The following is a 57,671-nucleotide window of genomic DNA, read 5'->3' on the forward strand; positions in this document are numbered from 1 at the left end:
CTTCTAACTTTTCTAAATCTCTTCTAATTGTTTCTTCAGTTACTCCAAAAACCTTACTTAATTGAGCAACACGTACTGCTCCAGAATTAGTTAACAGTTTAAGAATTTCTTTTTTTCTATTCATTCCAAGTAAACCTTCCTGTGAGACGACTTTTTTCATTGTACTCACCTCCACCTATTTATTTTTTAAGTCCAATTTAATATCCTGATATTACCAGACTTACACCTTGATAAAAATTCCCCCTGAAAGATCTTTGTTCAGGGGGCAATTGATATCATATTATCGATATAATGGTCCAAAATTAGTACATGCACGATAATCTGAAGCTTCTGCATCCGTTGTACCAAACATACCCCATGCACTTGGTCTAAAAATCTTTTCCTCAGAAACATTATGCATATTAACTGGAATTCTTAACATTGAAGCGATGGTTATTAAATCTGCACCTATATGACCGTAACTCATAGAACAGTGGTTTGCTCCCCAATTGTTCATTACCGAATATACATCCTTAAATACACCTTCTCCAGTTAGGTTAGGTACAAACCAGGTTGTCGGCCATGTTGGATCTGTACGTAAATCAAGCGTATCATGAACACTTTCTGGTAACTCAACAGTATAGCCTTCTGCAATTTGAAGAACCGGCCCAAGCCCCTTAACTAAATTTATTCTTGCAATTGTTACTGGCATCTCTCCTTCTGTTAAGAAATCCGTTGAATATCCACCGCCTCTGAAATATTCAGTAGAGGCAGGTCTCAACAATGTAGCGTCAAGACAGTCTTTAACTTCTTGCTCTGTTATTTCCCAGAATGGTTTCAGAACAGGCTTACCGTCTTTTCTTTGTTTTCCAGTACCATCAAGAGCTGCTGGACCTGAGTTAATTAAATGGATAAACCCATTCTTTGATTTACCCTCTACTTCATGACCTGTAACGCGTTTTACAGCATCAGGACTCCAATAAGTTCTAACATCAGCAAATACCTGTGCAGTATTTGTTAGTAAATAACCTAAAAGCATAGTTACACCGTTTAAACTATCGTTTTCGGTAGCTACAATATACGGAGCTCTAACTCCATTCCAATCAAATGATGAATTTAAGATTGCTTCCATAAAATCTCCATTTGGAAAATGATCAGTCCATTGACGTTGCCCTTGGAATCCTGCAGCAATTGCATTATGCCCCATTGCTTCTTCACCGTAACCGATTTCCTCAAGCTTTGGATTACCAACCATTAGATCCCTGGCAATCAACGTCATTTTCACACTAGTTTCTAAATCTTTTTCCTTTTCTTCATCAGTTCTCTTGTGGGTATCTTTATTATTATCTTCTCCCATTTTACAGTTCTCTTTTACCCAATTTAATGCCAAGTCATATTCTTCTTTATCATAAATCTCTTTATCAAATCTTCTAACAAATTCAGTCATATCAATATATTCATTTCTCATTCCTAAATAGTCTTGGAAAAAGCTTTCGTCAATCATACTACCAGCAATCCCCATTGAAACTGAACCCATAGATAGATAAGATTTGCCTTTCATCATTGCTACTGTTAAACCTGCTTTTGTGAAACGCAATAACTTTTCTTGAACATCTTCAGGAATTTCTGTATCTCCAACATCTTGGACATCTTTACCATATATTCCAAAAGCAGGTATACCTTTTTGATTGTGAGCAGCTAGAACAGCAGCTAAATATACTGCTCCCGGGCGATTCGTACCGTTAAAGCCCCAAACTGCCTTAGGAATAGAAGGATCTGTATCCATTGTTTCTGTGCCATAGCACCAACACGGTGTTACCGTTATAGAAACACCTACTCCTTCTCTAGCAAATTTTTCAGCAGCTTGAGCAGCTTCTGCAACCCCTCCAATACAAGTATCTGCAATAACACATTCAACTTGTTCTCCATTATAATATGATACATTTTCAGTAATTAATTTAGCAACTGATTTAGCTAAGTTCATTGTTACCTCTTCAAGTGATTCTCTTACCCCATTACGTCTTCCATCAATTGTCGGACGAATACCGATTTTAGGTAATTGACCATAGTATCTATTGTTTTTGTTACTCATTTATTTTTCCTCCTTCAATAACTTCAATTTAGATTAATTTTAAAAATCGATTATAAGCCTCGCTTAAGTTAATTTGATTTTGAGGGTAATACGTTTTAGTTGAGAATGATCTTTGGACAATTTCTCTTGCTTCCTGAATATCCTTAATTTCTCCTAAAGCAATCCATTGCGATAAAGCGTTTCCAATTGCACTCGCTTCAACTGGACCAGCATGTACAGTACGATCAGTTGCATTCGCAATAAATTGACATAATAGGTGGTTCTGTATTCCACCCCCACCCATATGTATTTCTTCTAAAGAAGTATTGGTCAAAATTTCAAGTTTTTCTAAAACCCATTGATACTTAAATGCTAAGTTTTCTAAAATACATCTAAGTATTTCACCTTTCGTTTCAGGTGGTGTTTGACCCGAATTTATACAATAATCTTGTATAGCCGTTACCATATTTTTAGGGTTAAAAAAGGTTTGATCATCAGGATTAATAAAATGTTGTAACGGCTTAGCCTCATTCACTAATAAATTTTGTTCTTCATAGCTAATCCCATGACCTTCTCTTTCCCAAACTTTATGACATTGTTGTATTAGCCATAAACCCATATTATTTTTTTGTAGTCGATAATGACCTTCTAATGTCCCCTCATTTGTAAAGCCCCAGGCAAGAGCATCCTCAGATACAACTGGTTGTTCTACTTGAATACCTACTAATACCCATGTTCCACAGCTCATAAAAGCTGTGTTTTTCTTATTGATTGGTAGAGCAGCAAGTGCACAAGCCGTGTCATGACCTGCAATATTAATAACCTGAACAGGATCAATTTGAAGTTCTTTATTAATTTCTTCAAGTGTAGGTCCCAATATTGTACCTGATGGTGTAATATCTCCTAAAATATCTACTGGGATATTTAATTTATCAAGCATTTCAGTGTCCCATTTTTTTTGTTTATAACTATACAACTGGCTCGTAGATGTAATGGTAAATTCATTTTTCTTTACTCCTGAAAAAAAGTAACTTATTAAATTTGGAGTAAATAGGAGACTTATTGCACCTTTTAAAAGGTCAGGTTTTTTCTTTTGTATTGTATAAAGCTGACAAATTGTATTTATTGGAGCAGGCTCTACACCAGTTCTCGAAAACAGTTCACTTTTGGAAATTTCTTCAAGCATTTCTTCCATTCCGTCTTGAAAATGTTCGTCACGATAAGAATATGGATTTCCTATCAATTCTCCAGTGGGAGATAACAACCCAAAATCAACCCCCCATGTATCAACCCCCATACTCATAACATCCTTATGTCCCATTTTGACACTTTTGGTTATTCCATTTTTCATTTCTTGAAAGATTCTTAGAATATCCCAATAATAATGAGTATTTATATGTACTGGGGAGTTAGGAAAACGATGAATTTCTTCCAAGTTTATCTTTTCGCCATTAAAACTTCCCAACATTAATCGCCCATTGGATGCACCTAAATCAAAAGCCCATACTTTGCCCATAAATACACACCCCTCAAACAACGATCGTTACTTGGCATCTTTTAATAGATTGGAACGATATCTTTCTGATGAAAGATTACGCAAATCTTCTACTTCAATATCTGTTAAAATACGTGGTGAACCAACAGTAGAGGCAATCGTAAATACCTTTGCTGATTCTTCGATAATTTGCATAAAGAAGTAAGCCTCTTTCATCGTTTTTCCGACTGTAAGTACTCCATGATTCCTCATTACCACAACATCTGTATCTGGAATAACTTCTCCAACTGCATTGGCTAAAACCTCTGTTGTAGGAATGAGATATTCAAGATAAGAAACATTTCGTATCATTGCTGGTGCATCCGGAAAAAGCATTGGAATATCATTACCAGAGCTTGATACACCTACTGAGTAACTCGGATGAGCGTGTAACACAGCAGTTATATCAGAACGTTTCCGATAACATTCTAAATGCATTAATAACTCAGATGATGGCTTTAAATCTCCTAATACCTCTCCTGTTTTAATATCCACTTTTACCCATTGGGTATCATCAATTTCTTGGAGATCAAATCCACTAGGAGAAATATACATATACTCCCCATCTCTCATACTTAGATTTCCACCAGCACCTACAACTAAGGCTGTTTCCACAATTTTATTTGCATACATTTTTAACTGTTGTTTAACACCTGACATTTCCCATCCTCCTTTGCAAAATAAAAACTATAAAGTAATTAATTCTTTTTTCCGAAGAGATTGATAGACAGCATCTATAACTCTCATATTTGCTAAAGTATTCTCTTCAGTATAAGAAGGACTAATTTGATTTAAAATGCAATCCGAAAAATGCTCAACCTCAGCCAAATACTGATCTGTACTCACAAGATATTCAGTACTTTTATATTCATTTTTTACTATTACACTTCCAATATGTCCATTTAAATCAGGTCTAAAAGCATGAGGTACGCTAATACTACCTTTTGTACCAACTATTTCGTATTCATTCCTTAACGTTCCTTCGAAGCTGCAGTCGATAGTAGCCAAGACATTATTAGGAAACTCCATAATCATTGTGGCTGATGTATCAACACCATTTGAACTTAGCACACCTCGAGCTGTTACATGAGTCGGTTCTTTCTCCAAAATGTACCGAATGGAATTTATACAATAACACCCAACATCATAAATTGAGCCGCCTCCAAGGGATGGATTTAACCGAATGTCATCACTTTTATTTAATAAATTAAAAGAGAAACTTGAACGAATAATTTTTATATCCCCTATTACATTATCATCGACTAATTCCTTAACTTTTTTATGCTGTTCATGAAAGCGATACATAAAAGCTTCCATAAACAAAACATTATTTTTTTTACAAGTAGAAATCATTTCTTCCATTTGACTAGCACTTAATGCTGCTGGTTTTTCACAAAGAATATGCTTTTTTGCTTTAGCCGCTTTAATCGTCCATTCGTAGTGCATATTATTTGGAAGTGGAATATAAACTGCATCAATTTCAGGATCTTCTAACATCTCTTGATAGTTTTCAAAAAATTTCGGTATTTGCAGATACTCTGCTGTTCTTCTTGCTTTACCGCTACTGCTAGCAATAGCATGAACTCCCCCGTTACTAGACCGTTTTATTGCTGGAATAACTGCATCTATTGCAATATTAGCCGTACTTAGAATTCCCCATTTTATCCTCATAATTATCTCCCTATCATCTTATTTAAAGAATAGTAAAACAATAGTTTAGGTCTTTAAATATTTGTGCTGAGTAACATTAAGATTTAAACACTTTGCACATGTAGTTTAATTGTTTTTCATAACAGAAAACATTTGCTAAATCTTTTGTTTTATTTGTTAATGTTGATTATAAACACAAAAACAAACATTTTCAATATAAAAAACAACATTTTTTTGATTGTAAGCTCCTTTATTATTAAGAGTTATGTACTATTATATTATTTGGTTTGAATAAGGGGGCTGCCCCTTAGAGCATCCCCCACTATTATACTTATTCGTATAACACTGCCTGAATTTCTTCATCATCAATATTTTCTTTATCGTACCAGTAGAAGCCCGTGTCGATTGACTCTTCTACTTCTTCTCCCTTAGCTGCTTGAATTGCGGCTTTTACAGTTTCATAACCAATACCGATTGGATTTTGCGTGATAGCTCCCGCCATTGTTCCATCTTTAATTGCTTCGATTTGTTGTTTTCCAGAGTCGAAACCAATTACAACAACTTCTCCATCTTTGCCTAACTCTTTTACAGCATTAACTACACCAATCGCTGAACCTTCATTTGCCCCATAGAAACCTTTTACATCCGGATGTGCAAGTAAAATTGCTTTTGCAAGGTCAGTTGATTTTAAATGGTCTCCACCACCGTATTGAATATCAACGATTTCAATATTCGGATATTTTTCTTCCATTTGATTTACAAAGCCATCACGACGATCTATTCCTGTAATACTTGTTTGATCATGTACAATTAATGCGACTTTACCTTCTTCACCGATTAGCTCCGCCATTTTATCTGCAGCAAGAGCTGAAGCAGCTTTATTATCAGTTGAGGCTGTTGATACTGGAATTTCACTATCTACACCAGAGTCAAAAGCAACAATTGGAATATTCTTTTCTTGAGCTTGTTGCAATAATGGAATGGAAGCCTGACTATCAAGTGCAGCAAATCCAATTGCACTTGGTTGATTATCAAGTGCAGCTTTTAACATTTCAATCTGTTTATCTACCTGTGCTTCTGTTTCAGGGCCCTCAAATGTAATCTCCGCCCCAAATTCTTCAGCAGCTTGTTCTGCTCCTGTTTTTACCGCTTGCCAGAACTGATGTTGGAACCCCTTTGAGATAACTGGAATATAAAGTTTGTCACTTCCACCTTCTGCAGATTCATTTGTCCCTTCAGATCCACTTGATCCCTCTTGTGTACCTGATGATGAGGAATTACACCCCGCTAATGCTGTTAGTGCTAACAACATTAACATCATAAAAATGGCTAACTTTTTCAAACTGCTTCTCCCCTTTTGTTATCATTTATTTTTATTTAACTCCTAATGGAGATTAAACCAGATTTATAGTTTTATGCTTTCTTTCTTCTTAAGATATCTGCATAAACCGCTAATATAATAACAAATCCTACAACAACAGTTTGCCATTCTTGTGGAACTGATAAAATTCGTAGGCCATTCGTTAGAACACTCATGATTAGCGCTCCAATTACTGTACCTACAATCGTTCCTTTACCACCACTAAGTGAGGTTCCACCAATTACAACTGCTGCAATTGCTTCTAATTCATACCCCATCCCTAACGCAGGCTGTGCAGAATTTAATCGAGAGGCCATTAGTACGCCGGCAATCCCCGTAAATACACCAGCCATTGTATAAATAATGATTTTCCATCGATCAACATTAACACCTGATAATCTAGTAGCTTCTTCATTACTGCCTAGAGCAAAGTTATATCTTCCAATGATTGTTTTACTCAAGATTAAAGATCCAATGATGGCTACAGCAAAAAAGATAATAACACCATTCGGAATTCCGAATCCAGGAATTATATTTCCTAGAGAAATATCAGAGAAACCTGGAGAATCTGTGAAGTAGATCGGCTTTGTTCCAGAGATTACTAGAGCTAGACCTTTAGCAATCATCATCATAGCTAATGTTGCAATAAAAGGTGGTATTTTCATTTTGGAAATAGCTAGACCACAGAGAAATCCACAGAATGCACCTGTAAGAATTCCCCCAATTACCCCAATTAGAGTTGGTACACCCCACATAGTTATAAAGACCCCTGTCATTACAGAACACAATGTCATAACCGTACCAACTGACAAATCAATTCCTCCGGTAATAATAACGAACGTTGCACCTAACGCAAGGATACCAATAACTGCTGTAGAAAGAAGTATTCCCACAATATTTGAAAATTGTAAAAAGTTAGGTGATGCTAAAGAAAAAATAATGACCAAAAGTATTAAACTAGCAAATGCTAATAATTGTTGTAACATTCCAGATTTAATAGGTAGTTTTTTACTCTTTAAAGGTACATTTGTCGTTGTTTCCGCCTTCATTTTTCTCCCCCCATTAACCTTTTAACTTATGCGTTTTGTCGCATAGCTCATAATCGCTTCTTGTGAAGCGTTTTCATAACTTAGTTCACCAGTAATTCTCCCCTCACACATAACAATGACTCTATGGCTCATGCGAAGAATCTCCGGTAATTCAGATGAGATCATAATTATAGATTTCCCTTGTTTCGCTAACTCATTTAGAAGTTTATAAATTTCTCCTTTTGCTCCAACATCGATTCCGCGAGTTGGTTCATCAAAAATCAAAACATCACAATCACGGGTTAACCATTTTGCAATAACCACTTTTTGCTGATTACCACCTGAAAGATTCTTCAAGAGCTGATTAATGCTAGGAGTTTTTACCCCAAGCTTCTCTACCATTTCTTTGGAAACTTCACTAATTTTATCATCATTAGCCCAACCAATAGGATTTAAAAACTCTTTAATAGATGAGATCGCTATATTTGTTTTCACATCCATATCAATCATTAGCCCAAATCTTTTTCTATCTTCTGATAAGTAGCCTATACCATTTTCAACAGCATCATTTGGACTTTTAATCTGAACTTTTTCTCCATTAATAAAGATTTCACCAGAATCGATTCGATCGGCCCCAAAAACGGCACGTGCAACTTCGGTTCTACCTGCTCCCATTAATCCAGCAAAACCAAGTATTTCTCCTTTCTTCAAGTTAAAGTTTATATCTTTTAGAACTTTACCACGGTTTAGATTCTTAACCTCTAATACTACTTCATCAGTAACTTTCTCTATAACTGGTTTTGAAGTACCATAAATCTGACGACCAACCATTAATGAGATAATCTTATCAATAGGAACCTCTTTTGTAATGACCGTATCTATGTATGCGCCATCTCTCATGACGGTAATACGATCTGTTATACGCTTTAACTCATCCATACGATGTGAAATATAAACAATTCCTACACCATTACTACGTAATCGATTAATAATTTCAAATAAGGTTTCAATTTCTGAATCAGTTAAGGCAGCAGTAGGTTCATCCATTATTAGTACTTTCGCATTAAAAGACAGAGCTTTTGCAATTTCAACCATTTGTTGCTTAGCAACTGTTAAATCAGAAATCAATGCACGAGGATTTAAATTTAAATTAAGTTGATCAAAAAGTTCCTGTGTTTTTCTATTAAGCTCGTTTTCATCCAAAAATAATTTAAACTTACTTCTTGGCTCACGACCTATAAAGATATTTTGAGCAACTGTTAGATCGGGCATTAAATTTAATTCTTGATGTATGATACTTATCCCTAAATTTTGTGCCATTTTAGTATCAGTGATTTCCACTTCTTTTCCTTGATAAATAATTCTACCTTCGTCTTTTTGATAAATACCTGTAAGCACTTTCATTAAAGTCGATTTTCCAGCCCCATTTTCACCAAGTAATGAATGCACTTCACCAGAGCGTAATTCAAACTTTACATCAGATAGCGCCTTAACACCTGGAAAGCTTTTAGAAATTCCCTCCATCTCGAGTAAAACATTACTCATATTTTCACCATCCTTTATTTTGTTATATGTAGTACCTATCTGTGTTCTTTTGATAAAACCAACAAAAAAAATTTTATTCTGAGGTTAGTCAGTAACCTTCTATTATTATAAAATATTAAACAAATAATTATGTTGGTTTTTTCTTTGTTTTTCTTTATTTAACTTCGTTAATGTTGATTATAAACAAATAGGTTCCTAAAATCAATCTTTATTTTTTAAAAAATCAAAATAATGAATACGCTTCCAAAACCACCTTTTCACATATTTCTATATATTTATTAGATTTCCTCTATTTTTACCAAAAAAAAAGAAAAATACCCAAGAAAACTGAAATTATAGTTTTTGGTATTCTTCTATCTTTTATGTTTTCTAACATTAAATTATGTGATAATATGAGAAAATCTTTTTTACTATTCTAAATACGCAAATCAATATCTTTTAACTTTACATACAGTTCTTTGAATATTTTTAGTCTTTGTTGATAAATATCACCATGTTTTTCTAATGGCTCATAATGTTCCTTAAATCTTATTAATTTTTTCCCTTCTTCATAGTTACGAAATAAACCAACTCCCACTCCTCCAGCAATAGCTGCACCAAGTGAAGTTGCCTCAGAGCTTTTTTCACTTAAATAAACTGGTCTTTGTAAAACATCACTTAGTACCTGGTTAAAGACCTTATTGTTTGACATTCCACCGATTAAATTATACTTAGTAACTGGATCAGAATAATTTAATATTTCTGCGATTCCGGTAAGGGAAAATGAAATGCCTTCCAAAACTGCCTTCAATAAATCAAACCTATTATGGTTTAAGCCTATTCCAAAAAAGCTGCTCCGGATCATATCATTCCATATTGGTGAACGTTCTCCTAGTAAATAAGGATGATAGATTACACCATTTGCGCCTGGGGGTACTTTAAGCAGTAACTTTTCAAATCTCTCATATTCTGGTTTTGATTCCAAATTCACCCAATCCGTTAAGGTAGAGAATTGTTTTATTGCCCATTCGTATGCTGCGCCAGCTGTTTTCATTGTCCCAAGTACATTATAATGTTTTTCATTTAAATCACAGATAGTAAAGACTCTCTTGTCAGAATCAATGAATGGCTCATTCGTAACTTTTGAAACCCAAGCAGTAGTCCCAATATTGATATAGCTATCTCCTACACTAAAACACCCAGCACCAATTGTCGCACATGCTCCATCTCCTCCTCCTATAACAACAGGGGTTCCTTGACGCAAACCAGTTTCTTCATGTACGTCTTTTTTAATATGACCAATTACTGATGAAGAAGGCAGAATATCCGGCATTTTATTTTGGGAGAGTTTTAACTCTGAAAAAAGCGGGTATTCCCATTCTTTTTTGGTTAAGTTCATCATTCCTGTTAACGAAGCATCCGAATAATCAGTAACACCAAGTGTTCCTGTCATTCGATATGCTAAATAATCTTTTGCTTGTAAAAAATAAGCAGTTTTCTTATAAACCTCAGGTAAATACTTTTTCAACCAGTATATTTTCAGAACAGGGTAGTGAGCATCAATTCGATTTCCAGTTATCTTGTACAAATGGTTTTCATTTAATATTTGAAAAACATCTGGTTCTACAGATTTACTCCTTGAGTCAGCATGAATAATAGAATTATATAATACCTCTCCATCCTTATTAACAGGCAAACATCCGTTCATATGGGCACTAAAAGAAACGACAGCAATGTTTGTTGGTGCTACATTTTGTAAAACTTCTTTTGTCGTTTCTATAACATTATCCCACCATCCATTTGGATCCTGTTCCGCTACTCCACCCTCTCCATATTTCGTAACTGTTAAGCGAGTGCTCGTTGCTATAATCGTACCGTCGTCTTGAAAAACAGTACATTTATGATTTGTAGTTCCAAGGTCATGAGCTAAAATATAAGACTTCATGATATCACCTTTCTTAATTACGATAATAGAGATCTAAGATCGGCAAACAAATCTATTAAGTTTTTATATTATTAACTTATGTTATTCTAAATTGGAAGTTACTAGTGTTTGATAAGTAGTCCAGTCTTCGCTAAATTGTAAACGACCTTTATCTGTCATAGGGTGCTCAATCATTTGCATTAACACTCGGTAAGGCATAGTTACCGCTTTTGCTCCTAGTGATGCAACATCAACAATATCATGACTTCCCCTTAAACTTGCTCCAATTACCTTTGTGGAAATATTTTGAACCTGAAATACATTTACTATCTCTTGAATAAGATTCAAACCGGACAGGCCAATATCATTTATTCTACCAACATAAGGACTAACATAGGCTGCACCTGCATTCGCAGCTAAAATTGCCTGTGAAACTGAATAAACAAGTGTCATATTTGTTTCAATTCCTTGATTCGTTAGAACTCTTGTGGCTTTTAGGGCTTCTACACACATTGGTAACTTAATAACTGGCTTGTCTAATATTTCAATTATTTGAAGTGCTTCCTTTACCATTTCATCAGATGTTTCACTTACAACTTGATACCATACCTTCCCATTAACAATTGAGTTTATCTTTGCCAAGACTTCTTTGTGTGGTAAGTTTTGTTTTGATAAGATTGATGGATTGGTAGTAACTCCATCCAAGATAGATAAAGATTGAGCCTCCTCGATTTCATTAAAATTTGCTGTATCAATATAAATTTCCATTATTATCAATCCTTAATTTTAATATTTTTTATTTCAGAAATTTAAATCTCAAGTTTTACATAGTTTTATTCCTTCCATGTAACTAGGACGTTTTTATTTGGACAATGTTTATCAATAAGTTAAATTAACTGTAAAACTACTAAAGTCTCCCCTGTATCTAGCTATCGTATATTCAAAAGGTTGATTATTCTTTAAATAACCCGTTGTTTTGATTGACATAACAGCTGCACCAATTTCTAGACTTAGACTTTCTGCATCTTTCTCCTCCACATTTATTGCCTCTAAAACTCGTGTTGCCCTATCAATCTGTAGATTATATTTACTACATAATAATTCATAAAGAGATGAATTTGTTAAATCATCATCTTTTAATGAAGTTGCCAGTTCTATTGGAACATATGTTGATACTAGAACAATAGGCCTGTTTTCAATTAATCTGATTCTTTCAATATAAGTAAATCCTTTATAAGAAGTTCCAAAAATACTTTCTAACATTGGTAAAGGGGCTAATTGTTTTTGAGTGACAACCTGAGTTGTAAACGGAAGCCCCATCTGCTTCATATCATTATTAAAGCTTGTTAAAGTTTCCAAAAATTGTTGAAATACTTTCGGTTTGGCAACAAAAGTTCCAAGACCTTTCCTTCGAATTAATGATCCATCATTTACAAGCTCATTAAGTGCTTGTCGAACAGTAGGTCTACTAATTTCAAAAGTTTCGGAAAGCTCCCTCTCTGAAGGAATAGTATGCTCTGGTTGCAAGTATCCATTTTCAATGGAGTTTTTAATAATATCCTTTAGTTGATAATAGAGTGGAAGTGGACTTTCCTTATTTATCTTTCCTTTTAGCATATTGTTTTTCACCTCATCATCGTTGGTAAAGTTTTATGTTAAGATGATAAGTTGTCTTTACCACTAAGTTAATTAAATCATAATTTATTTCTAATTTTCAGTCAATAAAAAATTGATATTCCATAATAAAATTTTATCAAAAACAAACAGCCCCTTTTTGGGCTGTTTGTTTTTTCATTTAATTCAGGTCTAATGAATATCGCTAAATTGCTTTTCCTCAGTATCCAAAGAATGAAAAGCATAGTTATCTTCATTCAAATATAAAGTTAATTTTTGTTCTGGATAAATAAGATCAGTTTCAAGATCATTCCATTCCTGCAGAGACTTTATTGATACATCATACTCACTGGATAGTCCCCAAAGAGTATCACCTTTAGTTACCGTAATTACCTTCTTCTGAACTTCTTGTTTTTTTATCTTGTTTTTCTTAGATTCTTCTTGTATTTGATTATGATCTTTATTTTCCATTTCCTTCTTTTCTTGATTAGCATGTGCAGTATGAGATTCTAATACAAATAATGGATCTAATGCGTGTTCTTTTTCATACGTCCATTCACCTTCATGTAATTCAAAATGTAAATGTGTTCCTGTAGAAATTCCCGTGTTACCAATAATCCCCACTACTTGTCCCTTTTTAACAGTCTCGCCTTCTTCAACATTTCTTTTACTTAAATGAGCATATACTGTTTCATAGCCTTCTGGATGTTCTATAAAAACAACGTTTCCATATGAATCTGAATAATAAGATTTTGTTACTTTTCCAGCTGAAACAGATACAATCTCCTCACCCTCTGGAGCAGCAATATCTATTCCTTTATGTTTTCCATGTCGTGTTCCGAATGTATCTGTTATTGTCCCATTAACAGGTTGTACCCATTGATCTTCCAGCTCTTTTATGTATGATTTTGCTTGCACATAATTCTTTTCTATTACTAACATCCCAATCACCATACTCAATGTTAATAAAACTAAACTCATTCTTCTAACTAGCATTTTTCTCCTCCTGTTTCATTTTTTGGCTTATAGTTTTTATTTAATAGCCATATCTATAGAATTTTCCGAGGAATTCCCTTTTTACATTAACCATATCTATAAAATTTACTCAATGGTCATTGTATAAAGGCCCGTCTTAAAAAAGAACATGTGTAGTATGTAACATTATTTTCCTAACTATACATAAAAAGAGACTCAAAATTTTGAGCCTCTTTCGTTATTTAATCGGATTTGGTGAGTATGGTACCTCAATTGGGTTTGTAATATCCATAACACCAATTCTTTCTTCATTTATCCCATTAAACTTAACTGTTTTATAACCAAACTCTTTCGCGGTTAACAAGAGTGATTCTAACATCATAATACTTTGTTCGTTGTTTTCAATTTTTGTCTTATCATCAAATTCAATATTCAGTTGATTATCATTTTCTCTAATATTAATCATTATATTATTTCCAATAGATGGTGATAAATTGTATTCTGGTAATCCATTCTTCATTAAATCAATTGCTTCAATCATTGTCTTCAATGGATCAGGCGAAGGGACTAGTAGCTTTTTTGTACTCTCATCGTGTTGATATATCAAGTAGGCTTTTTTCCTTAATTGAGGAATATCTATTTCGGTGACCAATCCTGAATTTCCGAATAAAATACCTTCCTTCCCATTTGTTGAAAGATTTGCCTTTTTCACACCAATCCAACGAAATGTTTCTTGAATTGTTTCCTTAAACATCACCTCTCCTGAAGAAGAAGTGATGCCTCCCTCTCCTTTATAATCAATATAAATTTCTGAAGGGTCTTCTTTTGTAGAAAGTTCCGAATTCTTAAGCTCAAAGGAAACTGGTCCTAACTCATCAAAGAAATCCTCGGGTATAAACTCAAGTATTCTCTCTAGTTTTTCTTCGTTGTTATTTCCTTGCAAAGTAACTGGAATAACATTTTGAGCCATTTCATCAGTTAACCCAACTGTTACAGTTCTTTCAGGATCAATAGCATTTGTGACATAAGTGATGTTTTCTTCCTCTAACAATGTTTTCTCTTCCATGTTTTCTGTATCAAGAGCGATGCTTTCATTTTGATCCTCAATTATTGTAGATTCATTTATGTTTTTTTCCTCTACTTCTGATGCTTCCGATGCTTTTTGTGCTTCTGGTGCCTTTGCCATTTCATTTTTTGAGGTTTCCTCTGAAGATGTAGTGGCCATATCCATTGCGCTTTCCTCACTAGAGGAGGTGAAGCCATTAAATAAATATGGAGTCATAATCGCAAAGATCATAAGAGCTGCAACAGTTGCAATTGCAGGAGCAATCCAGGTTTTCGTTCTCTTTTTAACACGTTGTTTATATTGTATCTGTTGATAAATTTGATCAGCAGTTCGTTTATCCTTGACAGAGGGTAACTGCTGTAAAAGCTGCTCAAGCTGGTCTTCATTCAACTCCCGTTTTCTCAATCGAAAGCCCCTCCTTTTCAGACAAATTGTTTATATGTTTTTGCAATTGCTTAATTGCACGGTGTTGTGTTGTTTTTACTTTACTCACAGTCCAACCTAATACCTCTGCTGTTTCCGTAATCGATAACTCTTGAATATATCGTAAAATTACGACACTACGTTGATCAATTGAACAAGAATGTAACGCTCGGTATATCCATTGAACTTGTTCATTTTGAATAGCGACTTCATCAGGTAATGGTTGTTGTTCATCTTCAATCTGTTGTTTATCCCAATCAAATCGCTCTAGTATTCTTTGACGGATTGTTTTTTGTTTGCGAAACCAATCAATAGCCACATGTCTCGCAATAGAAATAAGCCATGTTTTTTCACTGCTTCTACCTTCAAATTTGTCATACGATTTTAATACACGAATATAAACTTCCTGAACAAGATCCTCTGCTTGTTCACGGTTTTTTACCATATAAAACAAAAATTGAAAAAGATCATGATGATATTTTTCATATAATTGTTGAAAGGTATCCTCCATGAATTACCCTCCGTTCATAAATATAGTCGTAAAGAACAATGTAAGGTTTCACCTAAAAGGTACGTAATTTAATTGAAATATTTATGTAATATTTGCCATAACTATCTTCTACTTTACCATGTTTTATAGAACTATTATATAGTTTATAATCGTATTCTCTTAAACTTCTAATTACTATAAGATCTTTATCATTTCACCATTTAGTAGGGGTCTTTACCTTTTATTACATCTATCTTTGACTCCTGGCTGATAAAGGCTCATGTTTTTCAAAAAACAAAAAATCGCATGCTTAACAAGTAGCATACGATTTTTTCCTATCCGTTATATTATATTAATCATTAAGAATCTTTTTTCTCTTTACTAGAAGACTTCGTTTTGAACACAAGAGCACTTCGCTCATATTCAACGTCCTTAACACCTAATCGATGATTGATTACCCTTGCAATGGCAAAAAAATAGTCCGACAATCGATTTAGATATTTTAATACAACTTCGTTTATTTCCATCTCTTTTTGTAATGAAACGGTGCACCTTTCTGCCCGTCTTGTGACAGTTCTTGCGATGTGAACAGCTGCTGCAGCAGGGCTTCCACCTGGAAGAATGAATCGCTCTAATTCAGGGGCTTCCTTTACATAAGCATCAATGCGATTTTCTAAGAACTCAACCATTTCATTGTTTGCTTTATAAGGGTATTTTTCTTTCACAACGGCTAAATCCCCCCCACAATCAAACAGCTCATGCTGGATTTTTTCAAGCTCTTGATATATATCCTGAAAAAGAGGTTCTGTCAGATGTGTCATCGCTTGACCAACAAAGCAATTAGCTTCATCAATTGTCCCATAAGCTTCTACACGTAAATGATCTTTATCAACACGTCCTCCTATTATACTCGTTTTTCCACTATCACCTGTTTTTGTATATAAATTCATTTGTATCACTCTCCACATTTTTTAACTTACTATTATTAAACCATGTGTATGTTTTAAGGTCTAATGAATATATGCTAAAAAACAGACAATCTTGTTTCTTATGAAACAAGATTGTTCGTCAGTATTATTCAGATTCTAGCTTTTTTCGAGGTAAAAAGAAACTAAATGTCGTACCTTCACCTATTTTGCTATGAACAGTTATTTTTCCTTGGTGTGCTTCAACAATGTTTTTAACAATCGCTAATCCAAGGCCTGTACCAGCTCTTCCTCTTGTTCTTGCTTTGTCTGCCTTATAAAAGCGTTCAAAGACAAATGGCAGATCCTCTTCAGGAATTCCACTTCCAGAATCTTGTACATCCATCGCTAAGCCATCTTTTTCTGATGTTACAGTTATCGACACAATTCCATTTTCATTCGTGTGACGAATGGCATTATCTATTAAGTTCGTAAGCACCTGCTCAATTCGATCTGGATCTATTACATAATTGGTTTCATTAAGATGAATATCTGTTTGAAGATGAATCATTTTATCCTTAGCAGGACCTTGAAATTTTCGGCTTATTTTGTCAATAAACTGTGGTATAGATACTTCATCCAAATTCAAGGATATATGTCCTGCTTCCATTCTAGCCAAATCTAATAATTCGTTAACAAGTCTTCCCATTCGTAACGATTCATCATATATAACTTGAGCAATTTCCTTTTTCTCATCTTCCGTACTTGCAATGTCGTCAACGATGGCTTCACTATATCCTTGCAACATGGAAATAGGTGTTCTAAGCTCGTGACTAACGTTAGCAATGAAATCCTTTCGCAGCTTATCAAGTCGACGTTCTTCTGTCATGTCTCGTAGAACTGCAACAGCTCCTCTTACATATGATTGATTATATAAGGGTGTCATTAAAATAACCCAGCTTCTTCCTTGTATCATAATTTCAGTCATTTGTTCTTTTTCAGTATTAACAACTCGTTGAAATAAACCTTTTGCTTCAGGTGGGAGCTCTTCATCATTTTTGACTTGCATTCCCTGCTCGTAATACCAGGCTTGTAAAAATCTTTCAGCAGGTGGGTTTGTTACTAAGATCGTACCATCAATATTTAAAGTGATAACACCATCAGCCATACTGCTTAAAATATTTGTTAAATGCTCTTTTTCCTGATTAAGAGCGTTAATATGAAACTTAAGCTGTTTTCCCATCTGATTAAAGGCTATTCCTAACTCCCCAATTTCATCGTTTGACATAATAGGAACTTTTGATTCAAATTTCCCTCTTGCCAGCTCCTGAGCTACCTCACGCATTTTTCTTAATGGATAGGTGATTCTTGTTGATAAGAAGAAGGCAAAAATAGTTGTTAAGATGATGGCAACTCCAGCGGCTAGGATGATATATTTTGTTGTCTCTTTTGTTGTTTCATGAACAGCTTGTAGAGATTGCGAAATATAGACTGCTCCTTTTTCTGTTTCTGACACCTTATATGGAATACCAACAATTAGTACCTCATCTTCACCGTTAGCAAAAACATCATTTGGAGAATCTAAATTTGTACGTTTACTAATTTTTTCTCCTGCTGTAAGAGGTAATGATAATTCTTGATCATCTTTTATATCTTCAAATTCTAAATGAGGCAGATCTTCGTCTATGATAGGCGAGTTCCAGTAAGAATCTTTATCTTCAATAATTAAAATATGAGTTAATTCATCTGTTAATTCCCACGCAATTGATCTTGCTAAAGATTGATCCTCGTGACTTTCCATTATGGCAGAAACCTTTGTACTTAATTGTTGCAATTCATTTTCGGCTTCATCCACATGATAATTCTCAATGAACTCTAGCATTAAAATCGTTAATACAAATAAAACAAAGGAAACGAGTAAAAGTATCGTTCCCCACAGTTTCCCTACTACACTTCTCCAGAGAATCATGTATGATTTACCTCAAATTTATACCCTACTCCCCACACCGTAACAATCATCTTTGCTGCCTCTGGAGAAACTTTACTCAACTTCTCTCTTAATCGTTTAACATGTGTATCCACTGTTCGTAAGTCACCAAAAAATTCATATTGCCATACTTCCTTCAATAACTTTTCCCGATCATACACTTTATCAGGAGTTTTAGCCAGAAAATACAATAATTCATATTCTTTAGGAGTTAAACTAACTTCATTTCCATCTGCAGTTACTCTATGTGCATCATGATCTATTGATAAATGAGGAAAAACGATTACATTTTTTGCTTTTGTTTCTGTTTTTAAATATGAAGTTTGAGAAGATCTTCTTAGTAATGCTTTTACCCTTAGAACAACTTCTCTCGGGCTGAAAGGTTTTACAATATAATCGTCCACACCCGCTTCAAAGCCTTGTACCCTGTTTGCTTCTTCACCTTTTGCTGTTAACATAATAATCGGTGTTGCCTTTCTTTCACGTAATTGCTTGCATACCTCAACACCATCAATACCAGGCATCATTACATCTAACATAATTAAATCGTATTCATTGTTCAATGCTAATTCAAGTGCTTCATCACCGTTCTCAGCTTCTTCAATTTCATAATTTTCTCTTTCTAAATACATCCGTAAAAGTCGACGAATTCGATCTTCATCATCAACGACTAAAATTCTGGCAAATTGGTTCTCTTCCATAATAAGAACCCTCCTTATAGGTAAGTGTTTCATATTTGGTATCTAATTATTATGTATGTACTAAGAGTATAACAAAAAGCCTTCACTGCAAAGAGTGAAGGCTTTATTAGCAGTGTTTATACTGATTGTATGTTTATAACTGATTATTTTGCTATTATTAAGCCAACTTATAGCAATTATGCATATGAGTGTAAGCCTGCAATAACTAAGTTAACAAAGATCAAGTTAAACATGATGATCGCAAAACCTACAACTGCAAGCCAAGCTGATTTTTCCCCATGCCATCCTTTTGATAATCGAAGATGCAAATAAGCTGCGTAAAATAACCATGTTATAAGAGCCCATACCTCTTTTGGATCCCAACCCCAAAACCTTGTCCAGGCAATCTGAGCCCAAATCATCGCAAAGATAAGTGCACCAAGGGTAAACACTGGAAATCCAATTGCTACAGAGCGATATCCGATTTCATCAACAAGCTCAAGGTTCACATTTTTGGTGAATGGCTTTATCATTTGTCCGATGCGTTTTCGGAATATAAGTCGAACTAATCCATATAGAATTGTACCAACAATAACTGACCATATAACTGTGTTAAGTTTTACTGCAGAAATGATTGCAGGCATCTTAACTAATGGTTCAAACTTTCCATCTGTCACTAGTTCACCCTTATGCGGTCCTACTAATGCCGGTATCGTATAAGTCATAACAGCTTCTTGCTCATTTTTATCAATCCAATTAAAATCTGCTTGATAATCAAGACCTCTAAATGTACTTGTTATAATAATGAATCCTAGTGTTACAACAAGGACGTACATAATAGATTCCAACCAAAAGGTTTTCTTTGATGCTTTTGTTTGATCAACAACTGTCACAAGGTGAATAATTCCTGCCACAGCACTAATAGCTAAAATCGCTTGCCCTAAGGCAGCTGTTGTCACATGAATATATAACCAATGACTTTGTAGTGATGGGATTAGTGGATTTATATCCGTTGGAAACATACTACCGTATGCAATAATTAATACGACAATAGGTAGAGTAAATAAACCTAAAATTGCCACCCTATAAATAAAGAATAAGATAATAAAAGCAAGAACAAGCATCATACCAAAAGCTGTTGTAAATTCAAATAAGTTACTAACAGGTGCATGTCCTGATGCAATCCATCTTGTGATGAAGTAACCTAGTTGTGATAGAAAACCTAAGATGGTTGCTGCAACGGCTGCAATTGTCCACTTACTTATTTTATCCGATTTATTTCTTTTATCACGAATGGAGCCACCGAACAAAAAGATAGCAACTAAATAGATAATAAAAGCAACCTCTAATAATGTACTACTTAATGCTGCCACAATTTCCCCTCCTTTAACATTATTCTTTTTCTTTCTGATCTTTAGGCATATTCAAAGTGGTATCTTCTACTAGACTTTTAAGCTCTTTAGATAGACCATACCAGTTTTTATTTGTATGACCCGCAATTAAAACTTTGTCATCTTCACGCTTAATCCAGATTCGTCGGTGATTCCAATACATCCCTTGAATGACACCGATCATAAAGATCGCTCCACCAACACCTAGTATCCATAGTGTTAGATCTTTTCGAACAGTCAGCGCTGTCAAATCTTTCGTTTCTATACCTTCAAATTTCATTTTAAATTTATTTTCGCCTGAAGGTTCAATTGTTTGCTGAATAGCTACAAAACTTGACTCTCCCTCAGGAGTCTCAGGAGTGAACATTTTAAAAACAAATGCCGGATTATCAGGTATTCTCGTTTTCGTGGCAGGAACGCCCTCTTCATCAAAATAGAAGTCTGGTAAATATGTTGAGATTTCAACTTTATATCCATTTCCTAAATCATATTTTGTTTGAGGATCTAAAAGATCTACCGTGATTTTCCCATAGATTTTTTCTGTTTCTTTATCTATTAAACTGAATGTCATTTTATTTAGTTCATTTAGTTTATAGTCCACTTGATAAAGAGAAAATGATTCAAATTTCAACGGCTCATTTACTCTAATTTCTTCTTCCTTAACTTCTGTTAACTCAGGCGTTGCTCCGTGTACAATTTCCCCTTTTCTTTCATACAAGACAACATCTGATTGGAAATTTTTCACTACGCTACCGTCACCAACACGTGTAATTGCTTCTTCAAAAACTTCACTTTCTTTGTTTTTCTCGTAAACTTCCATAATAAAATCTTTGTTTTCAAGATAATAACGACCTTCGGTACCAGGGATAACCGCTGTTTCCCCTTCTCTAACCCAAAGTACCTCATCAACATACATTCCTGGAACAAAGCGAAGCATAGCACCAAATAAAAAGAGTATTAGCCCACAATGATTCACATAGGGACCCCATCTTGAGAATCGGCCTTTTTCAGCTAAAATATTTCCGTTTTCCACCCGAACACGATAGCGCTTTGAAGTTAGGCGTTTCTTTAGTAATTCTACATCATATTCTCTTGTCGCTGTGGAAGAATACAGCCTTTGGCGTTTCATAAATGAGGAATGTCTTGTAACACCTTGCTTTTTTAACGCTTTGTATAAAGGAACAAAGCGGTCTAAGCTGGCTATTACTAAGGAAATCCCTATTGATGCTACTAAGATCATGTACCACCATGATCCATATAAATTATGAAAACCTAATTCATAATAGATTTGGCCAAGAAAGCCATATTCATCTTTATAAAACTCACTCGCTGTAACAGATCGTGGGATGTACATCTCCTGCGGAAACACAGTTCCCAACGCAGAAGCTAATAAGGTTAAGAAGATTAACCACACACCTACCTTTACAGAGGAAAAGAAGTTCCAAATTTTATCGACAAATGTTTTTTTATATGTTTGAGAGCGTCTTGCAGACCCTTCGTATTTCATATCCAATAGTTTTTTATCTTCTTTTTTCTCTTTTTCTCCTATTGGATTACCACAAGATTCACATAATAGAGTTCCTTCCGGATTTGCATGACCACACTCACATGTTACCTTATTCATGCTGAAAACTCCCCGTTTTAAGGTTTTATCTTTTCCATATAATCTCTAATCATTCTTTCTGTTAAGGTTCCTGAAGTAATATCGACTACAACTCCATCAGGATTAATCAAGAAGGTTGTTGGTAATGGTCCAACTCCATAAGCGTTTAATACTTGACGATCTTTGTCAAGGGGAATTGGGAAAGATAATTCATGTTTGTTAACGAAGCTCTGAACAGCAACGTTTGACTCAGCAATGTTTACTGCTAACACCTCTACTCCCTGATCCTTATAATAATCATATTGGTTGTCCATATATGGCATTTCTCGCTCACATGGCTTGCACCATGTTCCCCAGAAGTTTAAGAACACTCCTTTTCCTTTGTAATCAGAAAGTTGATGCTCTTTTCCTTCTAAATCTACTAATACAAAATCTGGAGCTTTTGAACCGACCTTTACCTTTTCTTTACTAACAAAAAAGTTTGAATATAGCGTATATCCCAATGCACCAATTAATAAAATTAATATGATAGAGCGCATAAGTAAACGTTTTTTCTTCATTTACATACTCCCCTACTATTCCAACATTCTAGGTCATTATATCACTATCCAATTACACGATATGATAAATTTTTTGAAGTTTATGTGAAAATTACTATGCCTGTTTTCCATGTTGTGCAAGAGCTCGAAGCTGTTTTACTTCATGTGGAGTTAGCTCCCTAGAATCACCTGTTGCTAGTCCACTTAAATTTAAAAAGGCAAATTTTTCTCTTTTTAGTTTCATTACCGGATGACCAATCGCTTCAAGCATGCGTCTTACTTGACGATTACGTCCTTCATGGATTTTTAATTCTACAATACATGTTCCCTTCTTTTTATCAACAGATAATACTTTCACATGTGCAGGCGCTGTTTTCCCATCTTCAAGATGAATACCTCGCTCAAGCTGACGAACCTTTTCTCTTGTTGGAATTCCTTTTACTTTTGCAACATAAGATTTCTCTACCTCATATTTTGGATGCATTAATATATTGGCAAATTCACCATCATTTGTTAATAAAAGGACTCCAGATGTATCATAGTCCAGTCTACCGATTGGGTAGATTCTCTGTTTTATGTAAGGGAAAAAGTCTGTAACAACCTTTCTTCCTTTATCATCCTTAACAGCTGAAATAACACCAGTTGGTTTATAAAGAAGTAAATAAACTGGTTCTTCCCGCTCTAGTGGAATACCTTCAACTTCTACTCGGTCTTGATCCGTAACTTTAATTCCAAGTTCCTTCACAACTTTCCCGTTCACTTTTACTTTTCCTTCTAAAATTAATTCCTCAGCCTTACGTCTAGAAGCTATACCAGCATGAGCAATTACTTTTTGTAAGCGTTCCATCTCTTTCACCTCGATAACATATTACTGCTTTCTATGTATTTTCACAAGTTACGACAATTAGGATGCTCGGTTTAAGTTATTCTTTATTCCTAAAAAACCATAGTTAATAATAACAAGCTAAAATAATAGATACATCAGTTTCAAACCTGTTCGACAAAATTTTGCTTTATCATCATACCATAATTTCAATAGCATGTAGTAATGACTCATTTAAATTTCTTTTGCTATCGACTATTAAAACTTATCCTTTCTAATAGTACAAAAGAAAGGAACTTGACGTAAGCCAAGTTCCTAGTAATCCTATGCAAATAATAATGTGACAATCACAATTGCTGCAATTATTCCAACGAGATCTGCAAGTAATCCTACTTTTAATGCATCCCCCATTTTTCTAATTCCCACTGCACCAAAATAGACAGTTAAAACATATAATGTCGTGTCAGTACTTCCTTGCATGGTTGCAGCTAACATTCCGATAAAAGAATCTGGCCCATATGTTGCAATTATATCGGAAGTTAATCCGAGTGCAGCTGTACCGGATATCGGTCTAATAAATGCTAAAGGCACTATTTCTGCGGGTATATTTAACAGCTCTAATGCAGGCTTCATAAAATTCATAAGAAACTCTAAAGCACCCGAAGCTCTAAATACAGAAATTGCGACTAACATCCCTACAAGGTAAGGTATGATCGAAAAGGAAATAGTAATTCCTTCTTTACCGCCTTCTACAAATGATTCGTAAGTAGGCACCTTCTTTAAAGTACCGTAAATAAGAATAAAACCAATAATAACAGGTATAATCCATAATGAAATGACTCCTATAATCCCCAAGTTCGATCACCCTTTTCTGTTTCTCCTGTAATAAAAGAATCGATCTATCATGATTGCCCCGACAGTTGATAGAAATGTTGCAATTAAAGTTGGTCCTACTATACTGGTTGGTGACGATGAGCCATAGGTCATCATAATGGCAATGACTGTAGTTGGAATTAAGGTTAAGCTTGAAGTATTAATGGCTAAAAAGGTAATCATCGAACGACTAGCTTTGTCAGATCCTCCATTTAGTACTTTTAGCTGTTCCATCGCTTTAATCCCAAGCGGTGTTGCCGCATTACCTAGTCCAAAAAGGTTCGCCATCATATTTGAGAGCATATAGCCCATAGCAGGATGATCTGGTGGTACTTCGGGAAACAATCTTGTCACAATCGGCTTAAACAAATTACCTAGTTTTTCTAATAATCCAGCTTCTTCAGCAACCTTCATTAAACCTAGCCAAAATACCAACACACTAATCAATCCAATTGAAATAGTAACTGCCTCTTTTCCACCTTTAAAAATTGCTTCGTTTACTTCATCCATTGTTCCATTAAACATGGCAAAAACGATCCCAATAACTGTTAATAACACCCATATTAAATTAACCATTAGCTAACACCTGTTATTGCAAAAAATAAGTTTTTAAAAAGATCCCAAAATGAGCCTTTAGGCTTTTCGACCTTTCCATTATCAAAATAAATCGGGATGTCAGCTATCTCTCGCTCTTCAACTTTGACAGACAGTTCTCCTACTACATTCGGAACTTTTTCAAGATCTTCCCATTCTTCTTGTGGTTTTTGCAATGAAATATTAATTCGAACGTTTTCTTGCTCTTCTTTTGTAAGCGGGTAAAGTACATCTCGGTTTATAAAGACTTTATTATCATAAAATTCATTTTCTATATCACTAAGTGTACCTTGATGCTTTAGATTTACTAACTCATAGTTATTAAATGCATAGTTATGAAGATTCATATGATCTTTCCAATCATCCGGATCATTTAGTGTTACCACAATCGTATCCATTCCACCCTTTGATGCAGTTGAAACCAACGTTCTTTTTGCTCTAACTGTATAACCCGTTTTACCACCCGTACTATATTTATAAAGGCTAGTTAACAATTTATTTTTGTTATGCCATACTCTGTCCCATTTTTCATTAGGATTAGGAGCTTTATGAGTTTCAGTCCCAGAAATTTCTTGATAAGTATTATTCTTCATTGCATATTGAGTTAGAATGGCCATATCATATGCTGTTGAATAATGATTTTCATGATCATCAAGCCCATGAGGGTTAGCAAATTCAGTATTTGACATCCCAATTTCTTCTGCTTTTTGGTTCATCATGACAACAAACCCCTCTAGACTACCTCCTACATGTTCAGCAATAGCGACTGCTGCATCATTTCCAGATCGCAGCATCAGTCCATAAACTAAATCTTCTAGTTTAATTTTTTCACCCTTCTGTAAATATACCGATGACCCCTCAGCTCGAATGGCTTGTTCACTAACTGTTGCCATTTCATTTAGTTTTCCAGACTCTATGGCAAGAATGGCTGTCATGATTTTTGTAATACTAGCAATACGCATTTTTTTATGTGCCTGCTTTTCATAAAGAATTCTTCCAGATTCCTGCTCTATTAATATGGCAGTTTGAGCACTAACACCAACAGCAGATGTTTGCTTAGGAACGATTCCCATTAACAAAAAAATGATGATAAAACCTGCTGTCACTTTCTTAATATGCGGCATAATACATCCACGTCCCCTTACTCGTTCGTTTTGTACAAGTTTATGCACGTGGACAAAGCTTATGAATGAAAATTTGTAAAAATGAAGGCTTTCACTAATTTATAATAGTGAAAGCCTTTGTTTTTCTTATATCCATAGAAGCTTATTTTATAATTGTGACTGAACCCCAAAATCTATTTCTTCACGAATGGTTATAAAATCCTTTTCCAAGGAATAAATAAATCGAACGAATGAGGGAGGGGCAGTTTTTCTAAAAACGATCATTTCTGAATCAGTATAAGAACAACGACTATTTTCATACCATGTGTCATTTTTGGGATGAAAAAACCTTTCAATACACTGATAATAAATTTTCTCAAATAGCTGCCTTGCATAAGAGGGTGTTATGATCGAATTTCTTATCATTTGACGACAAGCATCAAGTGCCTCCTCACAAAAGACTAACAAACTTCGTGCAGCTCTTAGTAACTCAAGTAAATATGGTTTTTCACACTCAACTTCATCTTCTAAAGACCGTATCGTGACTGAATTCATGTAAGTTGTCATTTTTTCAACTACATTTTCTAAAAAGAATGCCACTTTTTCTGTCTCAGCTTTAATTAATGTGTTGTCCATAGGACACATCCTCTTCCCTTCCAAGCAGGTTTATTTACCTCTTATGTCATCATTAGAATATTATTACTTTCATATAAAAAAAGACTGCTCAATTTAAAATATTTTCCCTCTATCTAGGCAAGATATCTTAAATCAGCAGTCAATATTATTTTAATTCCTCTAATGTTTCATTAAATTTTTCAAAGAATAAATCTGCTTCTTCTTGTTCAAATGCATCATCTGATTTCTCTGGAAGTGGTGGAAGTTCTTTAATTGATTTTAGACCAAAATACTCTAAAAATTCTTTTGTGGTTCCATAAAGAATTGCCCGTCCTGTTCCTTCGGCTCTTCCTACCTCTTTAATTAGAATCTTGGAAACCAGCGTTTGAATAGGTCTTTCTGTTTTCACTCCGCGAACTTCTTCTATTTCTGCTCTTGTGATTGGCTGTCGATACGCCACAATAGCTAATGTTTCCAATGCTGCTTGTGAAAGTGAAGCATTTCCTGGGGATTCAACTAATTTTTTCAAATATGTTGCATGTTCTTTTTTTGTTGTTAGTTGATAATGCCCTGCCACTTCAACAAGCTCTATACCTCTATTTTTTTGTTTATAACTGTCAGAGAGCTCACTTAAGATATCCTTAACTTCTTGTTCTTCGAGCTCCAACACCATCGCTAACTGTTTTAGGGAAAGACCCTCGTCTCCTGAAGCAAATAATAATGCTTCAACGATTGAATTCCACTCAATCACACCTAAGGCCATGAATTACTCACTCCCCATTATATAAATATCTGCAAAATTATTTTCTTGTTCAATTAAAATTAAATGTGATTTCATTAATTCTAAAATAGCCAAAAAGGTAACAACTAAGTGATCTTTACTGTTTGAAGGAAACAAATCACTAAAACGGCGCCTACCTGAATGTGTACGCAAATCAGTGAGAATTTCCTCCATCCGCTTCTCGATCGGAATTTCTTGACGAGCAATTTTTGTTTGTACAGGCTTTTGAATTTTCTTTCTCCGAAGCATCTTTTGAAAAGCCCCTAACATATCATAAATGGTTACATTTAAAGAGTCGATTTGCTGCTGTGAATCTGATACATATTCACTCAAGTCACTTGGAGCCTTTGTGAAAACTTGGGAACGACCTTCTTCAAGAGTTCTTAAATCATCTGCAGCTTCTTTATATTTCCTGTATTCAATTAACCTTCTCATTAATTCATCACGTGGGTCTTCTTCTGGTTCTTCACCAAATTCATCCTCAAATAGCTCTTCTTCTTGTTTCGGAAGAAGCATTCTACTTTTAATAGAAAGAAGCGTTGCAGCCATAACCAGATACTCTGACGCAATATCAAGGTGAAGCTCCTGCATCGTGTGAATATAAAGCATATATTGTTCCGTTATTTCTGAAACAGGTATATCATATATATCAATTTCTAAGCGATTTATTAAGTGAAGTAACAGATCTAAAGGACCTTCAAAAGCATTAATTTTAACATGATATTGCAAATTCTATCCCACCATTCTTACAACTAGCCACCATATAGTATAGAGCAATTTTTCGACATGTCCAATAGTTATTTCATTCGTTTGATCATAAGTTGGCAATGATCAATTAAATAAGCCATTTTCGATTATTTAAATAAAAATACCCTGTTTCTAGTCATTAGCCCATACACATCAGCGTTTTGCTCATATATTACAAGTGTAACAGCTAATCATTAAGGAGGAATAAAACATGGGTGAACATGGTTTTAACTATAGCGGAGGATTCGCGTTAATCGTTGTATTGTTTATTTTATTAATTATCGTTGGTGCTGCTTGGTTATAATAGCAACAAGAAAGCTGCTGACATTCAGCAGCTTTTAATCTGTTTTCGGAAAAATTTATGGTACACTACTTACACAAATTAATTATGGTGGAGGTGAAACAACTATGTATGATGCTGCATACATTGATTATCTCATTTATTTTCACTGTGAAAGAGACTATTTTGAATGTCATGAGGTGTTAGAGGAACACTGGAAACAGGATCCACCGAAAGAAAGAAAAAAACATTGGGTGGGATTCATTCAAATTGCTGTTTGTGCTTATCATCATAGAAGGGGAAATTTTGCAGGGGCTTTGAAAATGATATCGAATGCGATACATATCCTTGAAAATGATTCATTAAATATCAAGAAATTAGGCTTACATAATGAAGAGTTAATTAAAACCCTAAAGAAACGCAAACATGAAATTCTTGATCATAAACCCTATTATAGTTTTAACCTACCTATAAGAGACGATAAATTAATGAGTCTTTGCCTAAAGCGTTGTTCTGAGAAAAACCTTAGTTGGGGTGTGGATAGCGACTTAACTGATGAATTTTTGTTAAATAAACATACAAAACGTAATCGCACAGATGTTATTAATGAAAGATTGCACCAGCTGAAAATCCGTAAAAATAAAAATTGAAATGAAGAAGCCGGAAATCACAATGATTTCCGGCTTCTTTTTAACAATCCTTACACTTTTCGAAAAAAGCTTCAGTTTCGTCATTTGGAACAACTGATTTGTTTTTATAGAGGTCGATGAGTGCATTTACCATCTTTTTGCCGATACCTTGTTGTCGGTGAGAAGGATTAACTGTTATGTGTTGTACTTCCACCGTATCTTCACCTTTAAATATAACACCAATAGCACCTATAATGTCTTCATCTTGCTTCCAGAGAAACAACTGCCATTCATCTACTGTTTCATACTGTTTTATTGTTTGCTGTAATTGCTTTAAGTCTTTTTCTGCAGGCATAAAAGACAGTAAGCCCATTGCAATCTTTTCAAAACTTTTTTTAAAGCGAATTAACATAGATACCCCTCATTAACGAATTAGCTTCCTCTAAGAAAGCAAAAGTATTAAATCGATAAAACCTATACATATTTTCCCAAAAATTAAAAATCACTTCTCAAAACATTATATACAGTTTTTTATCGATTTTAAACACTTTTACCAAAATTAATCAAGGGACTTTAACAAATTACCCATTTCAATTGCCGTAACAGCTGCCTCATAACCTTTATTTCCGGCTTTTGTGCCTGCTCTCTCAATAGCTTGCTCAATCGTCTCTGTTGTTAATACTCCAAAGACCACCGGAACACCTGTAGATAAGGATGCTTGTGAAACACCTTTGGCAGCTTCGTTACAAACATAATCATAATGTGTAGTAGCCCCTCTAATGACCGTTCCCAATGTAATAACAGCATCGTACTTACCGGATTCAGCTAATTTCTTTGCTACTAGAGGAAGTTCAAACGCTCCGGGTACCCATGCAACAGTTATATCGTTTTCCTCTACACCATGCCTTTTTAAACCATCTTCAGCTCCACCTAGAAGCTTTGATGTAATAAATTCATTAAATCTTGCTACAACGATTGCTACCTTTAATCCACTACCAATTAAATGACCTTCAAATGTATTCATATCTAATTCCTCCAATGTAATGTTACATAACCTTCTTTAAAAATGTAGGAAATGCCCTAGTTTTTCATATTTTGTTCGTAAATACTGTTCATTTTCTTCTCTTGATGGCATTTGTATAGGAACTCTGTCTTCAATTGTAAGACCATATCCTTCTAAGCCAGCAATTTTACGAGGATTATTTGTTAAAAGCTTCATTTTTTCGATACCAAGATCTTTTAAAATTTGTGCTCCAATCCCGTAATCTCTTAAATCTGGTGCAAAACCTAATTTTTCATTAGCCGCAACTGTATCATAGCCTTGTTCTTGAAGCTTGTAGGCTCTCATTTTATTAATTAATCCGATTCCTCTACCTTCCTGACGCATATACAAAAGAACCCCTTTTCCCTCTTTTTCAATTTGGGAAAGAGCTGCATGTAATTGTGGGCCACAATCACATCGGTAAGAACCGAATACATCTCCTGTTAAGCATTCAGAGTGAACTCTTACTAGAGTAGCTTCATCAGGGTTAATATCACCTTTTACAAAGGCCACATGTTCCTTCTCATCTAAAGAATTTGAATACCCAATGGCACGAAATGTTCCAAACTCAGTAGGTAATTCAATTTCAACCTCTCGATTAACAAGTTTTTCTCTGCGGTTTCGATATTGAATTAAATCCTTAATCGTGATAATTTTCAAATTAAACTCTTTTGCAATCGTTAATAAATCAGGCACTCGAGCCATTGTACCATCTTCTTTAATAATTTCACATATAACTCCTCCTGGCTTTGCACCGCAAAGACGAGACAAGTCTACGGCAGCCTCAGTATGGCCCGCACGACGTAATACACCACCTTCTTTAGCTACTAACGGAAAGGTATGGCCTGGTCGTTTAAAATCAGATGGCTTTGAATCATCATCTAATAACGCTATAACTGTATCTGCACGCTCAAATGCACTAATTCCTGTTGTATTTGTTTTATGATCAACACTAACTGTAAAGGCAGTCCCATGAGGGTCTGTATTATGAGTAACCATAGGAGCAAGGCCTAGTTTTGTTGCTTGCTTTTCAGTAATTGGTACACATACAAGGCCCCGACCATGCTTAATCATAAAATTTATTGCTTCAGGAGTTACCCGATCGGCTAAAGAAACAAAGTCCCCTTCATTTTCTCGATCCTCATCATCTACAACAATAACGACTTTCCCTTCCCTAAGGTCTGTTATCGCTTCTTCGATAGTATGAAACATGATCATACCCCCCTCTATCTAATTATCCCGCTATGCAAATCCATTTTCTTTTAAAAATGATTGGCTTATTGAAGAATTTGTTTGGGCTGTTTGCTGAGTAACGAATTTCTTTATATATTTCCCAATCATATCACATTCAATGTTCACAATATCCCCTACACCTTTAGAACCGAGAATCGTTTCTTGTAAAGTGTGTGGAATAATTGAAATAACGACCTTGTCTTTTTCTAATCCAAAGATTGTTAAACTAATTCCATCAATTGTGATTGATCCCTTATGTATCAATGTATCTGTAAGTTCTTCCGGTAATTGAAGTTCATAATAAACAGCATTAGATACTTGTTGTTTTTTCACAATTTTCGCTATTCCATCAACATGTCCGGAAACAAAATGACCTCCAAAACGTCCATTTGCTGCCATCGCTCTTTCTAAGTTAACTGCTGAACCTTGTTTTAGTTGCGCTAAAGAAGTGCTTCTCACGGTTTCAGGCATAACGTCAACAGAAAAAGCTTGATCTGTATACTCTGTTATTGTTAAACACACACCATTAACAGCAATGCTATCTCCTAATGCTACATCGTGTAAAATGTTCTTTGCTCCTATTGAAAAAACAATCGCATCTTTAGAACTTTTCACACTTAAAACTGTTCCAATTTCTTCAATGATTCCAGTAAACATAAAGTTCAATTCCTCCTTTCTGTATAAATAAAAATCATATATTCCGTTACATTACCTTACTCATTGAGTAAAGAACAAAAAAACCCAAAGTCTATAGACCTCGGGCTTTATTATTTGAAAAATTGATATTTGAATATGTCAAATAAGAGTATTAATATTCCATTTTAAAACAGAATTTAATACACCGCAAAAAGTTCGCGCAATTCTTCTCCCATCCAGACTTTAACTGTCGGCCCTAGATTCTCACTAGATCCACCGTTAACAATTGTTAACGGGTCACGGACTTAGAAGATGCGTTTTTTGCACCTTCATCACCGCCGGTAGGGAATTCCACCCTGCCCCGAAGAATGTAAAACGAAATATGAAGTTATAAATTTATTTTATCCGTATAATGTGAATGTTGCAATCTTTATGTTTGATTTTAATTATGTATATTAAATATTTAAGCTTGTTATTGTAACCTTAAATGCTCCAGAATTAATACTTGCAAGGTTGACTTGCGCTCCAATCAACTTAAATAGTCTTGTTCATATAAACTAAATAAATACAAAAGTAGCCATATAAAAAGACTGTGCTAATTAATACACAGTCTTTTTCAATCTTATTCTTCGTATACTTTTACTTCTTTCATAACATCATTTGGCTTAATTTTGTAAACAGCTTCTAAATTGTCTGTTACTTTACCAAAAACTGTATGAACACCGTTTAAATGTGGTTGTGGCTCGTGAACGATGAAGAATTGGCTGCCACCAGTATCTTTTCCTGCATGTGCCATAGACAATGATCCTGCTTCATGCTTATGAGGATTTCCTTGTGTTTCACATTTAATTGTGTAACCTGGTCCACCAGTACCAGTTCCACTTGGACAACCACCTTGTGCTACGAAACCTGGAATAACACGGTGAAATGTTAATCCGTTATAAAATCCTTCGTTCGCTAATTTTTCAAAATTAGCAACTGTTCCTGGCGCTTCATTTGGATATAATTCTAATCCTAGTACATCGCCATTTTCCATTGTAATTTGTGCTTTTTTCATATGTATGAAACCTCCATTAAGTATAATCCGTCTAATAGACATGAACACCTACCTATTCTACTATAATCAAAGGAGGAACGCCAAATAGATCACTTAAATTCTTATAAAAACTTCACCTTTAACGTATTGACAAATATAAAAAAGATCTATAATAGATGAAGTAGAGTTGTTTTGTCCTAAAATGGTAAGGAGGCATTAACTTTGAAAAAATATGTTTTAAGTTTCGTTGCTTTTCTAATGATTGCTTTTCCATCACTAAGTTACGCAGATGCTGTAGTTGGTGATATGATTATTACTCTTGGAGAGAATTTAACTGAACAACAAAAACAAACAATATTGAATGAAATGAATGCAACTAAAGAGGATCAGGTTATTACTGTTTCAAATGAGGAAGAACACAAATATTTAGGTGATTATATTCCAAAAGCAACTATTGGAACAAAGGCGATCTCTTCTACCAGTATCGTGATTGAAGAAGCAGGTTCAGGTCTTGAGGTAAAAACGAAAAACATTAATTGGGTTACAGACGAAATGTATTTAAATGCATTAATGACAGCAGGAGTAAAAGATGCTTCTATCTATGTAACGGCTCCATTTGAAGTATCCGGTACTGCAGCTTTAACTGGTTTAATCAAGGCTTACGAAATCTCATCCGAAGAAGCTATTCCAGAAGATGTAAAACAAGTTGCCAATGAAGAGCTTGTCACAACTGCTAAGCTTGGAGATGAGGTTGGAGCAGAAAATGCATCGGCTTTAATGGCAAAAATCAAAGATGAAATTGCTAAAAATGGTGTTCCTGAAACAGATGCAGAGCTACGTACTCTCATTGAAAATGCTGCAAACGAACTTGGAATTACTCTATCTGAAGCAGATATTAATAGTTTAATTGAGCTTTTCAATAAAATGAAGGACCTAAATATTGATTGGAATCAAGTAGGTCAGCAACTTGATCAAGCAAAAGATAAAATTTCTAATTTCCTTAACTCTGAGGAAGGTCAAACCTTTTTAAAACAACTAGAGGACTTTTTCGTTGCTCTATGGAATGCGATTATTTCCATTTTTACGAACGACGAACAAACAACTTAATATTAATACATTAAAAAGAGCAGCTAACTCTGGCTGCTCTTTTTTAATCCTTATTTTGTTACTTTAGACTTTAATGGTAAGTCATTTACAATAAGATCCTCAAAGCTTTCTCTTTTAACAACTAGCTGAGATTCACCATTTTCTACAAAAACTACGGCAGGACGAGGAATTCTATTATAATTGTTTGCCATTGAGTATCCATAAGCACCCGTACAAAATACAGCTAAAATATCATCCGGTTTCACCTCTGGTAAAGGTAAATCCCAAATTAACATATCTCCGCTTTCACAGCATTTTCCCGCAATTGACACAGGCTTATCATGTTTTTCTGTCACACGATTTGCTAATACGGCCTCATATTTCGCTTGATATAATGCCGGTCTGATGTTATCACTCATACCACCATCAATAGCCACATATTGTCTAATGTTAGGAACTGTTTTTTGAGATCCAATTGTATATAAAGTTGTACCTGCATCTCCTACAAGTGAACGACCTGGCTCAATCCAAATTTCCGGCATACTAATGCCCATCGCACTTACTTGGGTTTTCACAGCATCTACAATCTTTTCAACATAGAAAGTTGCTGGTAGTGGCTCATCTTCTTCTGTATAACGAATACCAAATCCACCACCTAGATTTACTACTTCAGGGGTAAACGAAAATCTTTCTTTCCATTCTTTGATTTTTTCAAAAACACGTTCTGCTGCCAAAACAAAGCCAGCTGTATCAAAAATTTGGGATCCGATATGACAATGAATACCTAATAAATGAATAGAATTAGATTTTAGTACAGAATCAATCGCTTGCTCCACTTGACCATTTAACAAACCAAAGCCAAACTTTGAATCCTCTTGACCAGTTGTAATATAGTCATGTGTATGCGCCTCTACACCAGGTGTAACTCGTAATAATACAGGTACTTTACTACCTGCTTTATCCTTTGATATTTCTTCAATTAACTCAATTTCATAGAAATTATCAACTACAATACAGCCGACTCCATGGTCCAGTGCCATTTTGAGTTCTGCACGACTTTTATTGTTTCCATGAAGATGAATTCTAGAGGCAGGAAAACCCGATGCAACTGCAGTATATAACTCTCCACCTGACACAACATCTAGCGACAAACCTTCTTCTTCAATTAACTGAAACATTGCAACTGATGAAAAAGCTTTACTCGCATATGCAACTTGAGCCTTTACACCCATTTTTTCAAAAGATTCTTTAAAACTTCTAGCACGTTCTCTAATTAATGCAACATCATACACGTACAAAGGTGTACCATATTCATTAGCTAACTGAATCGTATCTACTCCGCCTATTTCTAAATGTCCCTTATCATTTATCTTACTAGTTCCATGTAAGAACAAATTGTATCCCCTCTTTCTACAGCTAGGCTCTTTTTTATCTTATAGACTATTAATTAGTAAATATATAATAGGCCTTGTTAGGTATTTACAAGGAAAAAAAGACAGTTAACACCAGCTGGTCATTAACTGTCTGTTATAAAATTTCCTGCATGAAATTAAACATACAATATCATAAAAGAGGGGTTCTTTCAATGTCACTTTACCCTATTTCGGCTGTTTTTTTACATTTTGAGGGTGCACAATGCTTGGTCTTAGCTTCGCACCTGGTACAGATGTCCTAATAATGATTTGCCACAAGGCTTTTGCATTAAATGGTAGAAATGGCCATAAGTAAGGTGTGTTTAATGAACGGATACTTGCTAGAAGAAGTACAAACAATGTACATCCAATTACAAACCCCTCTAACTGAAAGGCTGCAACAGCAATTAATAGAACTAACCTCGCTATCTTATTTGCTAAACTAAGCTCATAACTTGGTGTTGCAAAGGATCCAATTGCTGCGACCGCAACATACAGAATAACCTCAGGAACGAATAAGCCTACATCTATCGCAATTTGTCCAATTAACGCGGCTGCTATTAAGCCCATAGCTGTAGAGAGAGATGTTGGTGTGTGTATAGCTGCCATTCTTAGAAACTCTATACCAAAATCAGCAAGGAAAATTTGAACAACAATTGGTATATTTTTTTGTTCATTGGGACCTATAAAAGCAATTTCCTTTGGTAATAAAGAAGGTTCCTGTACAAATAGAAACCATAGTGGCAGTAAGAAGATAGACGCGACAATTCCTAAAAATCGAACCCATCTAAGAAAAGTACCAACAGCTGGTGCTTGACGATACTCCTCTGCATGCTGTACATGATGAAACATTGTAGTAGGAGTAATAATGACACTCGGTGAGGTATCAACAAGAATCAATACATGTCCTTCCAGCAAATGATTTGCGGCAACATCCGCTCTTTCCGTATATCTTACTAAAGGATAAGGATTAAATCCTTGGTGTACCAGAAACTCTTCTACTGTTTTGTCTGCCATGGTAATACCGTCAATTTCAATTGCTTCTAGTTCCTGTTTAATTGTCTTGACTAATTCAGGATTGGCAACGTCCTTTACATATGCAACACAAACATCTGTCTTTGATCGTTCCCCAATCTGCATAATTTCATAGCGAAGTCGCTCATCCCTTATCCTTCTTCGAATTAATCCCGTGTTAACAATGATGTTTTCTACAAATCCATCTCTAGCACCACGGACAATTTTTTCAGTATCAGGCTCCTGTGGCTGTCTTCCGGGATAGCTTCTTACATCTGCGGCAAGAGCATAGTCAATGCCTTCGATAAAAAATAAAATAAGGCCGGATAAAAGTTGATCAACTGCATCATCTAATGATTTAACCTTAGAAACTGATTGGTTTACAATTCGATTTTCTAAGATTTCCTTAAACTTTATGTGATCTACTTCATCATCACTTATTGATGTTATCTTTTTTAATATCTCTGTAATGTATTTTGTATCACATAGACCATTTAAAAAATACATATTCACTTGAAAATCTAATACTTGAAGCTTTCGTATTCCAATATCAAATGACGTATTAAGACCTGCATGTTCAATAAAAAACTTTTCATTCTCAGCAAGGTTTCCAGATATCGGATATTTCTTTTCCTTAGTCTCCGTTGCCACGATATCCGCTCCTTTCTAATATTACTTCCACTGCCTTTAAAGTTATTGGGCACCCGTTTTTCACACTATCCTTCCGTGCCATTTTTCCTATGTCGCCAATCCCAACAATAATAGGAACATTTAACTGATCTAAACAATACACGGTGTCCCCGCTTATTCTTCCAAGTTCAAGATCTTTTAGTCCACTTTTGTCAACACCATACTCTGTTAATTCACCAAATCGGTCAATACTTACGTCAACCCGTGTCCATTCCGTCTGGTGTGTTTTTGATGCAACAGCAATAATACCAAGCACTTCTATATTAGGATGTTCTGCTACATATTTTAAAGCTACCTCTCCAGCTCCTTCTCCTAATAAACCACAGTCATCAAACATGACAAAAACAGGGTCATTATTAGCCTGGAGAATAAGCTGAACAATTTGTGACCCACTTAAGGTCGTTGGATTACCCTGTGTTTGCGAAATTGTTCTTCCACCTATTTCAGATGCTACATATTCAATTGTTCTTGCAGCATACTCATCTCCATCTGTAACAAGGATGACCCTTCGTTTATTTGTCAATGTTTACCCTATCCTTTCGGTTTAAAGATAAGTGCCATAATAAATGCAAATAGAATTGCTGCTGATATACCTGCAGATGTTAACTCAAAAATTCCGATTCCGATTCCAATAAAACCATGTTCTTTTGCTTGTTCCATAGCTCCATGAAGCAGTGAATGCCCAAAGCTTGTAATCGGTACAGTTGCACCTGCCCCGGCAAATTCAATGAACTTGTCATAAACCCCAAATCCATCTAGAATTGCACCTGTTACAACAAATGAACTCATTACATGAGCTGGAGTAAGCTTTACAAAATCTAATAGAAGTTGTCCAATTACACAAATGGCACCACCTACAACAAATGCCCATAAATACTCCATTAGTTGCTCACTCCTTTATCAGCTCTTTCGAATACAACTCCGTGTGCTATGGTTGGAATTGATTCTTTTTGTTGAATCATCGTTGGGCTTAATAATGCACCAGTTGCTACAACAAATACACGATCTAAATTTCCTTGTTTAAGTTCTTCAAAAATGTGACTGTATGTGACTACAGCTGAGCAACCACACCCACTTCCACCAGCAAATACTTTCTGATCAGGTCGATATACCATTAATCCGCAATCATTATGTTTATTATGAACATCATATCCTTCTTCTTTTAGAAGCTCTTTAACAATAGGACTACCTACACCCGATAAATCGCCTGTAAGAAATAAATCATAATCATCAGGTGTACGGTTTAAATCTTTTAAATGCTGAGCAATTGTATCTGCAGCTGCCGGTGCCATTGCTGAGCCCATATCAAAAGGATCTTTAATTCCCAGATCAGCAACCTTCCCTATAGTCGCTGCAGTAATTTTTATATTACTGACTTCTTTACTTATTAAAACAGCCCCTGATCCGGTTACTGTAAAGGTAGCTGTATCTGGTTTTTGTCCTCCATACTCAGTTGGATAACGAAACTGTCTTTCAGCGGTTGCATTATGACTACTTGTTGCAGCAATAACATTACTTGCAAAACCTCCGTCAACTAAAGCAGAACCTAAAGCAACGGTCTCCATTGACGTTGAACATGCTCCGAACATACATAGAAATGGAAGACTTAAATGTCTTGCAACATAATTTGAAGTTACATTTTGATTGAGTAAATCTCCAGCTAAAAATAAATCAACATCATCTGTCGTTTTATTTCCTTTTTTAAGACATTGTTCAATTGCTTGCTCCATTAATCTTCTTTCTGCTAATTCCCAATTATCTTCACCACAGTGAAGTTCCTTATGTTTGATATCGAAACCTTTTCCTAGAGGTCCTTCTGCTTCCATTGGACCAACAGCTGTTCCACTTGAGTGAACAAATAATGGATTTTCAAATTGCCAAGTTTGTTTACCAGTTAGTTTCAAAATATCCACCCCCACCTTAGAAAGATAAACCGTAAAAATAGCGAATGATTCCAACAACGTAAGCTGCTACAACACCAAATACGATAACGCTTCCTGCAAGTTTAAACATATTTGTTGCAACTCCTAGCACAATTCCTTCACTTCTATGCTCAATGGCAGCACTTGTCATGGAATTAGCGAAACCCGTTATAGGAACTGCTGAGCCTGCTCCAGCAAATTGTCCTAGCTTGTCATAAATACCAAATCCCGTCAACAAAGCAGAAATTAAAATCAGTGTCCCAGCTGTGGGGTTTCCAGCATCTTTTTGAGAGAAATCAAATACATTAATATAGAAATTTTGAATACCTTGTCCACATAGACAAATAAACCCACCAACTAAGAATGCTTTTATGCAATTTAGTAGATATGGTGGTTTAGGCTGATAATTTTTAATTTGATTTTTATAATCTTCTTTCATCTTTGCCATCGTCATTACCCTCCTTAATGATTAACAAAATAAACCCAATGAAATAGTGATCCAGCAATTTTCCCAAATACAATTGCCATTAATAAAATGACAATCTTTTCTCCCAAGCCAATTCTTTTTGCTAAAATAGGAAAAACATTCAAAACCTCTGTTAACGCTGCTGCTAACATTCCAATAAATACCCCGCATAAAAGTCCAATTGGAATCAACCATAGCTCAGATTGAAAAAGGGTTGTATCCCTTAAACTAATCCATCCCGTTATAACAGTTCCTAAAATAATTGCCCCTTCATAGACGTGAATGTACTGGTATGTCTTTGTTAACTGTGTTAATCTTGGGATGATTCCAAGCACTGCTAAGAATGCAACATACCCCGAACCTACAACAAGGCCGCCAGATAAACCAATAATGATCAGAATAATATTATTTAGAATCATCATTTTTTCCGTTTATATTCTCTTTATTTTCATTCATGGCAACATACTGATCCAGGTCCAGTTGATAATTAAAGATCTCTACTTCTAAGGGGCTTGGTTCTTCATTAATTCTTTTCTTAAACAAATGATTAAAAAACAAAACCATTCCTAAACCTAAACCAAGTGAATAAGGAATTTGTAAAATTAATGGTTGTGCATTTTCTTTTCCAGTGACAATTTTATAAATCCGCTGATGAACAGCTTGCATGCTTACATCTTCATGAAAGTTCATAATTGCAAGACCTGCTCCAATAAAAAGCAGAAGCCATACTAGACAAAATAAAAGCGGAGAAAGCTTCTTTTTTTGGTACATAATTTCTACTATCGTTTGAGTAGCTCCAATTGCCTGTACGTCTATTTGGCGGTCATATTTATGTATTTCTCTTAAAACATGCATAACATCAATAACCACCATATTTTTATCGCTAAGCTGAATTTTGTGAATAACAATTTTATTTAATTTTTCGGTCAACTCCTTATCGCCGACAACTAGTGCAATTTTATCAATTGTGATGACATCGTTAGGATGTACTTGAATGCGGTGACGAAGTCTAATGTATACCGTCTTTTCCATCAAGAGTCACTTCCTAATGATTGTTTTTAGTTCATTTACATTTAATGATTGTTATATGTAGTATGCATTGCCTTATTTTAATCATGCAGATCTGTCTATAAGTCCAACAATTACCATCTGTGAAAATTCAAATAAAAAAGAGGAAAACATTGTTTAATCAATGTCTTCCTCTTTTTTAAACTTGATTCATTTTATCTTTCATTTGCTGCAATATTTTCTTTTCCAACCTTGATACTTGAACTTGGGAAATCCCTAGTCGATCAGCCACCTCGGATTGGGTTTGATCCTTATAATAACGTAAAAAGACGATAAGCCTTTCTCGTTCATCTAAGTCTCGTATTGCATCCTTTAAAACCAATTTATCAAACCATTTTGTTTCTGTATTATCAGCAATCTGATCTAACAAAGTAATAGGATCTCCGTCATTTTCGTAAACTGTTTCATGTATGGAAGAAGGTGCTCTTACCGCTTCCTGAGCTAGCACAACGTCCTCAGGTGATATATCCAGGTGGTTTGCAATTTCTGCAACTGTCGGTACCTTCCCCAACGTTTTTGACAATTCATCTCTTGCTCGTCGTATTTTATTTCCTAATTCCTTCAATGAACGGCTTACTTTAACCGTTCCATCATCGCGGATAAATCGTTGAATTTCCCCAATAATCATTGGCACAGCATAGGTAGAAAACCTTACATCATATGATAAATCAAATTTATCAACAGATTTTAATAAACCAATACTTCCAATTTGGAACAAGTCATCAGGTTCATATCCACGATTCAAAAATCGTTGAACTACAGACCAAACTAGACGCATGTTTTTTTGAATAATTAAATCACGTGCCTCTTGGTCCCCTTCTTGACTACGACGAATTAATTCCTTCACTTCATGGTCTTTTAACTGTGTATTTGATTGATCGTTCTTGACCTCCACATCCATAGCAAGTCTCCCTTTAATTGCATAAAGCTTTACTTTTCGATAAGTGTTTTGTCAATCTAACAGTAGTTCCTCTTGTAGCTGATGATTCGACTGTAATTTCATCCATAAAGTTTTCCATAATGGTAAAGCCCATTCCTGATCTTTCAAGTTCAGGCTTCGTTGTATAAAGAGGTTGTCTCGCCTCTTCAATATCAGCAATACCTATTCCTTCATCACGGATCGTTAATTGAACAATCCCATCTTCTAACGTAACAGAAATGTAAACAATCCCACTTGGATCATTATCATATCCATGAATGATGGCATTAGTAACAGCCTCTGAGACAACTGTCTTAATCTCGGTTAACTCATCCATTGTTGGATCCAGTTGAGCAATAAAAGACGCAACCGTTACCCTTGCAAATGATTCATTCTGACTAAGCGCTGAAAATTGAAGGTTCATTTCATTTCTCATGATGCCACCCCCAACGTTTGTAACGCTTTATGCTCGTCTTCTTCTAATCGAATAATCTTAAATAAACCAGACATATCAAATAATCGTTTGACTGCAGGTGAAATTGCACAAACAACCATCTCTCCACCTGAAGCCTTAATTTGTTTGTATCTACCAAGAATTACGCCCAAACCTGAGCTATCCATAAATGATAAATTCTCTAAATTTAATACAATATGCTGGATCTGATTTGCTGCAAGAGTTTCCGTCACCTTCGTACGTAATTCTTCTGCCGCATGATGATCAAGCTCACCTGAGAGTCGTATACAAAGTACTGCTTCTTTTACATCAAGTTCAATCGCTAGACTCAAGGTTTTACCCCTCCTTAATTTCTGGATAAGAGTCAATTCTTGATTGAACTTTTAATTTCCTGCTTGATGACAAAACTAGTTATATTTCGTCAACATTAGCTAGACTTTGTAAAATTACCCATTACCCGCTTAAATAATGTCCACCAGCTGGCCTCATCAATATCTTTCTCCGCTACTAGTTCACTTTCAGCTATAACTTTACCGTCTTTCACTAGTTGAAGAGACCCAAGTTCATCACCTTTTTTTACAGGAGCTTTGATGTCTTTTTTCATCACTATTTCCTGTTTAACATCATCTACCTTTTCACCCTTTTTCGTAAGGACTGAAATAGGTTCTGATGTCATTACATTCACTTCTTTATCGCTACCCTTACTAACTTTTGTTTTTGTCAGTAAATGATCTTTCTCAAACAAGGGATGTGTTTGATACTGACTAAATGCATAATCTAACATCTTCGTAACTTGTGCATTTCGATCTTTCGGTGTATCTGCTCCAAATACCACCGCAATGACACGCATATTATCTTTTTTAGCTGTTGCTGTTAAGCAATATTTCGCTTCATTCGTAAATCCAGTTTTTACCCCATCGACTCCCGGATAAAACTTAACAAGTCGATTGGTATTAACAAGCCAAAACTTTTTATCAGTTCCTTCACGTAAATAATCCTCATACTTACCTGTGAAATTTGTAATCTCTTCGTATTTTAATAGTTCCTTTGCCATTAAGGCCATATCATGAGCAGAACTATAATGATCTGCTTCTGGTAAACCTGTTGGATTTTTGAAGTGTGTATTTTTCAGTCCTAGCTCTTCAACTTTTTTGTTCATCATATTAACAAATTCATCTACTGAACCTGCGATTTTCTCAGCCATCGCAACTGATGCATCATTACCAGATCCAATAGCAATTCCTTTTAACATTTGTTCAACAGTCATTTCCTCTCCTGGCTCAAGGAAAATTTGCGAACCCCCCATTGAAGCAGCATATTCACTTGTGCGAACTTTTTCATCCCAGGTGATTTGTTCCTTATCCAGTGACTCCATAATTAGAAGCATGGTCATAATCTTTGTCATACTTGCAGGGGGCAATTTTTCATCACTGTTTTTATCGTAAAGGATTGTTCCTGTATCTCGTTCGATTAAAACAGCTGATTTTGCTTTATCTGCTAATTCAGCAGTCGTAGATTCATTGGCAAGTGCCATCGGTGTTACAGAAAGAAGCATTGTTATAAGTGTCAAACACGAAATTATCCGTTTCATTTCATAAGCCCTCCATTCTTTATACTTTCCATTTTTTCCAGCAGGAGGAAATTTATACTAGGATTGGGAGGTTTTTTTATTTAGGGTATAGAGTGATATGATACTTTCTGTTACATGTAGTACCAGATGTTTTGAAGGTTAATGATGATAGCAGTTTGTAGGAGGTCGTACTTGATGAGAGATTGGCGAAGTTTCTAAATTGCTTGTTTGTTATATAAGTACATATAAGAAGATAATAATCGTTTATTGTTTGAGTATGAGCAGTTTTAGAAGTTTTTTCACAGCTATTACATTTCCATTTCCCGCCTGCTCTTTTCATAGATAAAGTTTCGCACCCTTCACAAAATACCCCTGATAAAATATCATTTACGTTGATATTAAATTCGTTAAGGATATTTAAAACTGGTGGTGTATGTAGGTTTAGGATGAAATCTGATAGCTGACTCAGCTGTTTCTTATTTTGCTTTTTTCTATGATTGTGTATCTCATTTAACCTTTCAATTTCAAATAATATATTTGAACTTTTAATAATAGACGGTGTGTTCCTTCTTTCTTCACCTATTACTTTTATAATCGTATTCGAATTAGTTATCACAACACATGTCTCAATTGCAAAATCATGTAGCTTTTTCGAATTCAACCAATTCTTTAGCTGATATTCTTGATGTTTTACCTGACTGATAGGATCCTGAAACCCTTCTACTTTCCCATTCACCTCTCTAATAAGCTGATTATGCTTTTGGTCAAAAGTAAGTGTACCTGAAATATTTTTAGATTCAATAATAAGCATGATACGGGGAGTTATAATTAGTACATCTATTTGGAAATAGTAAGTTTCACCTTTTAATCTAATATCATGGAAAATATAGTAATCTTCCCCTAAAAAGCTTAAGTAATAATCTAGTGATTTTTCTCCTTTGTATCCAGCCATCCTTTTAGAATACTCATTTTCAATTAAAACTCTTTTTGGATGGTCACTCGGGATTCTCCTTAATAATGCATTTAATGCTAGAATTCTTTCCGTTATTTGTTTTTCTTTAACCATTACCACTTTCAAATCACTCCCTTATCTTTTATAAAGTAATTCAATGACTATAGTTATAATACCTCTAATATTGTTAAAATCGCTTTTTAGCAAGAATATGGTATACATTAATTTTTATAAATTGTACTATTAACTTTCAGTAATGATATTTTCAATGTAGGAAATGTTTTTTTAAATGAAGGTAGATGGTTTTTTATATTTGTGTGTTGTGGTTTTGTTTGTCTAGTCAGTCTATTTTTCATGGTTCGGTCATTTTCCTATTTGGTCAGGTCGTTCTACCGGATCATCATGTCGTTTTTCCCTTGATTCAGGTCATTTTCACATTCGGTCGCGTCGTTTCCTTTTGGTCTGGTCATTTTCACATTCTATCGCGTCGTTTCCTCTCGGTCACGTCATTTTCCTGATTGATCACGTCGTTTTGCTGTTTTATCACGTCGTCTTTCGCTTGAGTCAGGTCATTTTCTCCTTCTATCGCGTCGTTTCCTCTTAGTCAGGTCATTTTCCTAATTGGTCACGTCGCTTTGCCGTTTTATCCCGTCGTCTTTCGCTTGAGTCAGGTCATTTTCTCCTTCTATCGCGTCGTTTCCTCTTGGTCAGGTCATTTTCCTAATTAATCACGTCATTCTGCCGTTTTATCACGTCGTCTTTCACTTGAGTCAGGTCATTTTCACATTCTATCGCGTCGTTTCCTCTTAGTCAGGTCATTTTCCTAATTGGTCACGTCATTCTGCCGTTTTATCACGTCGTTTTTCCCTTGAATCAGGTCATTTTCTCCTTCTGTCGTGGCGTTTCCTCTTGGTCAGTTCATTTTCCTGATTGATCACGTCATTCTGCCTATTGATCCCGTCGTCTTTCCCTTGAGTGGGTCATTTTCATCTTCTATCGCGTCGTTTCCTCTTAGTCAGGTCATTTTCCTGATTGGTCACGTCATTCTGCCGTTTTATCACGTCGTTTTTCCCTTGAATCAGGTCATTTTCACATTCTATCGCGTCGTTTCCTCTTAATCAGGTCATTTTCCTAATTGGTCACGTCATTCTGCCGTTTTATCACGGCGTCTTTCCCTTGAGTCAGGTCATTCTCTCCTTCTATCGCGTCGTTTCCTCTTGGTCAGGTCATTTTCTCCTCCTATCGCGTCTCCCACCAACTAAGTATTACCTTTCTTTATAATCACGCCTAACTTACTACCGACCCAAATACAAAAATACCACAGCAATAAGCTGTGGTATTTATTATCAACATCTATTCAACTGTAGCGTAAATCAATTCTGGTGCTTTTACCTCTTCGTTACTAACAGTGATGCTTTCATAAAGAGTCTTTCTTACATCTTCTACATTTTCTTCATTACTATGAATCGTAACTAGTGACTCTCCTTGTTTCACACTGTCCCCTATTTTTTTATTTAGTACTAGACCAACAGCAAGATCGATTTCTGATTCTTTTGTTGCTCTTCCTGCACCTAATAGCATTGCAGCTGTACCAACTGAGTCAGCAATAATTTCAGAAACATAACCATCAGATTTTGCTTCTAGTTCAAATTGATATGCTGCTTGCGGCAACTTTTCAGGTTGATCTACAACTGATCCATCTCCACCTTGTGCCTCTAAAAATGTTTTTAATGTTGTTAAAGCTTCACCGTTTTCCATGACTTCAACCAACATCTTTCGGGCTTCCTCAAGGGAGTTGGCTTTTTCAGCCAAATAAACCATATAACTTCCTAATGTTAAGCAAAGTTCTTCTAGATCTTTCGGTCCTTTACCACTTAAAGTATCAATCGCCTCTTTGACTTCTAGTGCATTTCCAATTGCATATCCTAGTGGTTGACTCATATCTGAAATAACTGCCATTGTTTTACGGCCAACAAGGTTCCCGATATCAACCATTGCATTGGCTAAGTCTTTAGATTCCTCTAAATCTTTCATAAAAGCACCGGCACCTGTTTTTACATCTAATACAATTGCATCTGCACCTGCTGCAATTTTTTTACTCATGATGGAGCTTGCGATAAGTGGAATGCTATTCACTGTTGCCGTCACATCTCGTAATGCATATAAGCTTTTGTCTGCAGGGGTTAGGTTGCCACTTTGTCCAATTACTGCTATTTTGTTTTGATTTACCAATTCAATAAATTGTTTGTTCTCAATTTCCACATGAAAGCCAGGAACAGATTCAAGCTTGTCAATTGTTCCACCAGTATGACCTAGTCCTCTTCCGGACATTTTTGCCACTGGAACGCCAACCGCTGCCACTAATGGACCCAATACAAGTGTTGTTGTATCACCAACACCACCGGTACTGTGTTTATCAACTTTTATTCCTTGAATTTCACTTAAATCAATGGTGTCACCCGATTGGACCATTGCCATTGTAAGTTCAGCACGTTCATTATCTGTCATTCCTTGAAAATAAATAGCCATTGTAAAAGCACTCATTTGATAATCAGGGATGTCACCTGTTGTATAGCCTTTGATAATGTGTTGAATTTCTTCTTTTGTTAATTCTTTTCCATCACGTTTTTTTTCAATCAAGTCAACCATTCTCATAAGTCTCTCACCTTTTTTTCATTAGAAATTTATTTTTTCTACAATGCTTTTTACAAGGTTTAAAAAGTTTGCTCTTACTTTTTCAGTTGTTTCTATTACTTCATCATGTGATAATGGCTGATCTAAAATACCAGCTGCCATATTTGAAATACAAGAGATCCCTAATACTTTTAATCCAGTATGTCTGGCAACGATTACTTCTGGAACTGTAGACATTCCGACTGCGTCTCCACCAAGTATACGAAGGGCACGAACTTCTGCAGGAGTTTCATACGATGGACCAGTGTTTCCAACGTATACTCCTTCTTGAAGCTTAATATGTAATTCACTAGCAATTCCCCTTGCTAACTCTCTAAGTTGTTTATCATAGCTTTCAGACATGTCAGGGAAACGAGGTCCCATATCAGAATCATTTGGGCCAATTAACGGGTTTGTCCCCATATTATTAATATGATCGCTAATCAACATAAGATCTCCGGCTTGGAAGTTTTCATTCACTCCGCCAGCTGCATTTGTCACAATTAATGTCTGAACTCCTAATTCCTTCATGACTCTTACAGGAGCTGTTACTTTATCCAGACTGTATCCTTCATAGAAATGAAAACGTCCTTGCATAGCAACAACTTTTTTCCCTTTTAAACTTCCAAAAACAAGTTGACCAGCATGTCCTTCAACCGTTGAAACAGGAAAATTAGGGATTTCATTGTATGGTATTTTTACAGGATTCTCTATTTCGTCCGCTAATACACCTAAACCTGATCCCAAGATTAGTCCTATTGTCGGTTGCTCACTATATTTTGATGTTAAGTAATTTGCTGCTTCTTTAATTAATTTACTATTCATTTTATACCCTCCTATTCCAACTCTGAAAGAAAGCTTTTTCCATGAGCTGGCATTTTCACATTAAAATTATCGGCAATTGTTGCTCCTACATCTGCAAATGTTTCTCTTACTGGAAGCTCTTTTCCTTCTTTCATTTTTGGGCTATATATTAATAAAGGAACATATTCCCTTGTATGATCGGTTCCGTGGTGAATAGGATCATTCCCATGGTCTGCAGTTATAATCAATAGATCATTTTCTGTTAATTTTTCTAGTACTTCTGTAAGTCTATTATCGTATTCTTCAAGTGCTTGACCATAACCAGCAGGATCGCGTCTATGACCGAAAAGGGCATCAAAATCAACAAGGTTTAAAAAGCTTAATCCTGTAAAATTCATATTAATTGTATCTTTTAATTTATCCATACCATCCATATTTGACTTTGTTCGAAGAGATTGTGTTATTCCTTCTCCATCATAAATATCAGCGATTTTACCTATAGAAATCACATCATATCCACTATCCTTAAGCTCATTCATAACGGTACGCTCAAAAGGTTTCAGTGCATAATCATGACGGTTAGCCGTTCGTGCAAATTCACCTGGCTTTCCAAGGAATGGACGCGCGATAATTCTACCAACCATATATTTGTCATTCATCGTCATTTGACGTGCCAGCTCACATATATTGTACAATTCCTCTAGCGGAACAACTTCTTCATGTGCAGCAATCTGTAATACAGAATCAGCAGATGTGTAGACAATTAATGAACCCGTTTTCATATGTTCTTCTCCAAGTTCATCTAGAATTTCAGTTCCAGAGGCAGGTTTGTTTCCGATTATCTTACGCCCTGTTTTCTCTTCTAGTTCTTGAATCAAATCATCTGGAAATCCATCCGGAAACACTTGGAATGGTTGGTCTATTTTGAGGCCCATAATTTCCCAATGTCCAGTCATCGTATCTTTACCATTTGAGGCTTCCTGCATTTTTGTATAGTAAGCTAGTGGTTGATGTTGCACTGGAATCCCCTTTATTTCTCGAATATTGCTTAATCCCAGTTTTGCCGTATTAGGCATATTTAGGCCACCCATATGCTCAGCTATATGTCCGAGTGTATCAGCACCAACGTCATTAAATTCTTTTGCATCAGGTGCTTCTCCAATCCCTACCGAATCTAAGACAATTAAAAATACTCGTTTATATGTATAATTTGACATTGATATCCTCCTTTACATTACCTTATTTTACTTTTCCATTTATCATGACATTCCATTCTCAGGAACAACTTGTCAGAAGTCTGACAACCAATCCTTCTCTTCCATTATAATCTTTAACAAACTGGATTGACAACTACTCTACTAATCTAACCTGAGAAAAAACAAAAATAAAAGCACCTCCTTTATGGATGGTGCTTCTTAAGCACGAGGATGAAATTGTTTATAAACATCCTTTAACCTTGTTTTTGTCACATGTGTGTAAATTTGCGTTGTTGAAATATCAGCGTGTCCAAGCATTTCTTGGACAGCTCTTAAATCTGCTCCATTTTCAAGGAGATGTGTTGCGAACGAATGTCGTAAAGTATGAGGAGTTAATTCATTTTGAATATTGGCTTCAAGCGCAATTTTCTTTAAGTTTTTCCAAAAACCTTGCCTAGAAATTCTTTTACCATGGTGATTAATAAATAATGCGTCTGTTGGCTGTTTAGCGCTTATTAATTTTGATCGCCCTTTTTCTATATATTCCATCAGAGCTTCAGTAGCTGTCCGGCCGATCGGTACAATTCGCTCTTTATTTCCCTTTCCGTAGCACCTAATAAAGCCCATTGTCAGATGCACGTCAGCTAGATTTAAGTTTATCATTTCACTTACCCGAATTCCTGTTGCATATAAAAGTTCAAGCATCGCTTTGTCTCGATAGCCAAATGGATTTGTTAATTTTGGGGTATCAAGAAGCTTTTCAACCTCTTTTAATGAAAGAATCTTCGGAAGATTTCTCTCTAACTGAGGAGATTCTATCATTACGGATGGATCTTGGTCTGCTTGCTTTTCTCTAAGCAAAAATTGGTGGAAGTTTCTAATAGACGCAGTGTGTCTGGCAATTGTTTTACTTGACTTTCCTGCTTCCTTTAACTCTTTTAAGAACTCAATAATATGAAGGCGGGTTACTTGATTAAAGGAAGTAATATGTTGTTTCTCTAATAAGTGCTTTTGATAGCTATTTAAGTCTCGTTCATATGAAACAATTGTATTGTTTGATAAACCTCTTTCTACAATTAAGTAGTGGATAAAATCTTTAATTTGATCTTTCAAATATCTCTACTCCCCATTATCAATAAAGAACATTAGCCTATTATACCAGCTTTCTTCTTCATTATTTACCATGTTTGTTACCTTTAAAGCCGCACCTTCTGGTTGATCATAGCGATGCATTTCTTGATACTCTAAGTTCACCCAAATAATAGCATAATAGAATAAAATCGTAAATCCAGTAAACAAGATAAATACCTTTATCATATCCCCAACCGTTTTCATCCAGCGAATCATGGGAACCTCCAATAAATATTTTTCACACGTTCAATTCGTCGCTATTTATTTTGTGTGATTATTAGAAGATATGCCAAAAAGGACAAACTTTATACATACAATTTCACTTTAAATCTGCCGCATATTTTTACCGAGTGTGGCTGAGGATTTTCAGAGGATAACATACCTATAGTTTTTTCGGTAAAAATAAAAAGCCTAACTATAATAAGTTAGACTAGTTGGTTATTCTTGATTTTCTTCTTTTGCCTCATTTTCTTCTTTTTCCTGACATTTTACACAGATGCCATGAAAAGTTAGGCGATGATCTTTTATTTTAAACTTCCAGTCACGCTCAACAATTTCTTCAACATCTTCTAAAAGATCTTCCTCAATTTCTGCAACTGATCCACATTCAATACAAACTAGATGATGATGAAAATGCGCCGCTCCTTCTTTGCGAAGGTCATACCTGGAAACACCGTCTCCAAAATTTATTTTATCAACAACTTTTAATTCCGTTAACAATTCCAAAGTTCGATATACAGTTGCTAGTCCAATTTCGGGCGCTTTTTCTTTTACTAAAAGATATACATCTTCTGCACTTAAATGATCTTCTTCATTCTCGAGCAAGACCCGAACTGTTGCCTCACGTTGTGGTGTAAGTTTATAGCTGGCAGTATGTAACTGCTTTTTAATCCGATCAATGCGGTTTTCCATAACACTTTTCCTCCCTCGCCGCGTTCCCAAAACCATTATATATCATAGGCAAGGAAAGTGTCCAACTAAAATGATTTTAATGTAATAAAAATAATGTTTATTATATAATAATAATTATTATTTACTAACGAATTCTACTACATTTTTCATTAAAAACGGAGAAGCATACGCTTCAAAGCTTGATGCAACGACTGCTAGAATTCCTATAAACAAAAAAACAGATACATATCTCATAAACAAAGAAAACGGTGCTTCCATTGAGTTTGTTTTCTTCATAAATAGCTGTTTGATCATTTTTAATGTAAACGATATGGCTACAGAGCACATGATAATAAAAGCAGGGATTAATAAAATATTTTGTGGCAACACTGTAACAAATGAGAGCAAGAACCCCTTTAATCCTAGCTGATTCACTAAAAATCCTACCGTAAATCCTACAACCATACCTTTAATAAAGAGCATAACTAATATAACTGGCAGGCCGATAATGGAAATTCCCAGTATCCACATTAAGCCTAAATATTTTAGATTGTGAAAAAAGCTTTGCTGAAACATGTCAGCTGAACTCGCCACTTTTCCTTCTGCTACTTGTCCAAAAAATCGATTTAAATAATAATAAAGGTCCTCTTTTTGACTCAAGTTCATACTGTTTACAATAATGGCACCAAAAATAACTCCCATTAAAAATAAAACAAAAACAAACAAATATATTGAAGAATGCTCTTTAAGATGCTGTTTAATCGTTGCACTAATCGGCAGTTGTCTTTGCATGTAAAAATTCCTCCCGTTTTTCACTTACTAGAGTATATGAGAGGAACCTGTTTCTATGACTTAAAAATGGTTTTCTTTTCTAGTTTACTAGTATATACTACTAAAAAATATGACATATAAAGGATGTGTCAAGAATGAACCCTATTTTACTAGATTTCCCTACCGAATTCACAACGAAACGTTTACTACTTCGAGCTCCAAAAGCTGGTGATGGAAAAGCAGTAAATGAGGCAATTATTGCATCTCTTCCTGAATTAAAACAATGGATGCCCTTTGCGCAAAAAGAACCAACGCTTGAAGAAACAGAACAAAATATCCGAGAAGCTGTTGCACAATTTATTTTAAGAGAAGATCTTAGAATTCTCATATTTGACCGACAATCAGGCCAATTTATTGGCAGTACTGGACTTCATCGAATGAATTGGAAGGTTAGAAGCTTTGAAATTGGATACTGGATTGATACTAGATACAGTGGTCAAGGTTATATAACCGAAGCAGTTGAGGGGCTTATTAATTTCGCTACTAGCGAACTAAAGGCTAGAAGAATAGAGATTAGGTGTGACACCAGAAATGAACGTAGCCGAAAAATCCCTAATAAACTTGGATTTACTTTGGAGGGAACTTTTCGTTCAGATGATATGTCAGTTGACGGTAAAAATGTTAGAGATACATTTATTTTTGCAAAAACATTTGAACAAAATATCTGATGAAGGGGGCATCCCCCCTACATTCCTGTTATTTTCCCGTACGTTCCCCCCCCACCTGAATCGACCTTTAATCGACCTTCTCTTGCAGCAACAATATATTCCGCTATTTTTTCCGAAACAACCTTTTGGAACGCTGTCTCGGGTACTTCGTGTAAAATATTCATTTCTGTTCCAAACAAATCCTTCAGCTTTTCTAGTGTTTTAGGTCCAAGCCCTGGAATAAATTGAAGCGGCACTTGATGTATATAAGGTGGACGGGGATTGTTATTTTTGAGTCCGTTAGATAACTCTTTTAATCGTTTAGAAACCCCTTTTGTAAATCTCTCGCTTCCGCAGCTTTCACAAATTATTGCACTATTTTCAGGCTTTTGTCCACACTTTTCACATGTTGTTTCATAGTACTTTCCTAAATATGGATTCAACCCATAATTCGCTAAAATCCTACGACCATTTTCATTTCCCAATGCCTTCTTTAGTTCTAAAAAGTTTGGATCATTTAACAATAACTTTTGATATTCACGACCAATTTTCGGTAATGAATGGGCATCCGAATTTGTTAAAAAAGCAAAACGATGTAACTCAGCTATTTGATCGGCCATTATTGTATCAGAGCTTAACCCTAACTCTACTGCATCAATCTGATCTGGGTTGAAAACTTCCGTTATTGAGTGAGATACGCCACTACCATATAAGCTTTTATGCGGTGTGAAGATATGTGCAGGTATAAATAATCCTTCCAGCTCTTTTACAACTGTTTGTAATGTTTTTCCGGTTTCATATATTCTTTGTGAACTTAATGTGTTATTTGTTACTCTTTTGGAAAGCCAGATTGAGAATTCCTTCATTTTTTGAAGTGTTGGAAAATAAACTAAAACATGAATTGGCCCTTTACAGCTTTCATCATAAATTTCCAGCTCACTTCCAAGAATTAGTGTTGTTTGCTGAAATCGTATGCCACCACCTTCTAACTCTACACAACTCCCATCTTCAAGGAGTTTCTCGAGAGTTAACATGATTTCCGGCACATGACAATCAATAATTCCTACAATATCAATCCCTTTATGTTCACTTGCTTCAATTAAAATGTTTTCCAAGGTAAGTGACCTTGAAGCAGTAATTTTCACTGGCTTCCCTGATTTTGTTTGTCCTATATGAATATGTAAGTCAGCAAAATAACTGTTCATAAATGCTAACATCCTCTAATTTTTAATGGTTATTTACTTGAATTTTGCCTAGCTTGTTTTAATTGCAAATACTGAACAGCATAGGCCGTTTTCGCATCGTAGATTCGTTTATTGGCAATCATTTGTTCAGCTTCCTCTAGTGTTACCTCCATCACCTCAACAAATTCATCTTCATCTAATTCTGCTGCCTCTGAAAGCTTTTCAAGATTTTCCGCAAGAAATAAATGAACAAGTTCATCTGCAAAACCAGGAGATGTATAAAAAGAAATTAGTGGCTCTAAATGAGTACAAGTGTACCCTGTTTCTTCTTCAAGTTCTCTTCGTGCTGTTGTTTCAGGCTCTTCCCCTTTTTCTAGTTTTCCAGCTGGGATTTCCACTAAATTACGTTCTAACGGCTTGCGAAATTGCTCTACCATAACAATTTTGTTTTCCGGAGTAATCGCTATAACTGCTACTGCCCCTGGATGCTTAACAATTTCTCTTGAACTTGTCTTTCCGTTTGGAAGTTCAACTTGTTCTACATATAAATCAATAATTCTTCCTTTAAAAATTTCTTTAGATGATAATGTTTTTTCGTTCAAATTCATCGTTACTTCAGCTCCTGTTCTATAAGCTTTTTTATCCTCATACATTCTATCATATCTTAACTGGAAGGGAATGGATTGCCGGGTGAAAATCTATCGACACGATCAAGGAATCACTCTTGTAGGTAAGGCTTGGGAAATTAGAGCAAAGTTAAAGGAATATGGAAACATTTACTCAACGGTGAATGAATGGGTTCAAAACGAAAAGCACAATAAAAAGAAAAGAAATCGTCGTGGCACCTTTACTAATAACACTTTTAACTAAGGATAAACAGCAGTGTCTTTCAGTTGATTTTCACCAGGCTTTGTACTAATCTCAATGATATGACTTGATATTATACTGGAGTGATTATGTTTGCGAAAAAGACAACTCGGTAAATCTGATTTATTTGTGAGTGAAGTTGGCCTTGGTTGTATGTCACTAGGTACAGATGAAAAACATGCCCTTTCACTTGTTGATAGGGCGATTAACTTGGGAATTAATTATTTAGACACAGCTGATTTATATGATGCAGGGGTAAACGAGGAGCTTGTTGGCAAAGCGATTAAACATCGACGCAACGAAATAATCTTAGCCACAAAAGTCGGAAACAAGTGGAAAGAAGATAAAAGCGGCTGGACATGGGATCCATCTAAGGCATATATAAAAACTGCTGTAAAAGAAAGTTTAAAACGTCTACAGACAGATTATATTGACCTTTATCAGTTACATGGAGGCACAATTGAAGATCATATTGATGAGACGATTGAAGCTTTCGAAGAATTAAAGCAAGAGGGTGTCATCCGATATTATGGTATTTCCTCTATTCGCCCTAATGTGATTAAGGAATATTTGAGCAAATCGAACATTGTTTCAATTATGATGCAATACAGCTTATTGGATCGTCGTCCAGAAGAATATTTTTCTATCATTAAAGAGCATAATGTAAGTGTCATTGCCCGTGGTCCGCTTGCAAAAGGACTTCTTACTAAAAAACCTTTAGGAGAAAAATCAACATCTAAAGGCTACTTAACTTATTCAGAGGCTGAGCTAAAAAATGTATTACCTATGTTAGAACAAGTAGATTCTAACCATACTATAACTGAACTAGCTTTACAATATTGCCTACATCAAGATGTAGTTGGTACTGTTATTCCAGGTGCTAGCAAGTTAGAGCAATTAATTGAAAATGCTGAAGCAGGATCTGCAGAAAGACTATCACAGCAAACCTATGAAGAGCTGCAAACACTAACAAAATTTGATAAATATGAACAGCATCGTTAAAAGTTAAAAGCGGAGTTAACCCCGCTTTTAACTTTTTTATTTGAACTCTTTCCATGATAGAGAGCTTTCGTTAAAAAGCTCTTCAAAACTTTTATTTTTCTCCCTTTGCTTTCTCTCCTCAATCCGTTTACGCTCAAGAGCCGCCTCTTTTTCTTCATGCTCTTTTGTTAAATCCTTTTTTACGGCCTTTAATTGTTCTAAAAGATCATTATTTAAATGATCTGATAAAGATACAGCTTGATCATCCTTTTTCTTTTTGTTTGTTTTCTTCATCTAAGTTGCCTCCTCTTACCCTCAATCTAGTAAAATTATAGCAAATTTATCACAGTTTTAACTACTTGTACCTCTTGTTTTAATTAGCCAATAATTAGAAATAAACAAGTTAAAACCTAAACCAACGAATATGAAATGGGATTAAATAGAGTAACCGTATAAATTGCTGACATATCAGACATTTTAATGAAAGAAAGGAGAGATGTAATATGGCAAAACAACGTGGACAAAAAGGTAAACCAAATTCTGACACAACCAATAATAAGATGGCAGCGGAAGAAATGGAAAAGGCTATTCATCCAACCAAAAGACAAAATTCACCGCAGTAATTACTGAAGACAGGCATAACGCTTGTCTTCTTTTATTTCATGACAAGAATATTTGTGCTGAACTTTTTTTCATGTAAAATAAAAGGTATGTTCATTCTAGGAGGTTTCTCATGAAAAAAATATTCACGACGATCTTTATCATCCTTTCATATGTTTTAATTGTTGGCTTTTTCTTTACGAATAAGATGATGTATATAAAAAAGAAGAAGGATGAAGAAATCATTGACAGAGAAACGAAATATGGTTTTTATAATCATGAAGATGTTGACTCTCTCCATAAAAGAGATTTCTCTATTACTTCCCAATTCGGTTACAAAATTAAGGGGGCTCTTTATGAACCACATCATACTAATCATTACATGATCATTTGTCATGGTGTGACAGTCAATCGACTCAATTCTGTTAAATATATGAATTTGTTTATCCAAAAGGGCTGGAATGTATTAATTTATGATCATCGACGCCATGGTGAAAGTGGAGGTAAAACCACAAGCTATGGTCACTACGAAAAATTTGACCTTAAGACTGTTGTTAACTGGCTAAAAAATGAGGTTGGTGAATCACTTATTTTAGGTATACATGGCGAATCTATGGGAGCAGTTACTACTCTACTTTATGGTGGAATGGTTGAGGATGGAGCTGACTTTTACATAGCCGATTGTCCGTTTTCTGAACTAGAAGCTCAACTTCTTTATCGCCTTAAAGTCGAATTTAATATTCCTGGTTTTTTGGTTATGCCAATTGCTAAACCATTTGTTAAGCTTCGTGACCGGTATTCACTTAAAGATGTTTCCCCGCTTAGCATAATAAATAATATCCATCATCCTGTCCTATTTATTCATAGTAAGGATGATGATTACATACCTGTTGATATGACGAAGCAGCTATATGATAAGAAAAAAGGCTATAGAAAGCTCTATATTGCTGAAAAGGGATCCCACGCAATGTCATATGCTGAAAATCGAGAGAAATATTCAGAAGTAATAGATGAGTTTTTTGAGGATATTGGTGTAGTCTCTAATGTGCAGCTAGGACCTACAAGGTGATACATTATTTATAGGGCTGATCACAACTCAGCATGTAGGTGTGATCAGCCCTATAAATATCACTAATCCTCCTTCAACTTCCCACTCTAATAATTATCCCATACGCTTA

Annotated in this window: 61 protein-coding genes, 1 pseudogene and 1 riboswitch (1 of these 63 running past the window's edge); of the genes and pseudogenes, 7 read left to right on the top strand and 55 right to left on the bottom strand. The window is 35.2% G+C overall.

The features are described from left to right. From LPC09_RS16305 to LPC09_RS16435, 27 genes are all read right to left on the bottom strand, one after another. Positions 1–160, bottom strand: the 5' end (the start) of a protein-coding gene (locus LPC09_RS16305) for a DeoR/GlpR family DNA-binding transcription regulator (protein WP_231307807.1). 629 nt of this gene lie to the left of the window's left edge; only the first 160 of its 789 coding nucleotides appear in the window; its start codon is at positions 158–160; the stop codon falls past the left edge of the window. Between the two features lie 120 nt (positions 161–280). Next, a complete protein-coding gene (locus tag LPC09_RS16310; protein ID WP_231307808.1) occupies positions 281–2,071 on the bottom strand; it encodes an L-fucose isomerase in 1,791 nt (596 codons plus the stop codon). Positions 2,072–2,099: 28 nt separating this feature from the next. Then, on the bottom strand, positions 2,100–3,566 hold the full coding sequence (locus LPC09_RS16315; protein ID WP_231307809.1) for a rhamnulokinase: 1,467 nt from the start codon (positions 3,564–3,566) through the stop codon (positions 2,100–2,102). A 27-nt stretch (positions 3,567–3,593) separates the two neighbouring features. Continuing rightward, positions 3,594–4,244 (bottom strand): class II aldolase/adducin family protein, encoded by a 651-nt coding sequence (locus tag LPC09_RS16320; RefSeq protein ID WP_098796177.1) that lies wholly within the window; start codon positions 4,242–4,244, stop codon positions 3,594–3,596. Between the two features lie 27 nt (positions 4,245–4,271). Next, on the bottom strand, positions 4,272–5,255 hold the full coding sequence (locus LPC09_RS16325; RefSeq protein WP_231307810.1) for a Gfo/Idh/MocA family protein: 984 nt from the start codon (positions 5,253–5,255) through the stop codon (positions 4,272–4,274). Between the two features lie 310 nt (positions 5,256–5,565). Then, the gene (locus tag LPC09_RS16330) at positions 5,566–6,546 is read right to left on the bottom strand and encodes an ABC transporter substrate-binding protein (RefSeq protein WP_442920044.1); all 981 of its coding nucleotides are present in this window, start codon (positions 6,544–6,546) and stop codon (positions 5,566–5,568) included. A gap of 101 nt (positions 6,547–6,647) precedes the next feature. After that, positions 6,648–7,643 (bottom strand): ABC transporter permease, encoded by a 996-nt coding sequence (locus LPC09_RS16335; protein ID WP_231307811.1) that lies wholly within the window; start codon positions 7,641–7,643, stop codon positions 6,648–6,650. 21 nt (positions 7,644–7,664) lie between these two features. Next, positions 7,665–9,167: a sugar ABC transporter ATP-binding protein gene (locus LPC09_RS16340; protein ID WP_231307812.1), complete on the bottom strand. Its 1,503-nt coding sequence runs from the start codon at positions 9,165–9,167 to the stop codon at positions 7,665–7,667. 415 nt (positions 9,168–9,582) lie between these two features. Beyond that, positions 9,583–11,091: a xylulokinase gene (locus tag LPC09_RS16345; RefSeq protein WP_231307813.1), complete on the bottom strand. Its 1,509-nt coding sequence runs from the start codon at positions 11,089–11,091 to the stop codon at positions 9,583–9,585. A gap of 81 nt (positions 11,092–11,172) precedes the next feature. Beyond that, a complete protein-coding gene (locus LPC09_RS16350; protein ID WP_231307814.1) occupies positions 11,173–11,838 on the bottom strand; it encodes a transaldolase family protein in 666 nt (221 codons plus the stop codon). A 111-nt stretch (positions 11,839–11,949) separates the two neighbouring features. Continuing rightward, on the bottom strand, positions 11,950–12,687 hold the full coding sequence (locus LPC09_RS16355; protein WP_231307815.1) for a GntR family transcriptional regulator: 738 nt from the start codon (positions 12,685–12,687) through the stop codon (positions 11,950–11,952). A gap of 189 nt (positions 12,688–12,876) precedes the next feature. Beyond that, complete coding sequence (locus LPC09_RS16360; protein ID WP_442919990.1) at positions 12,877–13,680, bottom strand: peptidoglycan DD-metalloendopeptidase family protein; 804 nt, start codon at positions 13,678–13,680, stop codon at positions 12,877–12,879. 217 nt (positions 13,681–13,897) lie between these two features. Continuing rightward, positions 13,898–15,130 carry a hypothetical protein gene (locus LPC09_RS16365; RefSeq protein ID WP_231307816.1) on the bottom strand — a complete coding sequence of 411 codons (1,233 nt, stop codon included), beginning with the start codon at positions 15,128–15,130 and terminating at the stop codon, positions 13,898–13,900. Further along, the gene (gene sigX, locus LPC09_RS16370) at positions 15,108–15,659 is read right to left on the bottom strand and encodes an RNA polymerase sigma factor SigX (RefSeq protein ID WP_231307817.1); all 552 of its coding nucleotides are present in this window, start codon (positions 15,657–15,659) and stop codon (positions 15,108–15,110) included. Before sigX ends, LPC09_RS16365 begins: the two co-directional genes overlap by 23 nt. 338 nt (positions 15,660–15,997) lie before the next feature. Next, positions 15,998–16,588: a cob(I)yrinic acid a,c-diamide adenosyltransferase gene (locus tag LPC09_RS16375; protein ID WP_231307818.1), complete on the bottom strand. Its 591-nt coding sequence runs from the start codon at positions 16,586–16,588 to the stop codon at positions 15,998–16,000. Positions 16,589–16,712: 124 nt separating this feature from the next. Further along, positions 16,713–18,512 carry an ATP-binding protein gene (locus LPC09_RS16380; RefSeq protein WP_231307819.1) on the bottom strand — a complete coding sequence of 600 codons (1,800 nt, stop codon included), beginning with the start codon at positions 18,510–18,512 and terminating at the stop codon, positions 16,713–16,715. Continuing rightward, entirely contained in the window at positions 18,509–19,231 is a 723-nt protein-coding gene (locus LPC09_RS16385; protein ID WP_231307820.1) for a response regulator transcription factor, read from the bottom strand. Before LPC09_RS16385 ends, LPC09_RS16380 begins: the two co-directional genes overlap by 4 nt. 176 nt (positions 19,232–19,407) lie before the next feature. Continuing rightward, positions 19,408–20,583: a c-type cytochrome biogenesis protein CcsB gene (gene ccsB, locus LPC09_RS16390; RefSeq protein ID WP_231307821.1), complete on the bottom strand. Its 1,176-nt coding sequence runs from the start codon at positions 20,581–20,583 to the stop codon at positions 19,408–19,410. Positions 20,584–20,602: 19 nt separating this feature from the next. Continuing rightward, on the bottom strand, positions 20,603–22,225 hold the full coding sequence (gene resB, locus LPC09_RS16395; RefSeq protein WP_231307822.1) for a cytochrome c biogenesis protein ResB: 1,623 nt from the start codon (positions 22,223–22,225) through the stop codon (positions 20,603–20,605). A 17-nt stretch (positions 22,226–22,242) separates the two neighbouring features. Further along, the gene (resA, locus tag LPC09_RS16400) at positions 22,243–22,764 is read right to left on the bottom strand and encodes a thiol-disulfide oxidoreductase ResA (RefSeq protein ID WP_231307823.1); all 522 of its coding nucleotides are present in this window, start codon (positions 22,762–22,764) and stop codon (positions 22,243–22,245) included. Positions 22,765–22,858: 94 nt separating this feature from the next. Next, positions 22,859–23,590, bottom strand: coding sequence for a 23S rRNA pseudouridine(2605) synthase RluB (gene rluB / locus LPC09_RS16405; RefSeq protein WP_231307824.1), 732 nt, complete (start codon positions 23,588–23,590; stop codon positions 22,859–22,861). Between the two features lie 300 nt (positions 23,591–23,890). Beyond that, positions 23,891–24,421, bottom strand: a complete 531-nt coding sequence (locus LPC09_RS16410) for a spore maturation protein (RefSeq protein WP_098797218.1) — start codon at positions 24,419–24,421, stop codon at positions 23,891–23,893. 6 nt (positions 24,422–24,427) lie between these two features. Beyond that, the gene (locus LPC09_RS16415) at positions 24,428–25,015 is read right to left on the bottom strand and encodes a nucleoside recognition domain-containing protein (protein ID WP_231307825.1); all 588 of its coding nucleotides are present in this window, start codon (positions 25,013–25,015) and stop codon (positions 24,428–24,430) included. Then, entirely contained in the window at positions 25,015–26,157 is a 1,143-nt protein-coding gene (locus LPC09_RS16420; RefSeq protein ID WP_442919991.1) for a D-alanyl-D-alanine carboxypeptidase family protein, read from the bottom strand. The genes LPC09_RS16415 and LPC09_RS16420 overlap by 1 nt, the downstream gene beginning before the upstream one ends. Before the next feature lie 147 nt (positions 26,158–26,304). Next, positions 26,305–26,772 (bottom strand): DUF3907 family protein, encoded by a 468-nt coding sequence (locus tag LPC09_RS16425; RefSeq protein WP_231307826.1) that lies wholly within the window; start codon positions 26,770–26,772, stop codon positions 26,305–26,307. A gap of 145 nt (positions 26,773–26,917) precedes the next feature. Continuing rightward, positions 26,918–27,514, bottom strand: a complete 597-nt coding sequence (scpB, locus tag LPC09_RS16430; RefSeq protein ID WP_231307827.1) for an SMC-Scp complex subunit ScpB — start codon at positions 27,512–27,514, stop codon at positions 26,918–26,920. A 3-nt stretch (positions 27,515–27,517) separates the two neighbouring features. Then, on the bottom strand, positions 27,518–28,261 hold the full coding sequence (locus tag LPC09_RS16435) for a segregation/condensation protein A (protein ID WP_231307828.1): 744 nt from the start codon (positions 28,259–28,261) through the stop codon (positions 27,518–27,520). Between the two features lie 229 nt (positions 28,262–28,490). On the opposite strand from LPC09_RS16435, the gene LPC09_RS16440 reads away from it, so the two are divergent. Further along, on the top strand, positions 28,491–28,583 hold the full coding sequence (locus tag LPC09_RS16440; RefSeq protein WP_231307829.1) for a YjcZ family sporulation protein: 93 nt from the start codon (positions 28,491–28,493) through the stop codon (positions 28,581–28,583). 104 nt (positions 28,584–28,687) lie between these two features. After that, on the top strand, positions 28,688–29,209 hold the full coding sequence (locus tag LPC09_RS16445; protein WP_231307830.1) for a DUF309 domain-containing protein: 522 nt from the start codon (positions 28,688–28,690) through the stop codon (positions 29,207–29,209). Between the two features lie 40 nt (positions 29,210–29,249). Here the strand turns inward: LPC09_RS16445 and LPC09_RS16450 are convergent, their stop codons facing one another. The 5 genes from LPC09_RS16450 to LPC09_RS16470 all read right to left on the bottom strand — a co-directional run bounded on the left by LPC09_RS16450 (position 29,250) and on the right by LPC09_RS16470 (position 33,156). Further along, positions 29,250–29,600: a GNAT family N-acetyltransferase gene (locus LPC09_RS16450; RefSeq protein ID WP_231307831.1), complete on the bottom strand. Its 351-nt coding sequence runs from the start codon at positions 29,598–29,600 to the stop codon at positions 29,250–29,252. A 147-nt stretch (positions 29,601–29,747) separates the two neighbouring features. Continuing rightward, positions 29,748–30,212: a 6,7-dimethyl-8-ribityllumazine synthase gene (gene ribH / locus LPC09_RS16455; protein WP_098797209.1), complete on the bottom strand. Its 465-nt coding sequence runs from the start codon at positions 30,210–30,212 to the stop codon at positions 29,748–29,750. A gap of 36 nt (positions 30,213–30,248) precedes the next feature. Then, a complete protein-coding gene (locus tag LPC09_RS16460) occupies positions 30,249–31,442 on the bottom strand; it encodes a bifunctional 3,4-dihydroxy-2-butanone-4-phosphate synthase/GTP cyclohydrolase II (protein ID WP_098797208.1) in 1,194 nt (397 codons plus the stop codon). 30 nt (positions 31,443–31,472) lie between these two features. Then, complete coding sequence (ribE, locus tag LPC09_RS16465) at positions 31,473–32,120, bottom strand: riboflavin synthase (RefSeq protein ID WP_231307832.1); 648 nt, start codon at positions 32,118–32,120, stop codon at positions 31,473–31,475. Between the two features lie 199 nt (positions 32,121–32,319). Beyond that, a riboswitch (FMN riboswitch) is annotated at positions 32,320–32,472 on the bottom strand. Between the two features lie 249 nt (positions 32,473–32,721). Further along, on the bottom strand, positions 32,722–33,156 hold the full coding sequence (locus tag LPC09_RS16470) for a peptidylprolyl isomerase (RefSeq protein ID WP_098797206.1): 435 nt from the start codon (positions 33,154–33,156) through the stop codon (positions 32,722–32,724). 201 nt (positions 33,157–33,357) lie between these two features. Between LPC09_RS16470 and LPC09_RS16475 the strand changes: the two genes are divergently transcribed. Beyond that, positions 33,358–34,242 (top strand): DUF1002 domain-containing protein, encoded by an 885-nt coding sequence (locus tag LPC09_RS16475; protein WP_231307833.1) that lies wholly within the window; start codon positions 33,358–33,360, stop codon positions 34,240–34,242. A 50-nt stretch (positions 34,243–34,292) separates the two neighbouring features. Here the strand turns inward: LPC09_RS16475 and lysA are convergent, their stop codons facing one another. From lysA to spoIIM, 20 genes are all read right to left on the bottom strand, one after another. Continuing rightward, positions 34,293–35,615, bottom strand: coding sequence for a diaminopimelate decarboxylase (gene lysA, locus LPC09_RS16480; protein ID WP_231307834.1), 1,323 nt, complete (start codon positions 35,613–35,615; stop codon positions 34,293–34,295). A gap of 204 nt (positions 35,616–35,819) precedes the next feature. Continuing rightward, positions 35,820–37,298 (bottom strand): spore germination protein, encoded by a 1,479-nt coding sequence (locus LPC09_RS16485; RefSeq protein WP_231307835.1) that lies wholly within the window; start codon positions 37,296–37,298, stop codon positions 35,820–35,822. After that, positions 37,282–37,860 (bottom strand): stage V sporulation protein SpoVABEA, encoded by a 579-nt coding sequence (locus LPC09_RS16490; protein ID WP_098797203.1) that lies wholly within the window; start codon positions 37,858–37,860, stop codon positions 37,282–37,284. Before LPC09_RS16490 ends, LPC09_RS16485 begins: the two co-directional genes overlap by 17 nt. Positions 37,861–37,868: 8 nt before the next feature. Next, the gene (gene spoVAE, locus LPC09_RS16495; RefSeq protein WP_098797202.1) at positions 37,869–38,219 is read right to left on the bottom strand and encodes a stage V sporulation protein AE; all 351 of its coding nucleotides are present in this window, start codon (positions 38,217–38,219) and stop codon (positions 37,869–37,871) included. Continuing rightward, positions 38,219–39,241, bottom strand: coding sequence for a stage V sporulation protein AD (spoVAD, locus tag LPC09_RS16500; protein ID WP_231307836.1), 1,023 nt, complete (start codon positions 39,239–39,241; stop codon positions 38,219–38,221). The genes spoVAE and spoVAD overlap by 1 nt, the downstream gene beginning before the upstream one ends. A 16-nt stretch (positions 39,242–39,257) precedes the next feature. Then, a complete protein-coding gene (gene spoVAC, locus LPC09_RS16505) occupies positions 39,258–39,707 on the bottom strand; it encodes a stage V sporulation protein AC (RefSeq protein WP_231307837.1) in 450 nt (149 codons plus the stop codon). Positions 39,708–39,721: 14 nt separating this feature from the next. After that, complete coding sequence (locus LPC09_RS16510) at positions 39,722–40,144, bottom strand: stage V sporulation protein AB (protein WP_231307838.1); 423 nt, start codon at positions 40,142–40,144, stop codon at positions 39,722–39,724. Then, positions 40,131–40,757 carry a stage V sporulation protein AA gene (locus LPC09_RS16515; RefSeq protein ID WP_231307839.1) on the bottom strand — a complete coding sequence of 209 codons (627 nt, stop codon included), beginning with the start codon at positions 40,755–40,757 and terminating at the stop codon, positions 40,131–40,133. The genes LPC09_RS16510 and LPC09_RS16515 overlap by 14 nt, the downstream gene beginning before the upstream one ends. Before the next feature lie 175 nt (positions 40,758–40,932). After that, positions 40,933–41,694 carry an RNA polymerase sporulation sigma factor SigF gene (sigF, locus tag LPC09_RS16520; protein WP_098797198.1) on the bottom strand — a complete coding sequence of 254 codons (762 nt, stop codon included), beginning with the start codon at positions 41,692–41,694 and terminating at the stop codon, positions 40,933–40,935. A 13-nt stretch (positions 41,695–41,707) separates the two neighbouring features. Then, the gene (gene spoIIAB / locus LPC09_RS16525) at positions 41,708–42,148 is read right to left on the bottom strand and encodes an anti-sigma F factor (RefSeq protein WP_231307840.1); all 441 of its coding nucleotides are present in this window, start codon (positions 42,146–42,148) and stop codon (positions 41,708–41,710) included. After that, positions 42,145–42,498, bottom strand: a complete 354-nt coding sequence (gene spoIIAA / locus LPC09_RS16530; RefSeq protein ID WP_098797196.1) for an anti-sigma F factor antagonist — start codon at positions 42,496–42,498, stop codon at positions 42,145–42,147. Before spoIIAA ends, spoIIAB begins: the two co-directional genes overlap by 4 nt. A gap of 95 nt (positions 42,499–42,593) precedes the next feature. Further along, complete coding sequence (locus tag LPC09_RS16535; protein ID WP_231307841.1) at positions 42,594–43,757, bottom strand: D-alanyl-D-alanine carboxypeptidase family protein; 1,164 nt, start codon at positions 43,755–43,757, stop codon at positions 42,594–42,596. A 76-nt stretch (positions 43,758–43,833) separates the two neighbouring features. Next, complete coding sequence (locus tag LPC09_RS16540) at positions 43,834–44,802, bottom strand: nuclease-related domain-containing protein (protein ID WP_231309773.1); 969 nt, start codon at positions 44,800–44,802, stop codon at positions 43,834–43,836. A 1,239-nt stretch (positions 44,803–46,041) separates the two neighbouring features. Continuing rightward, positions 46,042–47,343: a pyrimidine-nucleoside phosphorylase gene (locus LPC09_RS16545; RefSeq protein ID WP_231307842.1), complete on the bottom strand. Its 1,302-nt coding sequence runs from the start codon at positions 47,341–47,343 to the stop codon at positions 46,042–46,044. A gap of 21 nt (positions 47,344–47,364) precedes the next feature. Further along, positions 47,365–48,186 carry a purine-nucleoside phosphorylase gene (locus tag LPC09_RS16550; protein ID WP_121662662.1) on the bottom strand — a complete coding sequence of 274 codons (822 nt, stop codon included), beginning with the start codon at positions 48,184–48,186 and terminating at the stop codon, positions 47,365–47,367. 11 nt (positions 48,187–48,197) lie between these two features. Then, complete coding sequence (gene deoB, locus LPC09_RS16555; RefSeq protein ID WP_098797192.1) at positions 48,198–49,382, bottom strand: phosphopentomutase; 1,185 nt, start codon at positions 49,380–49,382, stop codon at positions 48,198–48,200. A gap of 198 nt (positions 49,383–49,580) precedes the next feature. Next, positions 49,581–50,474: a site-specific tyrosine recombinase XerD gene (gene xerD, locus LPC09_RS16560; protein ID WP_098797191.1), complete on the bottom strand. Its 894-nt coding sequence runs from the start codon at positions 50,472–50,474 to the stop codon at positions 49,581–49,583. Between the two features lie 6 nt (positions 50,475–50,480). Next, positions 50,481–50,708, bottom strand: coding sequence for a YqzK family protein (locus LPC09_RS16565; RefSeq protein ID WP_098797190.1), 228 nt, complete (start codon positions 50,706–50,708; stop codon positions 50,481–50,483). A 222-nt stretch (positions 50,709–50,930) separates the two neighbouring features. Continuing rightward, positions 50,931–51,404 carry a ferric iron uptake transcriptional regulator gene (gene fur, locus LPC09_RS16570; protein ID WP_098797189.1) on the bottom strand — a complete coding sequence of 158 codons (474 nt, stop codon included), beginning with the start codon at positions 51,402–51,404 and terminating at the stop codon, positions 50,931–50,933. A 117-nt stretch (positions 51,405–51,521) separates the two neighbouring features. Then, a complete protein-coding gene (gene spoIIM / locus LPC09_RS16575; protein ID WP_098797188.1) occupies positions 51,522–52,175 on the bottom strand; it encodes a stage II sporulation protein M in 654 nt (217 codons plus the stop codon). A gap of 134 nt (positions 52,176–52,309) precedes the next feature. Between spoIIM and LPC09_RS16580 the strand changes: the two genes are divergently transcribed. Continuing rightward, positions 52,310–52,882, top strand: coding sequence for a GNAT family N-acetyltransferase (locus tag LPC09_RS16580; protein ID WP_098797187.1), 573 nt, complete (start codon positions 52,310–52,312; stop codon positions 52,880–52,882). A 17-nt stretch (positions 52,883–52,899) separates the two neighbouring features. Here the strand turns inward: LPC09_RS16580 and LPC09_RS16585 are convergent, their stop codons facing one another. Both LPC09_RS16585 and LPC09_RS16590 read right to left on the bottom strand, forming a co-directional pair. Then, the gene (locus tag LPC09_RS16585; RefSeq protein WP_098797186.1) at positions 52,900–54,066 is read right to left on the bottom strand and encodes a TIGR00375 family protein; all 1,167 of its coding nucleotides are present in this window, start codon (positions 54,064–54,066) and stop codon (positions 52,900–52,902) included. A gap of 29 nt (positions 54,067–54,095) precedes the next feature. Next, the gene (locus LPC09_RS16590) at positions 54,096–54,698 is read right to left on the bottom strand and encodes an NUDIX hydrolase (protein WP_269217397.1); all 603 of its coding nucleotides are present in this window, start codon (positions 54,696–54,698) and stop codon (positions 54,096–54,098) included. Positions 54,699–54,735: 37 nt separating this feature from the next. On the opposite strand from LPC09_RS16590, the pseudogene mciZ reads away from it, so the two are divergent. Together mciZ and LPC09_RS16600 are read left to right on the top strand one after the other, a co-directional pair. After that, a pseudogene (mciZ, locus tag LPC09_RS27670) lies at positions 54,736–54,846 on the top strand (Z-ring formation inhibitor MciZ); the annotation flags it as partial. A 159-nt stretch (positions 54,847–55,005) separates the two neighbouring features. Next, complete coding sequence (locus tag LPC09_RS16600; RefSeq protein WP_098797184.1) at positions 55,006–55,914, top strand: aldo/keto reductase; 909 nt, start codon at positions 55,006–55,008, stop codon at positions 55,912–55,914. Positions 55,915–55,950: 36 nt separating this feature from the next. On the opposite strand, the gene LPC09_RS16605 is transcribed toward LPC09_RS16600, so the two are convergent. Further along, positions 55,951–56,187 (bottom strand): YqkE family protein, encoded by a 237-nt coding sequence (locus LPC09_RS16605; protein ID WP_098797183.1) that lies wholly within the window; start codon positions 56,185–56,187, stop codon positions 55,951–55,953. Positions 56,188–56,626: 439 nt separating this feature from the next. Here LPC09_RS16605 and LPC09_RS16610 point away from each other — a divergent pair, with 439 nt between their 5' ends. Then, the gene (locus LPC09_RS16610; protein ID WP_231307843.1) at positions 56,627–57,562 is read left to right on the top strand and encodes an alpha/beta hydrolase; all 936 of its coding nucleotides are present in this window, start codon (positions 56,627–56,629) and stop codon (positions 57,560–57,562) included. Positions 57,563–57,671 lie beyond the last annotated feature (109 nt).

Origin of the sequence: Metabacillus sp. B2-18 (assembly GCF_021117275.1) — a bacterium.
Classification (GTDB): Bacteria; Bacillota; Bacilli; order Bacillales; family Bacillaceae; genus Metabacillus.

Bases quoted from the DNA above. Each gene is read 5' to 3' on its own strand.
- LPC09_RS16310 (WP_231307808.1), bottom strand. From the start codon at position 2,071: ATGAGTAACAAAAACAATAGATACTATGGTCAATTACCTAAAATCGGT.
- LPC09_RS16315 (WP_231307809.1), bottom strand. From the start codon at position 3,566: ATGGGCAAAGTATGGGCTTTTGATTTAGGTGCATCCAATGGGCGATTA.
- LPC09_RS16320 (WP_098796177.1), bottom strand. From the start codon at position 4,244: ATGTCAGGTGTTAAACAACAGTTAAAAATGTATGCAAATAAAATTGTG.
- LPC09_RS16325 (WP_231307810.1), bottom strand. From the start codon at position 5,255: ATGAGGATAAAATGGGGAATTCTAAGTACGGCTAATATTGCAATAGAT.
- LPC09_RS16330 (WP_442920044.1), bottom strand. From the start codon at position 6,546: ATGTTGTTAGCACTAACAGCATTAGCGGGGTGTAATTCCTCATCATCA.
- LPC09_RS16335 (WP_231307811.1), bottom strand. From the start codon at position 7,643: ATGAAGGCGGAAACAACGACAAATGTACCTTTAAAGAGTAAAAAACTA.
- LPC09_RS16340 (WP_231307812.1), bottom strand. From the start codon at position 9,167: ATGAGTAATGTTTTACTCGAGATGGAGGGAATTTCTAAAAGCTTTCCA.
- LPC09_RS16345 (WP_231307813.1), bottom strand. From the start codon at position 11,091: ATGAAGTCTTATATTTTAGCTCATGACCTTGGAACTACAAATCATAAA.
- LPC09_RS16350 (WP_231307814.1), bottom strand. From the start codon at position 11,838: ATGGAAATTTATATTGATACAGCAAATTTTAATGAAATCGAGGAGGCT.
- LPC09_RS16355 (WP_231307815.1), bottom strand. From the start codon at position 12,687: ATGCTAAAAGGAAAGATAAATAAGGAAAGTCCACTTCCACTCTATTAT.
- LPC09_RS16360 (WP_442919990.1), bottom strand. From the start codon at position 13,680: ATGCTAGTTAGAAGAATGAGTTTAGTTTTATTAACATTGAGTATGGTG.
- sigX (WP_231307817.1), bottom strand. From the start codon at position 15,659: ATGGAGGATACCTTTCAACAATTATATGAAAAATATCATCATGATCTT.
- LPC09_RS16375 (WP_231307818.1), bottom strand. From the start codon at position 16,588: ATGAATTTATATACAAAAACAGGTGATAGTGGAAAAACGAGTATAATA.
- LPC09_RS16380 (WP_231307819.1), bottom strand. From the start codon at position 18,512: ATGATTCTCTGGAGAAGTGTAGTAGGGAAACTGTGGGGAACGATACTT.
- LPC09_RS16385 (WP_231307820.1), bottom strand. From the start codon at position 19,231: ATGGAAGAGAACCAATTTGCCAGAATTTTAGTCGTTGATGATGAAGAT.
- resB (WP_231307822.1), bottom strand. From the start codon at position 22,225: ATGAATAAGGTAACATGTGAGTGTGGTCATGCAAATCCGGAAGGAACT.
- resA (WP_231307823.1), bottom strand. From the start codon at position 22,764: ATGAAGAAAAAACGTTTACTTATGCGCTCTATCATATTAATTTTATTA.
- rluB (WP_231307824.1), bottom strand. From the start codon at position 23,590: ATGGAACGCTTACAAAAAGTAATTGCTCATGCTGGTATAGCTTCTAGA.
- LPC09_RS16415 (WP_231307825.1), bottom strand. From the start codon at position 25,015: ATGGTTAATTTAATATGGGTGTTATTAACAGTTATTGGGATCGTTTTT.
- LPC09_RS16420 (WP_442919991.1), bottom strand. From the start codon at position 26,157: ATGCCGCATATTAAGAAAGTGACAGCAGGTTTTATCATCATTTTTTTG.
- LPC09_RS16425 (WP_231307826.1), bottom strand. From the start codon at position 26,772: ATGGACAACACATTAATTAAAGCTGAGACAGAAAAAGTGGCATTCTTT.
- scpB (WP_231307827.1), bottom strand. From the start codon at position 27,514: ATGGCCTTAGGTGTGATTGAGTGGAATTCAATCGTTGAAGCATTATTA.
- LPC09_RS16440 (WP_231307829.1), top strand. From the start codon at position 28,491: ATGGGTGAACATGGTTTTAACTATAGCGGAGGATTCGCGTTAATCGTT.
- LPC09_RS16445 (WP_231307830.1), top strand. From the start codon at position 28,688: ATGTATGATGCTGCATACATTGATTATCTCATTTATTTTCACTGTGAA.
- LPC09_RS16450 (WP_231307831.1), bottom strand. From the start codon at position 29,600: ATGTTAATTCGCTTTAAAAAAAGTTTTGAAAAGATTGCAATGGGCTTA.
- ribH (WP_098797209.1), bottom strand. From the start codon at position 30,212: ATGAATACATTTGAAGGTCATTTAATTGGTAGTGGATTAAAGGTAGCA.
- LPC09_RS16460 (WP_098797208.1), bottom strand. From the start codon at position 31,442: ATGTTTCATACTATCGAAGAAGCGATAACAGACCTTAGGGAAGGGAAA.
- ribE (WP_231307832.1), bottom strand. From the start codon at position 32,120: ATGTTTACTGGAATCATTGAAGAAATTGGAACAGTTTTAAGTGTGAAA.
- LPC09_RS16470 (WP_098797206.1), bottom strand. From the start codon at position 33,156: ATGAAAAAAGCACAAATTACAATGGAAAATGGCGATGTACTAGGATTA.
- spoVAE (WP_098797202.1), bottom strand. From the start codon at position 38,219: ATGGAGTATTTATGGGCATTTGTTGTAGGTGGTGCCATTTGTGTAATT.
- spoVAC (WP_231307837.1), bottom strand. From the start codon at position 39,707: ATGGCAAAGATGAAAGAAGATTATAAAAATCAAATTAAAAATTATCAG.
- LPC09_RS16510 (WP_231307838.1), bottom strand. From the start codon at position 40,144: ATGATTCTAAATAATATTATTCTGATCATTATTGGTTTATCTGGCGGC.
- LPC09_RS16515 (WP_231307839.1), bottom strand. From the start codon at position 40,757: ATGGAAAAGACGGTATACATTAGACTTCGTCACCGCATTCAAGTACAT.
- sigF (WP_098797198.1), bottom strand. From the start codon at position 41,694: ATGGATGTGGAGGTCAAGAACGATCAATCAAATACACAGTTAAAAGAC.
- spoIIAB (WP_231307840.1), bottom strand. From the start codon at position 42,148: ATGAGAAATGAAATGAACCTTCAATTTTCAGCGCTTAGTCAGAATGAA.
- LPC09_RS16535 (WP_231307841.1), bottom strand. From the start codon at position 43,757: ATGAAACGGATAATTTCGTGTTTGACACTTATAACAATGCTTCTTTCT.
- LPC09_RS16540 (WP_231309773.1), bottom strand. From the start codon at position 44,802: ATGGTTAAAGAAAAACAAATAACGGAAAGAATTCTAGCATTAAATGCA.
- LPC09_RS16545 (WP_231307842.1), bottom strand. From the start codon at position 47,343: ATGAGAATGGTTGACTTGATTGAAAAAAAACGTGATGGAAAAGAATTA.
- LPC09_RS16550 (WP_121662662.1), bottom strand. From the start codon at position 48,186: ATGAATAGTAAATTAATTAAAGAAGCAGCAAATTACTTAACATCAAAA.
- deoB (WP_098797192.1), bottom strand. From the start codon at position 49,382: ATGTCAAATTATACATATAAACGAGTATTTTTAATTGTCTTAGATTCG.
- LPC09_RS16565 (WP_098797190.1), bottom strand. From the start codon at position 50,708: ATGATTCGCTGGATGAAAACGGTTGGGGATATGATAAAGGTATTTATC.
- fur (WP_098797189.1), bottom strand. From the start codon at position 51,404: ATGGAAAACCGCATTGATCGGATTAAAAAGCAGTTACATACTGCCAGC.
- spoIIM (WP_098797188.1), bottom strand. From the start codon at position 52,175: ATGCAAAGACAACTGCCGATTAGTGCAACGATTAAACAGCATCTTAAA.
- LPC09_RS16580 (WP_098797187.1), top strand. From the start codon at position 52,310: ATGAACCCTATTTTACTAGATTTCCCTACCGAATTCACAACGAAACGT.
- LPC09_RS16585 (WP_098797186.1), bottom strand. From the start codon at position 54,066: ATGAACAGTTATTTTGCTGACTTACATATTCATATAGGACAAACAAAA.
- LPC09_RS16590 (WP_269217397.1), bottom strand. From the start codon at position 54,698: ATGTATGAGGATAAAAAAGCTTATAGAACAGGAGCTGAAGTAACGATG.
- LPC09_RS16605 (WP_098797183.1), bottom strand. From the start codon at position 56,187: ATGAAGAAAACAAACAAAAAGAAAAAGGATGATCAAGCTGTATCTTTA.
- LPC09_RS16610 (WP_231307843.1), top strand. From the start codon at position 56,627: ATGAAAAAAATATTCACGACGATCTTTATCATCCTTTCATATGTTTTA.